The sequence below is a fragment of the Sphingomonas panni genome, from assembly GCF_022664435.1.
In the GTDB taxonomy this organism is placed as follows: Bacteria; Pseudomonadota; Alphaproteobacteria; order Sphingomonadales; family Sphingomonadaceae; genus Sphingomonas; species Sphingomonas panni.
The window spans coordinates 1-57,002 of sequence record NZ_JAKREU010000005.1; the positions used below are offsets into that span (position 1 = coordinate 1).

Below are 57,002 nucleotides of genomic sequence, written 5' to 3' on the forward strand. Positions count from 1 at the left end.
GTCATACGAGTGCTCGTATGACTGGTCGTAGAACCGATAACTTCCTGCACCGCCCGCGCCCTCGTCAAAGGCGACAAGCATCCTGCCTACCGGCGCTACCGCAAGGCGGCCTGCTGACCACGCTTACGCAGAAAAAGCCGATGATGAACGAGCGGCAGGTATCCAGAGGTCGCTTGGCCGCGCTGAACGGCTGGGATTGGGTCGGCATGGCTGTCGGGCTGGCGAGTTGTCACGCTCAGCCGCCATCGCATTGGCGACCGAGCGTGAGCCTCATTTTAGGAAATGGGAACGCCGCCCGTTACAGCTATGACGTTGCCAGACATGTAACTACCTTCTGATGAGGCGAGAAGCACGTATGCGGGAGCGAGCTCTCCCGGCTGCCCAGCACGCCCGGTCGGCGTATCCTGGCCCAGCGTTTCCAGTTCCTCCGGCGATTTGGCGATCGGCTGAATGGGAGTCCAGATTGGGCCGGGCGCCACCGCACTCACGCGAATTCCGTCACTGGAAAGAAGATTGGATAGCCCCACCGTCAGGCTCGATATTGCGCCCTTCGTGGCAGCGTAAACGATCATCGTTTTGCTCGCGACCTCGGCCTGCTCGCTAGTCGTGTTGATGATCGCAGAGCCCGGCTTCATGTGCGGCGCGGCTGCCTTGGCGAGGCGGATCATGGCAAACACGTTGGCGGCGAAGGCGCCTTGCATCTCGTCGTCGTCGATGCTGTCCAACCCCTCGTTCATGGTCTGAGCCGCGGCATTGTTGACGAGGACATCGATGCCTCCGAGCTCGGAAACCACACGTCCGACAATGCTCGTGCAATGATCTCGGTCACGAATGTCTCCTGGAAGCAACAGGCAACGCCTTCCGGCTTTCTCAACCCAGGTCCGTGTCTCCTCAGCATCCACCTGCTCGTCTGGGAGGTAGGATATTGCGACATCTGCACCCTCGCGGGCATAGGCGATCGCCACAGCTCGCCCAATGCCTGAGTCACCGCCGGTGATCAGCGCAATCCTATCCTTCAGCAATCCCTTGCCGACATAGCTCTCCTCACCGTGATCCGGCTTAGTTCTCATCTCCGTCGTCAGGCCCGGACGCAGCTGTTGCGGCTCGTCAGGAAAGCTTGTCGGGTAGCTGATGCGTGGATCGTGGGTCATATCAATTCCTGCTGGTGGAGAAACCAGCGAACGGTCGATGAGCAGTTACGTGCCGGAGCAGGGGGGACTTTTTTGATTTGCATTGAGCCAAAGCGGCAAAGATTAACCAATGTCCGATTTCGGGTAATTGTAAGGACCACTTGAGTGGCTCGTTGTGGGTCGACTTACTGAATTCAACGGCCGCCGGAAACGGCCAGCCACTCGTTCTTGGGCAGATACCGCGTCGGGGCGGAAGTCATTGAGCATGATCATGCTCGATGCTGTCTAAAACTCGTCAGTCGATCCACAATTTCCTCTATCTCGTCAGGGTTTAGAGGGGCGGTACCGATCGAATTGTGAATGCCGATTCCCTCGACCAGCGCGTCCAATGCGCGGGCGGTCAGGGGATCGAAAAAGCGTTCGAGTGCATCGCGGCTGTTCTGCATCCATCGTTGCATGACGACCGCGACCGGGGGATTGCGGGCTGCGTACGCATACAACTCGTAGCTGAGCAGCAGGGTGGCAGGCGTCGCCCATATGGATTCCGCAATGATCGATACGACAGCTGCCTTGGCGGTTTCGCGATCCGTCGCCTGTGCCAAACGTTCTCCAAAGGCAGCCGACGATTGTTCCGCCAGTTGCAGGAACGCCGTCCGTATCAATGTGTCGAGCGTATCGAAATAATAGGTGACGGATCCCAGGGGCACCGCTGCGGCAGCGGCGATGCGTCGGTGGGTGGTACCGGCTACCCCCTGCTGGGCGATCACGACCAGTGTCGCGTCGACGATCCGCTGTCGTCGATCCGTTTCGTTTCGCCCCTTTCCAATACCAGTCACATCGAACCCTTTGCAAATCATGTGTACATTTGTACACACCCTCGTATCTTAGCGTAGGAGAGGGGAGAAGGTCATGCGGGATGCAAGGGTTTCACGCCGAGCCGTCATCGGCGGCGCGGTGGCCATCACCCTGGCCCCGAACACCGTTGCGAATGCGGAGAACAGGATGGAGACGTTCGGACAGGATGACGGTCGCTGGCTGAACCCGCCGAAAGTGTGGAAGCGGGAAGGTAATGGCGATCTGACGATGATCACCGATCGCGCTACCGATTTCTGGCGAGAGACTCATTATGGCTTCACGCGTGATTCGGGGCATTTCCTAGGCTTCGCGACACCGGATGCCTTTACGGCACAATTGCGGGTCCGTGGTGCGTACGAGAAGCTGTACGATCAGGCGGGCATCATGGTGCGGATCGACGAGCGTCGCTGGATCAAGGCGGGCATCGAATTGTCCGATGGACGCGCGATGCTCAGCAGCGTGCTTACCGATGGGCGTTCGGACTGGGCGACGAGCCCTTATGGCGGCGACCCGAAAGACTTCTGGATGCGGGTGACCGTCGCGAAGGGGGTATTGCGATTACAGGTTTCGGCCGACGGAAAGTCGTGGCCGCTGGTACGTCTTGCGCCGTTCCCGGTGGCTTCATCCTATCTGGTGGGACCGATGGCGTGCACGCCGGAGCGCGAAGGTTTGCGTGTCCGTTTCTCCGACCTGCGGATCACGGCCCCGCTGGGCAAAGACCTGCACGATCTGACGTGAGGATGCCTCCGCAGAGCGGGCCGCGCATGGCGTCGGACGGGACAAAGGCCCATTTCGAGGTTCTCGACGGGCTGCGGGGTACCGCCGCCCTCCTCGTCGTCGCGTTCCATATCCAGGGCATCACCGTGCTGTTCGATGCCCAGCGTCTGCTGTTGCCGCACGCCTATCTGGCGGTCGACTTCTTCTTCGCGCTGTCGGGGTTCGTGGTCGGCTATGCCTATGACGATCGCTGGTCCACGATGACTACCCGGCAGTTTTTGACGCGTCGGCTGATCCGGCTGCATCCGCTGGTGTTGCTCGGCGCGGTGCTTGGGCTGTTGAGCTATATCGGTGATCCGTTTGCCGGCAATCGGCAGGACGCGCCGGTAATGCTGATCGTCGCGGCGTTTGCCGCAGCGCTACTGGCACTACCCTCCGCGCCGTTGCCTAACCGGCTGGGGGACAGTCATCCGCTCAACGCGCCCGCCTGGACGCTTCTGCAGGAGTATATCGGTAACCTGGCCTACGCACTGGTGTTGCGACGGCTCAAAACCCCGTGGTTGGCGGGTGCGACAATGGTGGCTGGGCTCGCCTCGGTGGCTACTGCCATGTCTCTCGGATCATATGATACCGGGTGGGGGCTACATAATTTTGGGGGAGCGCCGGTACGGCTTGCGTATCCGTTCATGGCCGGTCTGCTATTGTTTCGTCTCCACCACCGTCTGCCGCGCTGGCGTGTCGGGTTCCTGCCCTTGAGCGTCATCTTGCTGCTGGCCTTTGCAGCCCCCGCAATGCCAACCGACGGGGTAATCAAGCTGAACGGGCTGTATCAGGCGTTCTGCGTCGTCATCCTGTTTCCGGCGATCATCGTGGCGGGTCGACATTCGCAGGGTGGACCGACCATGGCGCACCTGTGCCGGACCGCCGGACAGATTTCCTATCCGCTCTACATCACCCATTATCCGTTCGTGTATCTGTACATGAACTGGATCGCGACCGGCAATGGGCAGGGTGCCGTCACCGGCCCCTTTGCGATCGGGTTGTATGTCTTCACGATCGTATTCGCGGTGGCTGCCTATCGCATCTGGGACCGCCCGTTGCGGTTGGCGCTACGGCGGTGGAGCAACCCGGTAGAAGGATCCGACCTCAGCTGAACGAATGGCAAGTTGAAGGAACCGCTGAACAAACACCTGATGACTGCTTATGGGTCGGCTCAGACCTCAGTGCGTTCGGCCAGTTCTAAAGCGTCCTCCACGTCGACGCCTAAGTAGCGGACCGTGCTATCAATCTTGGCATGGCCCAGAAGAATCTGAACGGCACGGAGATTGCCCGTAGCCTTGTAGATAATCGATGCTTTCGTGCGCCGTAGCGAGTGCGTCCCGTAATCCTGAGACGGAAGGCCGATGCCGACCACCCACTCGTGAACGAGGCGGGCATACTGCCGCGTGCTCATGTGGGCCATGTAGTCGTTACGGCTCGGGAAGACGAAGTCGTTCAGCGTCCCGCGGCGTCGCTCCAACCATGCTCGCATCGTCTTTCGTGCCGTATCCATCAGCTCGAACTGGACCGGACGTTTGGTCTTCTGCTGAACCACAACGGCACGGTCACGGACGCGTCCGCCGGAAACTACATCGCCGATCCTCACCTTGACCACATCACAGCCGCGCAGCTTGCTATCGATGGCGAAGTCGAACAACGCTCGGTCACGCAGTCGTCTATGCTGGTCGAGCCAGAAGCGAATGGCCCAGACCTGTTGCTGCTTTAGCGCCCGCTTCGCACCGATAAGCCGGCCCTCGTTCCAGGGTCGAAGTTCGTGAAAGGCGGGGTCCAACGACGAGTGCCCCATCGATCATCTCCATTGGGACGGATAGGCCAATCGATCTTACGCAGGCCCGGTAAACCAACGGTTCGGAGATGTGGTTGATCGGCGGTCAGTGATGCTGAAAGAGCGGCCGGTTGGGGCGTTGCCTCGTAGTCGCAGCCCGGCCGCAACTGGGTCTAAGTAGTGAGATGCCCGGGAGTCGCTCGCCCCAAGAGGCGAGCATGTGATCTTGGTCGTCAATCCACCTCGGGAACGCCCCAGCGCCTGATCCTTGGCCCCCCTTTTCCGGTCGCAGCCTGCTGGTGTGCTCGAACGATGACGCTGTCGATCATCAGATACTGGTTGTCCCGGTCGGCCGTCAGCGCCTCGAACACCTGCTCCCAGACGCCGGCGTGGCACCAGCGGCTGAAACGCCGATGCACCGTCTTCCACTTGCCGTAGCGTTCCGGCAGGTCGCACCAGTGCGCGCCCGAGCGCAGCACCCACAAACATCCGTTTACGAACAATCGGTTATCTGAACCCGTTCGGCCGGGATCAGCCGTCTTGCCCGGAACCAGCGAGGCAATCCGCGACCACTGCGCCTCGCTCAACTCGTAACGCTTGATCCCCATCACTCCCTCCGCGCTTCGGCACGGAGGCCTATGAATCAGCCTGCAACCGCTCTGGGAAGCCTGAATGTCGATCCGGCCTAGGTTGTTAGGTACGCTGCCATATCGAGGTTTTCGGCGGCAGCATGATATAGCTCTTCGGCTTCGTCAGGCGGGATGTTGCCGATGGGTTCGAGAGGCGGCGAAGTGCATGGTTGCACGGCCGAATGTCGGTCTTTCTTACCGTCCGTTCGGCATGACATTTCCCCGTTTTTATCATGGGACCGTGGGCGTGCGAAGGCGATCTAAGGCGAAGAACGGCGAGCGGCACCGATGGGTACCACTCGCCGTTAGTTGATTACTGGATCTGCGCGGGCAGAACGAAGCAATAGACCCGCACCTTCTTCTCGGTACCGATGGTCCGCTGGGTCACCAGACGCGCACCTTCCCGTTTCATCAAGGCCTGCGAACTCGGCTTGACCAGCAGGGTTTTGTGGTCGGGAAGGACCGAAGCAATTGCGTCCTGTCGGATCAGCAACTCCGTCCCGCGAATGGTGTGTTTGACGTACATTCGGGCAGCTGCTGCCGCCTCGGGGAAGGCAGCGTCTTCGTTTGCGGTCAGGTCGACCACTTCGTCGCTGGCTGCCAGAGCGTGCAGACGGTCAACAAGGGGGGGCGACGGGACCTGATGCCAACGATGGTTCCGATAGCACCGGATGAGAGTGGCCCCAATGCGCCAACTGTCGGGCAGCACCCCATATTGTTGGGCAAGCCGCCCCGCTGCAAACAAAAGGCCGAACGCGTCGGCGACCCGCACCTCCGCCTGATCGTTCAGGTCGACGTTAGCGGCCGTCCGAAACCTGAGAACATGATCAGCGATCAGCTTGCGCAGCGCGCCTTCGCCCGTGAAACGGGCGGCCACAAGCTGCTCCAGATACGACCGAATAGCCGTTCCATGATACCGCCGCGCCGCCGTTTCCAGTGCAGCGGCAGCATCCTGTGCGCTTTCAAACCCCTTCGGCAAGCGGTCGAAGATGCCATATTGCCTGTCTGGACCGACTGTCAGCACCACTTGGTGAATTTGGGCCATATCGGCCAGCGGTCCATCCCCGAAAGCGACGACGAGCGGCTCTTTGGTTGTCAGCAGGGCAAACGAACTTGCCCCCGCGGACGCGGTACCACTGGCGCGGCAGATCACGCTGACATAGCCTTCCGCCAGCCTCTTTGCCGGGACGCTGGCCGCAAACATGTCTGCCGCCGTGAACACCAAGGGCATGTCGGTGTGGTAGGAAAAGACATCCGCCGGGTCGTCGACGCCAGCTCGGAAGTCTGTGCCATAGCCTCCGTTACGCGCGGGGCTGCCGCAGACGGACGATACGACCATGGTTGCGAGTTCGAGATTCGACGAAGCCGCACCGAACAGTTCGAACGTGAGGGGCAACGACCGGTCGTAGATGGCCAGCAACGGCGAGGCGAACGCCGCAAGCATCGCTGCCTGCAGCAGCGGCTGGCCCGCAAGCGGCGCGGCAACGTGGTGCTTCCACTGCCGTAGGCTGCCCGACATAGCACACTTCCCCGGTGTCAGCGGCACCGCCACTTCGGGCGCTTGCCCTGCGTGCGCGATGACCTCGCCGCTGGCCAACACAAAGCAGTCCGAATGCCAGCCATAGCCGTCGACCAGGTTGCGCGGGGAGAACTCTTGCTCCCGTAACACCATGTCCTGCAGTTCCCGAAATTGCCGACCAGGAGCGACCAGGATTCCCCGACTGGCGAGGATACGGCAAAACTGACGCAGGTCGGCATTAGCGATGTGTGCCGGCATAAAAGCCTGGGAACCGTCCTTGGTCACAAAGTAATAGCGCATGCCCAAGCGCGACCGACAGCTTTCGATACGCAGATCATCTTTCTCTAGATCCACCCAATCCATAAATATTTCCTCGATAAAAGATGGTTTGATCACCTAAATCCCCATTCCCACCACCACTTTTCGACGCACGAATTCATGTTCGAAAACAGCGCTAGGAGCACCATTTCCAAATGAAGGCAGTGTTGTACTAGGTAGTGGGGGGAATGGTGGTACGGCTGGGTATTCTGGTAGGCCTACAGGCCTTCTAGCCGCACATTTCGTACTTCATTCAATAACACGTGTTTGACACTTATGCGCGGTACAGACCTCCCTCACCGAGCTCCAGGTTGATGTTGATGAGCATGTGGTGAAACGCCCACTTGTCCATCCAGAGCAACCATTGGCTGTGGTACGGTTCGGGGATACGGGTGAGGCGGCCCACCAGGCGGTCGGCTTGATCCCCATTTCCACCTACTTCACCACGACTTCGGGCATACCAGCTGCCCTTGAACGCATAGGTGATGACCTGGGGATTGAGGGGATCGTCCACCTCCCGGATATGCACCCGGGTAGCGACGCCATCCGGACTGTCGGCAACCCGCTTGACCGACTTATAGGCATTGCACCCCTTCAGCCCCTCAAATGCCTTGATGAGGTTGCCTGTAACGATGAAGTGCCAGTGCAGCTGGAACAGCCCGGTCACCGGGTTGTATTCGCCATCCAGATAGCCGCTGGCCCAACCGGCAACACCGCGTTTGGCACCGTACCGGCCGAGGGTCACCCGCAAATTCTGCTTCGGGACCGCCGGATTAGTCTGCATCAGCTCATCAATCGTGAGTGCGTGCCCAACCGGGATCAGCGTCACCAGATAGACCCGCTCATTCGGGACCATGCCCAACAGCTTCAGCAGTTCTGCGGTGATGTACGCCCGCTTGACCCGCATGTAGCGTTTCGACGCAAGCGTTTCCGGAACCATGCGACGTTGGCAGATGCGGTTGGCCAGTTCTTCGCAAGCTTCCCACAGCTGCGGCGGCTTGGCGCCACGTTGCCGGAGCCCAGCGACCCGTTGGCCATCCTCCTTCAACGCAACTTCCGGCGTTTCGAGCCCTTCAAACTGCGGGCACCGGGCGCCGTTCATGAGCCAGGCGTTACCCTGGTTCACCCATGCTCGGGCGGCCATCACTGCAGCAGCTCCTGGAGGCTGGCGACGATGACCAGCCGGCGGCGACCGACTCGCACACTAGCGATGCGGCCCTCCTTCAGCAGCTTGTAGACGGTCGTTTTTCCCATGCCGGACGCATGGACGGTCTCTGCGACCGAGATTGCAAGTCGCTTCATTCTTCCTCCTCCGCCCGTCGTGATTGACGGGACGAAGGCGAACTTGACCAAACCGCGCTTCTAAAGCTGCACGGAAACCTAATGAAAACTCCGCTGCGCGTTTATGGAAACCTTATGGAAACTAGCTCGGATCACGCGGCTTTAGCGTTGGTAAGACCATTTTCGCTATCTCATCGATCTGATTTATACCCAGCCGCGATTTATCCTTTCCCTGCTGCAGTCTAAATGACAATTCCTCCTTAAGAATTGATATAGTCTTAAATTTTCCTGAGTGCAGCATTCCATCCTGAGATATGCGGACCACTTCCAACCAGCCTGCATCACGAGCCATCACTTCGAGCGGACGACCACCTCTATTTTTTTTAACTGGTTTAAACAACGATGGCCGGAGGCGTTCGAGGTCATTCAATGACAACTCAACCCCCATTATCATCCGCCGTTTTAGTGGCTTAATGTTAATGGTGTACATGAACTTGCTGTACGGCCAGCGCCAACGGGATCTATCATGCGCAGCGCGCTTATCATATCGCCAGTAGTTGACTGGTACGATCAGATCACGGGTAATGTCCGCAGCTTCCTTATGTGTTCGCCACGCTTTATGCATGTTGGCTTCAGTCGTCGTCCAAATAGCCTCAGCTCGGGCTGTCAACAAACCGTCCCGCAGGAATTCGGCAACTGCCCCCTTGAAAGCTACCGGGTCCTCACCCTTTTCAACGGCGAGTTCGAGCGCTTCAGACGCCTTTATCCATCGTGTCTCAACCTGTCGTTCATCACCCGACATATGACTCCCCCTGAGATAGTGTCGTTTTGCAGGGGTAAGCTCTAGGATAGAATTACGGTCTACTTTCTAAGTAGACGACGTCAGAAACTTTGCCCATTCCGACATCAACTCGCGACGCCGATCTACGGCGGTCCCGCGTCGATAGGCACGTTCTGCTTTGTTTTGAATGGTATGGGCCAACGCCTGCTCAACGATCTCGCGCGGGTAGCTGGTGGCATCACCTGCCCAGTCGCGGAACGTGCTGCGGAAGCCGTGGGTCGTCACATGGCCATAGTTCATCCGGCGCAGCAGCATGGCCATTGCCATATTCGACCGTGCCGCACCGCCGATGCCAAACACCGGGGTTGTCGCATTGAACGACGATGGCTTCACCCGGGCCAGCACTGCCATAGCCGCGTCAGACAGCGGAACGACATGTTCGGCACCCGCCTTCATGCGCGCAGCCGGGATGGTCCATAGCTTTGCGTCCAGATCGATCTCGCCCCAGGTAGCGCCTAGCGCCTCACCGCTTCGGGCGGCGGTCAATATGACAAACTCCAGGCACCGAGCTGCCAACGCCGGACGCTGCTTGAGCTGCTGGAAGAATGCTGGCGCTTCACGCCAAGGCAGCGCTGCATGATGACCGCGTTCGACCTTGGGCTGGTTTGGCAGCAGCAGTGCCAGATGACCACGATAGGTGGCCGGGTTCATGCTGTCGCGTTGACGAAGGCCGCGCACCTTCGCTGCGTCGAGGATCTTCTCGATGCGCCCGCGTACCCGCTTTGCGGTTTCGGCCTTTGTCAGCCAGATCGGCTGTAGCACCGCCAACACATCTTCGGTGCCGATGTCGGTGACGGGCACATTCTGCAGTGCCGCCGCATGGTCGCGGAGACTGTTGCGCCATTGCTGCCGATGCACAGGGTTGCGCCAGCCGTCTTCGACGCTGGAGATGTATTGATCGGCAAAGGCCCCGAAGGTCAGCACCGTAGGCTCTTCCACCGGCGCTTCGGTCCCCAAAATCCCACGCGGATCCTGTCCGACTGCGACCGCTTCACGCATCTCACCAGCGATGCGGCGTGCTGTGGCTAGGCTAACCGATACCGCAGGACCAATGCCAATCTCGGTCCGCTTGCCGTTCGACGCGGTCATGAACACCCATGACCGGGCACCCCCCGTCGTGATCCGCAGATACAGGCCACCGCCGTCGGCGTGCCGCCCGGGCACCTTCAACGCCGCGACTCCACGGACCGTCAGCTTGTTCAACGCGCGCGCCATGGGCCTCCCGGGGGTTCGAATTCCACCGGTTTCATGCCCACTTTCATGCCCACTTTCAACTTGGCTTCAGGCGCATCTCGACGAACCGTCGCGAACACTCGGCAATGCCCACCCCCAAATTAATCGCCGGCAATCAATGCTTTGCGAGGCTTTTGTGAACGATCGCGAACGTCGGCGAAATCAGCTCTGGCGGAAGAGGTGGGATTCGAACCCACGGAACGGTTGCCCGCTCGCCGGTTTTCAAGACCGGTTCCTTAAACCACTCGGACACTCTTCCTGCGTGCAGCAGCGCCTAGAGCGGATCGGCCGCATTGTGCAAGCCTTTGTCGCGTTGGGGGTTCATCCGCGTGACGGGCTGTGCCAATAGGACGGGCTAGCGGGAGGCCGGTGTATGCGTTTGGCGAAAGCGGGGTTGGCGGTCGTGCTGAGCCTGATGGCGGGGGCATCGGCCTCGGCCCAGGATGCGGAGGGCTTTCAGTCCTACTTACGGGAAGTCGCGGTCCGGGCACGGGCGCAGGGGGTTCAGCAATCGACCATCGATGCGGTCTTGCCGACGCTGACCTATAACCCGCGCGTGGTCGAACTGGACCGGCAGCAGCCGGGGTCGTCGAACACGACGACCGTCTCGCGCTTTGCTCCCTATCGGTTGCGCCATGTCGACGCCGCACGGATCAGCCGTGGTCGAACCGCCTATACCGCGCAACGCGGCAAGCTGGCGTCGATCGAGCAGCGGACGGGCGTGCCCGAGGAGATCATGGTCGCGATCTGGGGCCATGAGACCAATTATGGGAGCTATACCGGCGATTTCGACCTGCCACGCAGCCTCGCTACGCTGGCTTATGAAGGGCGGCGTCGGTCGCTGTTCGAACCGGAGTTCATCGCAACGCTGAAGATGATCGACCGGGGCGTGCCGCGCGATCGGCTGAAGGGAAGCTGGGCCGGTGCGTTCGGCTATCCCCAGTTCCTGCCATCCATCTATCTGCGGCTGGCGCGCGACGGTGATGGCGACGGGGTAGCGAATATCTGGTCGAACGAAGCGGATACGCTGGCGTCGATCGCGAACTATTTCGTCGATGCCGGCTGGCGCCCCGGGCAGCCCTGGGGCTTTGCCGTGCGAGTGCCGGCGGGGTTCGACCGATCGATCCTGACGCCGCGTTCACTGTCCCCGCGCTGCCCACGAGTGTTCGAGCGACACAGCCAGTGGCGAACGCTGGCGGAATGGCAGTCGCTGGGCGTCGTGCCGAGCGACGGGCGGCGGCTCGATCCATCGATCCAGGCGACGCTGATCGAACCGGACGGCCCGGGAGAGACGGCGTATCTGCTGACCGGTAATTACCGCGTGATCCTCGACTACAACTGTTCCAACTATTATGCGCTGTCGGTCGGCCTGCTGGCCGATGCCATCGCGCGATGAGTGTCTGCGCGGCGGCGCTCCTGCTAATGGGCATCGGTCAGAGCGGTGTCGATGCACCGCCCTTAGTGCATGAGCAGCGGCTGGACGACGTCACGCCGGTCACGATCGATGGCAATTCAGCGAAACTGACCGTATCGCATCGCGGATTGGCGGCGGACAGCTTCGCCGAGGTCACGAACCTTGGCAGCGGGCGAACGGTGATCCTGCTGGTCAAAGCGGAGGATCGAGGCGACGGCATATTGTCGGCCGGTGCCGCGCGGGCATTGGGTCTGGGCGCGCAAGCTGTCGCGAATATTCGCGTTCGGCCGGCCGTGCCGTCACCAGCGGAACAGGCCGCAGTTCGCAGCGGCTCGGTGGTCAGCCGGCTCGATGCACCGCCTGCGCTATTGGCCGCCCTCCGCCGCCGGATGCCACAGCCCGTGCCCGCGGCAGCAAATGCGCGCGCGACAACCGACGCGCCGCCCGTCGCACCGTTACAAGCACAGCCGGCCCCCGCCGGGCCAGCGGCATCCCAGCCACGTCCTGCCAAGCCGACACCGGTCGCAACCGGACGCTGGTTCGTGCAGGTTGCCACCCTGTCGGACGCCGGCCGCGCGCGGACGCTCGCAAAATCCGTCGACGGCGTTGTACGTTCGGCGGGCAGGCTGTACCGGGTGCAGGCTGGCCCATTCGCCACCCGAGCCGCTGCCGAAACCGCCCGTGCGTCGATCGCCCGTCGCGGGTTCGGTGACGCCCGGATCATTGCCCAGGACTGAACGGAACCACGTGCCCCATGCGTAAGATCGCCCTTTCGAGCATCGCCGCCATCGCCATTGCCACCCCCGGCATCGCCGCCGCGCCGCCGTTCGATACGCCGGCACCGGTCGCGTTCATGACCGACCTGTCGTCAGGCGCGACGCTGTATGCTAAGGACGCCGACCGCAGGATGCCGCCAGCGTCGATGGCGAAGATGATGACCGCCTATGTCGCGTTCGACCTGATCAAGAAGGGCGAACTGAAGCTGAGCGACACGGCGACCGTTTCGCCGGAAACGTGGAAGAAGTGGCACGGTCCGCAGGCCGGCTCGACCATGTTCCTGTCGGTGAACGAGAATGTCAGCGTCGAAAACCTGCTGTACGGGATCATCGTCCTGTCGGGGAACGACGCTTGTGTCGTGCTGGCCGAAAAGATCGCAGGTTCGGAGGAAGCTTTCACCAACCTGATGAACCAGCGGGCCAAGGAGCTGGGCCTGACCAACAGCCATTTCGGCACGTCGAATGGCTGGCCCGATGAAGGCCGTACCTATGTGACCGCGCGCGACCTGGCAAAGCTGGCGACGGCGACGATCCAGAACCATCCGCAACTCTACAAGAAATTCTATTCGAAGACCGATTTCACCTGGGGGAAGACGCTGGGTGAGGGGGCCGCGATCACACAGGCGAACCGTGACCCGCTGCTGGGCCGCGTGCGCGGTGCCGATGGCCTGAAGACCGGGCATACCGAAGAGGCCGGCTATGGCTTCACCGGATCGGCCGAGCAGGACGGCCGCCGTCTGGTGATGGTGCTAGCCGGGCTGACCAGCTCGAACCAGCGGATCGCGGAATCGGTCAAGTTCATGAACTGGGGCTTCGGCGCCTGGCGCGCGCGGCCGATCGTGGCTGCGGGCAAGCGGGTGGAGACGGCCGAGGTCCAGCTAGGCGATTCGGCAACCGTCGGTCTCGTCGCGCCGCGCGCGCTGACCGTCACCATGCCGGCGGGCACCAACAGCCCGATCACGGCGAAGGTCGTCTATACCGGCCCTATCAAGGCACCGATCGCCAAGGGTCAGCATATCGCCGACCTCGTGATCGCATCGCCCGATACCGGGGAACAGCGCATGCCGCTGGTCGCCGAAAAGGATGTGGCCGAAGCCGGATTCTTCGGTCGCGTCTGGGCGAGCCTGACCTCGCTGTTCGCTTGAGCGCCGGCCGGTTCCTGACGCTGGAGGGCGGGGAAGGGGTCGGCAAATCGACCCAGGCCCGAGCCCTCGTTACCGCACTGGAGGCGCGTGGCATCCATGCGGTGCTGACGCGCGAGCCCGGCGGCAGTGAGGGTGCAGAGGCGATCCGTGCCCTGTTGATGCAGGGGGATGTGCGGCGGTGGAGCGCCCATGCGGAGGCGTTGCTCTTCGCTGCCGCACGGGCCGATCATGTCGAAAAGCTGATCCGGCCGATGGTGGATGCGGGAAGCTGGGTCATCTGCGATCGCTTCCTCGACAGCACCCGCGCCTATCAGGGCGCGCAAGGGATCGACGACGCCGCGATCCTCGCGCTGCACGGTTTCGGGTCGCGCGGATTGTTGCCCGATCGGACGCTGTGGCTGACGCTTCCCGACGGAGAAGGAGACGCACGGGCGCGGGCGCGTGACGGTGCGGCAGCGGATCGCTTTGCCGCGCGCGACGACGCGTTCCATCGCTCGGTCGCGACGACCTTCGACAGGATCGCCGAAGCGGAGCCCGACCGCGTGCGCCGGATCGACGCCTCCGGTGCGGTCGAGCAGGTCACCGCGCGGCTGATCGACGCGATCGCCGACCTGCTGCCGTGACACTGATCGGGAACGACGCCACACGTGACGCCTTTGTCGCAGCGGCCGAAGGCACTGCGCTGCATCATGCCTGGCTGCTGAGCGGGCCGGAGGGCATCGGCAAGGGCGGCTTTGCGCGCGAAATGGCGCAACGCCTGCTGGCCACGGCGCTCGACGGGCGCAGTCGGATGCGGGGCGACATCGCGGACGACCACCGTGTCGCGCAGCTGATGGCGGCCGGTGCCCATCCCGATTATCGCGAACTGGTTCGCCTGCCTAAGGATCCGGACAAGCCCGATCAGGACATCGCCCGCAGCATCAAGATCGATCAGGTCCGCACCCTGCAGCCGATGTTTGCAACCAAGCCTGCCCTGTCATCGCGGCGGGTCGTGGTGATCGACGCGATCGACGATCTGGAACGGCCCGGCGCGAACGCGTTGCTCAAGAATCTGGAAGAGCCGCCGGTCGGTACGATCTTCCTGCTGGTCAGCCATTCGCCCGGCCGACTGTTGCCGACGATCCGGTCACGGTGCCGGCAGTTGCGGTTCGATCCGCTTCGGGACGCAGACGTTGCACAGGTCCTTCGCAACGCGCAGCCCGAACTGGAAGGCTCGGAAGTGGAGGCGTTGGTCGCGGCGGCGGATGGATCGCCCGGACGGGCGCTGGCCTATGCCGGTCTGTCGGTTGCCGCGCTCGACCGAGATTTGTTGGCAATTGCCGACACCGGCGACGCCGACAACCGCATCCGGTCGCGCCTTGCCAAGGCACTGGCGAGCAAGGCGGCACAGCCGCGCTATGCGGTGTTCCTCGACCGGGCACCGGCGCTGATAGCGGCTGCCGCACGCACCCGCACCGGTCTGCCGCTGCGCGATGCCCTCGACGCCTATGACAAGGCACGGGCGTTGGCCGCGATGGCACCTGCATTGTCGCTCGTTGCGGAAACGACCGTGTTCGAAATGGCGGGGCTCGTCGCACGACTGGCGCCCGCGCGCGGGATCGCCTAGAGGCTCGGGCCATGTCCGATCCATTCTACATCACCACCGCGATCCATTACCCGAACGGCCGGCCGCATATCGGCCATGCCTATGAAATGATCGCCGCCGACGCCATCGCCCGGTTCCAGCGGCAGGCCGGCCGGGACGTGTTTTTCCAGACCGGCACCGACGAACACGGCCTGAAAATGGTCAAGACCGCGCGCGACCGGGGCGTCGAGGTGCGCGAACTGGCCGATGAAATGTCGGGCTACTTCCGTGAGATGTCGGATGTTCTGAACATTTCGCGCGATCGGTTCATTCGCACGGTCGAACCGCAGCATTATGCCGCGTCGCAGGCGATCTGGTCCGCGATGCGTGATGCCGGCGACCTGTATCTCGACCGCTATGAGGGATGGTATTCGGTCCGCGACGAAGCGTTTTACGAGGAAAAGGAACTGATCGAAGGCGAGGGCGGGGTCCGCCTGTCGCCGCAGGGCACGCCGGTCGAATGGACCGCCGAAGAAACCTGGTTCTTCCGCCTGTCGAAGTATCAGCAGCCGCTGCTCGATTTCTATGCCGCCCATCCCGACTTCATCCAGCCCGAAAGTCGCCGCAACGAAGTGCTGCGCTTCGTCGAGGGCGGGCTGACCGACCTGTCGGTGTCGCGCACCAGCTTCGATTGGGGTGTGCCGGTGCCCGACAGTCCCGGCCATGTGATGTATGTCTGGGTCGATGCGCTGACCAACTACCTGACCGGCGCGGGCTACCCCGACGCGCCGAACCGCTATTGGCCGGCGGCGTTGCATCTGATCGGCAAGGATATCGTACGGTTTCACGCGGTGTACTGGCCGGCATTTCTGATGTCCGCCAATCTTCCGCTGCCGCACAAGGTGTTCGGCCACGGTTTTCTGCTGAACCGGGGCGAGAAGATGTCGAAATCGACCGGCAACGTGGTCGATCCGATGAAGCTCGCTGAACTCTATGGCGTCGATGCGCTTCGCTATTTCCTGCTGCGCGATATCAGCTTCGGGCAGGACGGGACGTTCTCGGACGAGGCGATCGTCGCGCGCGCCAACAGCGATCTTGCCAACAGCTTCGGCAATCTAGCGCAGCGGACGCTGTCGTTCATCGCCAAGAACCTCGACGGAGCCTTGCCGAACGATGGCCGCAGCGATCCGGCGGACGCCGCGCTGCTGACGGCGGTGGGCGAGGCGATCGACGGCTATCGTACCGCCTTCGCCGACCTGGCATTGGGGCAGGCGCTGGAAGCATGGATGCGCGGCGTCTTCGCCTGCAACCAGTATATCGACGTGCAGGCGCCATGGGCGCTGCGCAAGACCGATCCCGACCGGATGCACGCGGTGCTGGGTACGCTGGTCCGCGCCATCCGCGACCTCGCCATCGCGATCGAGCCGGTCGTGCCGGCATCTGCCGGCACGCTGCTGGCACAACTCGGACAATCGGGGCAGGGGCATGACGCGCTGGGCGACCATGCGTGGTACACCGCGCAGCGCGATGCTGGCTTCCGCTTGGCTGCCCCGACGCCGATTTTTCCGCGACTGGCGCTAGCGGAGGTCGAAGCCGCATGAAGCTGGCCGACAGTCACTGCCATCTGAACTACAAGGGCGTGGCCGACGCATCAGGCGAGGTTCTGGCCCGTGCGCGCGCGACGGGTGTCGTCGCCATGCTCAACATTTCGACCCGGGAAAGCGAGTGGCGTGCGGTCATCGGCACCGCCGAGCGCGAGAGCGATGTCTGGGCGACGGTCGGCATTCATCCACACGAAGCGGACGAACATCCGCATGTCGACACCGACCGTCTCATCGCTGCTGCCGCGCATCCGCGCGTGGTCGGCATCGGTGAGAGCGGGCTTGATTACTACTACGACCATAGCGATCGTGCCGCACAGCAACGCAGCTTTCGTGCGCATCTTGCCGCCTGTCGGCAAACCGGGTTGCCAATCGTGGTCCATACCCGTGACGCCGAGAAAGATACTGCGACGATCCTGCGCGACGAACTGGGGAAGGGGAGCTTTCCGGGCGTTCTCCACTGCTTCACCGGATCGGCCGAACTGGCGCGGATCGCACTGGACCTTGGGTTCTATATCTCGATTTCCGGGATCGTGACTTTCAAGAGCGCCCAGAATCTACAGGTGGTCGCGCGCGACCTGCCGCTCGATCGGCTGCTGATCGAGACGGATGCCCCGTTTCTTGCGCCCGTGCCGCATCGGGGGAAGCCGGGTGAACCGGCATTCGTCGCCGATACCTGTCGGTTCCTGGCACAGTTGCGCGGCGAAGGGCCGGAGGCACTGGCGGAGGCGACTCACGCCAATTTCCACCGTCTGTTCGCGAAAACGCTGGCATGAAGATTCGCATCCTCGGCTCCGGTACGTCATCCGGCGTGCCGCGGATCGGGAATGACTGGGGTGCGTGCGACCCGATGGAACCGCGCAACCGGCGCACGCGGGTCTCGGCGCTGGTCGAACATAGCGGAACCCGCATCCTGATCGATACCGGACCGGACATGCGCGAACAGTTGCTGGCCGCGGACGTCGGTACGGTCGATGCGGTGCTATGGACTCACGACCATGCCGATCATTGTCACGGTATCGACGATCTGCGGCAGTTGTTTCATAACGCGCGCAAACCAGTCCACGGTTTTGCCCGCGCGGCTACGCTTGCAAGTCTGCAATCCCGGTTCGATTATGTCTTTGCGGGCCGGGCAGGGTATCGCGCGACCGTCACAGGCGAACTTCTGCCGGATGCGATGACGGTCGGCCCCATCACGATCCGGTCCACCGATCAGCCGCACGGGTCGATCGAGTCCGCCGGGCTGCGATTTGACACCGATCGCGGTTCCATCGGTTACGCCACCGATTTCAGTGCGGTAACACCCGATATGCTGGCACTGTACCGCGACGTCGATGTTCTAGTCGTCGACGCGTTGCGCGTCGCGCCGCACCCGACGCATCCATCACTCGACGAGGCCATCACGTTCGCGCGGAACTGTCGGGCAGGTCGGACCGTCCTGATCCATATGGATAATTCGATGGACTATGCGTCGCTATGCGACAGCCTGCCCGCCGGGATCGAACCGGGGTATGACGGGATGGAACTCGTCCTGTGACCAACGACCGGGCGATCTACGTCGTTCTGGGGTTGATGCTGCTGATCCTGCCGCTGTCGTCGCTGCTGGCCCGGCGGCCGTCGGCAGGCGCGATAGTGCGATCGTTGCTCGCATGGGCAGTCATTGCCGGCGTTCTGTATGTCGCCTTGAACAACCGGCAGCGCGTTGCCGAGCTAGCCGGAACATTGGGCGAACGCCTGGGCGTGGCCGAACAGAGTGTCGAAGGCGATACGGTTCGTATTCGGCAGTCGACCGACGGGCATTTCTGGGCGGTGGCGAAGCTGAACGGGGTCGAGCGCAGGATGCTGATCGACAGCGGCGCGACGTCGACTGCGATTTCCGAAGCGACCGCCGAAGCCATCGGCGTGACGCCGCGCCGGGTACCGCCGGTATTGCTGACGACAGCAAACGGCACGATCCAAGCTGCGCGTGGCCGGATCGAGACGGTTCGGATCGGATCGTTGGAAACCCGGGATCTGCCGGTCGTCATTTCGCCGGCTTTTGGCGAGATGGACGTAGTGGGAATGAACTTCCTGTCGCGCTTGGGAAGTTGGCGAGTGGCACGCGGAACGTTGATCCTCGAAGCTGATAAAGCCCGCTGATTTTACATAATGTTTATTATCGGAACCTGATAGATGGCTTTTGAGCGAGAGACCGGTAACGTCAGTTCGGGTACCAACGACGGTCCCGACGATCGGGTCGCGTTGCATTCGACGTCCTCGTTCGCGTCCGATTTTGCTCCTGCATCTCCGGCGCCGAACGTCGTCGGTCGCATCGTCGCGATCATGGCCCGGCTTCGCGACCCGGACCATGGCTGCGAATGGGACAGCGTCCAGACCTTCGCGACGATCGCACCCTATACGATCGAGGAAGCGTACGAGGTTGCCGATGCGATCGCGCGTGACGATATGGCCGACCTGAAGGACGAACTGGGCGACCTGCTGCTCCAGGTCGTGTTTCACAGTCGGATCGCCGAGGAAACCGGACTGTTCGACCTGCACGATGTGGTCGACGCGATCAGCGACAAGATGGAGCGGCGCCATCCGCATATCTTCGGCGACGCCGAAGTTGGCGGCCACAATCTCTGGGAGCAGGTGAAGGCCGCCGAACGCCGTGCCAAACCGGGGCAGAACGGTGCTTTGGCAGGGGTCGCACTGGGCTTGCCGGCGCTGGCCCGCGCGGAGAAATTGCAGAGGCGGGCGGCGCGGGTCGGTTTCGATTGGCCGGACGCAGCGGGGCCGAGGGCGAAGATCGACGAGGAGTTGGCAGAGGTCGAAGCGGCCAGCGATTCGGAACGGCAGGAGGAGATCGGCGACCTGCTGTTCTCGGTCGTCAACTGGGCGCGGCATCTGGGCGTCGATGCCGAGGCGGCGTTGCGGGACGCCAACGCCAAGTTCGAACGCCGCTTCGCCATGATGGAATCAGACGACGCGAACTTCGCCGAGCGGTCGCTGGAAGAGATGGAAGCCGCATGGGCTCGCGCAAAAATGAGCCCCCTTCCCTGACCTTTACCCGAAAATACGAAAAAACCCCCGTGGAGTCGCGATGCCGATTCCCGATAGCTAGCATCGAGAAACGCCCGAACGAGTCCAGCGGGCCGTTTCTGGACTCTGAGCGACTCCTGCCCTTTCGACAAAGGCGAACGGACGGCGTCGAGCGCCGCCCCCTGCCCGGCTCGACGACCGATTACCGGGTCAGGAAACGGTCGTAATCGGCCGGCGCCATTCGAACCTCGTATAGCGCCCGATCCTCTTCCATCCAGTGGTCGGTCACTTCACCATGGGCATGAAGCCACGCGGCGCTGGCACCATCCTCCGGGCCCAGCGCGATGCGATAACACCGATGTCCCTCCGTAAGGCGGTCGCCGACCGTGCGGATAAGGCGATCGACCCCCTCCCCGGTCAGCGCGGACAAGGCGACGATATCCTCGCGATGCTCCGCCTCCCCCAGCATCTCGATCCGGTCGTCGTCACCGAGCAGATCGAGCTTGTTCCAGGCTTCGATCCGGGGCGTCGTGTCGTCGACACCGATTTCCCGCAGCACCGCCTCCACGTCCGACGCCTGTGCCGCCGTATCGGGATGCGCGACGTCCCGGACATGGATCAGCAGGTCCGCCGACACGACCTCTTCCAAGGTCGCCTTGAACGCCGCAACGAGCTGCGTCGGCAGGTCGGAGACGAAGCCCACCGTATCGGACAGGATCGCCTTGTCGATGCCGGGCAGCGACACCTGTCGCAACGTCGGGTCGAGCGTTGCGAACAGCAGGTTTTCGGCCATCACCTCCGCACCCGTCAGGCGATTGAACAGCGTCGACTTGCCGGCATTGGTATAGCCGACCAGGGCGACCACGGGCCATGGCGCACGCTGGCGCCGGTCGCGGTGCAAAGTACGCGTCCGTGACACGCCGTCGAGTTCCCGGCGCAATCGCGCCATGCGGTCGCGGATCAAACGGCGATCCGCTTCGATCTGGGTTTCACCTGGGCCGCCAAGGAAGCCAAAGCCGCCACGCTGACGTTCGAGGTGGGTCCAGCTACGCACCAGGCGGCCGGCCTGGTAATCGAGATGGGCGAGTTCGACCTGCAACCGCCCTTCGGCAGTGCGGGCGCGCTCACCGAAGATTTCGAGGATCAGCCCGGTCCGGTCGATCACCTTGCACCCGAGCGCGGTTTCGAGATTGCGCTGCTGCACCGGCGTCAGCGCGGCATCGAACACCGCCAGCTGCAAGTCCTCGTCCCGCACCATCTGCGTCAGCTGGTCCACCTGCCCGCTGCCGATCAGCGTGGCGGGCTTTGGCGCGCGCACGCGGAACGGCACCCGGTGCCGGACGTCGACCCCGATCGCCAGAGCCAGGCCGGCGGTTTCCTCAAGACGTGCATCCGCATCGCGCGCCGATCCGCCCATATCGGGGAGGACGACGATCGCCGAAGCGCCGCGGGTGAATTCCTGTGCGTCGCGGTCGAAACCGGTACTCAAGCTTCGTCCGCTCCCGACGCCTGTTCCTCGGCAAGGTTCAGCGGGTTCGCCGGCTGAATCGTGGATACCGCATGCTTATAGACCAGTTGCGACATGCCTTCGCGTTGCAACAACATGCAAAACAGGTCGAACGCCGCAATCTGCCCTTGCAGCATAACCCCGTTGACGAGGAACATCGTGACGTTTTCCTGCGCCTTGCGTACGGCGTTCAGGAAAATCTCCTGCAGCGGCGCGTGCTTGGACGAATTTTCAGACGCCGCCTGTATGACCGACGACAGGTCGGTCGGACCCGCGGGCATGATCGTCGAGATGGCATGTTTGTAGATCAGCTGCGACTGTCCGTCGCGGCGCAACAACACCGAGAAATTGTCGAACCACGTTACGATGCCCTGGAGCTTGACGCCCTTTACGAGGAACATGGTAACCGGCGTTTTCGACCGGCGTAGCGAGTTGAGAAACAGGTCCTGAAGCGACCCCTGCCGTTCGGCCATGACTTGCCCTTGTTCTTGGCGGGAATTTCCCGCTGAGTGTCTTTAACCGTCACCCGGTTGCCGCACCCCTATGGCGCGGAGCCGCTAATCTAGGCCTGACCCCGCGCCGCCGCAATGGTCGGTTGCGGCCTATTCGTCGCCGCGCGTTTCGGTGATCCCCAGCAATTTCAGTTTCCGGTGCAATGCCGAGCGTTCCATGCCGATGAAGGTCGCGGTGCGGGAAATATTCCCCGAAAAACGCCGGATTTGCACCCGCAAATATTCACGTTCGAAGGACTCGCGCGCTTCGCGCAACGGAGATCCCATGATCGCGCTGGCGGTAGCTCCCCCCGACCCGTCCCCGGCCGATCCCAGCACCTCGGGCGGCAACAGGTCGATGTCGATCCGCGCGATCCGGTTGCCCGGGGCGAGGATCACCGTCCGTTCGACGACATTGCGCAGCTGACGGACATTGCCCGGCCATTCATAGCTTTGCAGCGCGATCATCGCGTCCGGTGCGACCTCCGGCGTCTGTACCCGACGCTCATTGGCGTAATGCGCGACGAAATGCTCGACCAGTGGCGGAATATCCTCACGCCGTTCGGCCAGCGACGGGATTTGTACCGGCACGACGTTCAGCCGGTAATAGAGATCTTCGCGGAAATTGCCGTCGACGATCTCCTGCTGAAGGTCACGCGCCGTCGCCGATACGACGCGGACATCGACCTTCACGACGCGCGTGCCACCGACACGCGTGAAGCTCTGATCGGTCAGCACCCGCAGGATACGCGCCTGGGTCGCGATCGGCATGTCGGCGATCTCGTCTAGGAACAGCGTGCCGCCATGCGCCTGTTCGAGCAACCCGGGCCGGACGAGGTTGCCGCCCTCCTCCACGCCGAACAATTCTTCATCGACCCGTTCCGGCGTCATGCGCGCGGCGCTGACGATGACGAACGGTGCCTGCGCCCGCTGGCTCCAGCCGTGGAGCAGCCGCGCGGCGACTTCCTTGCCGACCCCTGCCCCGCCGGTGATGAGAACGCGGCTGCCGGTGCCAGCCACGCGCTTCAGCGTGGCGCGCACGCTGTTGATCGCGGTCGAACTGCCGGTCAGGTCGTCCTCGCGGCCGGCCGATGCACGCAACGATGCAACCTCCTGCCGCAGACGCTCGGTTTCAGTCGCGCGCTGCACCAGGAACAACAGGCGTTCCGCCTCGAACGGCTTTTCGATGAAGTCGACCGCGCCACGCCGGATTGCGGCAACGGCGGTATCGATATTGCCGTGACCGGAAATGACCAGCACCGGCAGCGACGGATCGCGCGCCTTCAGTTCGTCGAGCAGTTCCAGCCCATCGAGGCGCGATCCCTGCAGCCAAACGTCGAGCAGCACCAGCGATGGGCGGCGCGTCGCCACCGCCTCCAGCGCAGCATCGCTGTCGGCGGCACCACGCGTTTCATACCCCTCGTCCTCCAGCACGCCGGCGACGAGTTCACGGATATCGGTTTCGTCATCGACGACGAGAATGTCGAGCTTCATGCGGGCGTTCCGGTCCGGGTAAGCATGGGATGGCGCGTTGTAACCTCCTGTGAATCGTCATCTTCCGCCGTTCCGGTTCCCGCCAGTGCGGCAAGGATCGCGGGATCGAGAATGATCGATACGATTGTCCCTCCACCGGGACGGTCGGCGAACGATATGGTTCCGAAATGTTCTTCGACGATCTTCCGCACGATGGCGAGGCCGAGGCCGGTGCCGCCCTTGCGCGTCGTCATATAGGGTTCGGCGATTCGGTCCCGCTCGACCGGCAAGCCGATGCCATTGTCGCTGGTATCGATATGCATCCGCCCCTGCGCATCGTAACGGACGTCCATTTCGATCCGGCCGCGCGGGCTGCCTTCTGGGCGGGCGGCAACGGCTTCGGTGGCGTTCTTGACAATGTTGGTCAGCGCCTGCCCCAGCTGCCGCCGGTCGCAGACCAGCGGTGCCGCCCCGGCGGAGTCAAGCGTGAAGTCGATATCCGGGTGCGCAACCTCGTGCAGGAACAGGCTCTGCCGTGCCAGTTCCGCTAGCGATTCGTGCCGAAATACGGGCTTTGGCATCCGGGCGAACGACGAGAATTCGTCGACCATCCGCCGCAGATCGCCGACCTGACGAACGATGGTTTCGGTCAGGCGGGCGAAGGTGCCGTCGTCCTCGGTCAGCTTCGCGCCATAGCGGCGTTGAAGCCGTTCGGCGGCAAGCTGGATCGGGGTCAACGGGTTCTTAATCTCATGCGCGATGCGGCGGGCAACGTCGGACCAAGCAGCCCGACGCTGATCGAGCAGCTGCTGGGTAATGTCGTCGAAGGTCAGGATATGCTGGCCGTCGTCGCGGGTGATGCGGACGGCCAAGGTCTTTGCTTCGCCACCCGACGCCAGCTGAATGATCGCGTCCTGGGTTTCTCCGTTCAACAGGGCATCGAGTTCGGGCGCGACATCGGCCAGTGGACGGCCGACGAGCGGGGTGCTGCCGGTTTTCAGCAGGGCGGTTGCCGAGCTGTTCACAAGCTTGATCGTGCGGTCCGGACCGACCGACACCACCCCGGCGCTGACGCCCGACATCACCGCCTCGATCAGCGCGCGGCGGCTATCGATCTGGGCGTTGGCGGCGACCAGTTCACTGGTCTGCTCCTGCAACCGCTCGGTCATACTGTTGAACGCGCTCGCGAGCGTGCCGATCTCGTCCTTCTGTCGGGTGCCGTTGGGTTCGGGCACGCGGGCCGACAGGTCACCGCCGGCCACGCGGCGCGCGGCGCCGACCAGCGCGCCGACCGGGCGGACGAGCCGGTCGGCCACCGCCAGCGCCACGAACACCGCCAGACCGACGATGATCAGCGACACGACGAACAATGCGATATTCAGTTGTAGTTGGACGCTGCGCGAGCGGGCCAGCAATGCGTCATAGTCCAGCAAGATGGCGCGGGTACGGCTCAGGCGCTCGGTATAGGTCGCAAGGTCGATATCGCGCGCCGAATAGACATAGTAGGGAGTGTCCACGACCCGCGTCACCGACTGGACCTGACGGTTCCGGACGCTGACGTAGCTGGGCTTGCCCGCCCGCAGCGCCGCAATCGACTTCGGGTCGATACTCCACCGCAGCGGCCCTTCGTAGATCGAGGCGGAGGCGAGCGATCGGGGACGTCCGTCGGACGGAATTTCGAACACCACCGAATCGCTGAGCGAACGAAACACGATGCTGTTCTGATACAGCAGGCGGAACTCGTCGCTGTCGATCGAATAGCGGTTGTTCAGCAGCATCCGGCGAATGTCGGATGCGACCGCCACATTCTGCCCGTCCACCGCGTCGAGAAATTCGTTGTACGACGATTGCGCCAGGACCTGCGCATTTTCGAAGATGCCGCGTGCCCGCTGCGACGACCAGAATTCGACGCCATATTGGAACAGGAACGATGCGACGATCGTGACCAGCAGCATCGGCACACTAGCAAGGATCGAGAACAGCGCCACCAACCGGACGTGCAACGTGCCGGTCCCGCCGATCTGCGACCGCGCGGCCCGGCGCATCGCGATCCGACGACCGATCAGGACCAGCAGCGCCATCGCCGGGATCAGATTGACGATCAGGACCAGCGCCATCAGCGACGGGGTAGGCAACTGGCCCCGCGCACTTTGCGACCCGTCGAACAGCAGATAGCTGCCCACGCCGACGGCGATCACCGCCAGTAGAACGGCGACTTCGATCGCCGGGAACCACCGCGCCGGGATCGACGTGGCGCGCTTCGGTTCCGTTAACGCTGCAACCATAGTTGCCGTTTTACAACATTCGCCGCCTAAAGCACGACAATTCGCACACTATCTAAACGGCAGTGCGATTAGCGTTCCTTCTCCGCGTGATAGGCGCGCACCGCCGGATCGATCCCCAGCTCGTCGAGCCGTTTGCGCAGGGTGTTGCGGTTCAACCCCATCGCTTTCGCGGCACGCAATTGGTTGTTGGCGTGGCGATCCAGCATCGCTTCGATCAGCGGACGTTCGACATCGGAGATGAGCCGGTCGTAGAGCGTGCCGTTATCCAACGTGGCCGGTTCCTCGCGTGCAATCCGACGTATCCACGCGCGCACCGCCTCGTCGAGATTGGCGTCGGGCTGTGCCGCCGGACGCGCCGCCGCATCGCCCAGCGCGCCGCGCAACTCGCCTGCCTCGATCGCGGTGTCGCGGCCCAGCACGGCGACGCGCCGCATCAGGTTTTCCAGTTCGCGGACGTTGCCGGGCCACTCATGCGCCTCCAGCAGTTCCTGTGCATCCGCCGTCAGCGTCTTGCGCGGCAGCCCGTCGCGCGCTGCCTGATCGAGGAAATGGCGGGCGAGCAGCGCGACGTCCTGTCGGCGCTCCCGCAACGGCGGCAACGCGATCGGGACGACGTTCAGGCGGTAGAACAGGTCCTCGCGAAACTGGCCCGACTGGACCTGCGCCGCCAGCGTCTTGTTGGTGGCGGCAACGATGCGGACGTCGGCGCGAATGACGCGCGCGCCGCCGACGCTGGTAAACTCGCCCGATTGAAGGACGCGTAGCAGCCGGGTCTGGGCCTCCATCGGCATGTCGCCGATCTCGTCCAGGAACAAGGTGCCGCCGGCCGCCTGTTCGAACTTTCCAGCCGAGCGCTGCGCTGCGCCGGTGAAGGCGCCGCGTTCGTGACCGAACAGCTCCGCTTCGATCAGTTCGCGGGGGATCGCCGCCATGTTCAGCGCGATGAACGGCGCACGGCTGCGGCGACCGAGATCGTGGATCGCGCGGGCGACCAGTTCCTTGCCCGTGCCGGACTCACCAGTAACCAGCACGGTCAGGTCGGTGGCGACGACTCGCGCGATGACGCGGTAGACGTCCTGCATCGCGGGCGAACGGCCGATCAGTGGTAGCGATGAATCGATTGCGTCGACCGGCTGTTCCTCGGGGCTGCGGGTCCGTCGGGCGAGCGCCCCGCGCACGGCCAGCGCCAGCGTGTCGAGGTCGAACGGTTTCGGCAGATAGTCGAATGCCCCCGCCTCCGTCGCGCGGACGGCGGTCGTCAGCGTGTTGCGCGCGGACAGGACGATGATGGGCAGGTCGGGAAATTCCGCGTTGAGCTTCGCCGCCATTTCCAGCCCGTCGCCATCCGGCAGCACGACATCGGTGACCAGCACCCCCGGCAGTCCGGCGCGCAACTCCGCGCGCAACTGTCCGAGCGTTCCGACGCTTTGGACCTCATGTCCGTCCCGGCGCAGCGCCTGGGCCACGACGGTACGGATCGCAGCGTCGTCATCGACCAGAAGGATACGCGAAGAAGCGATCATGCGCGCGGCAGGTGGATGCGAAACACGGTCATCGGCGGATATCCTTCACGGGCATAGCGGACGAAGCCGTTCATCTCTCCCACCAGTTTCTCGACCATCGGCAGCCCGAAACCGCGCCCCTCGCGCTTGCCCGACACGAACGGTTCGAACAGATGGCCGGCGATATCGGCGGGCGCACCGGGCCCGTTGTCGGTCACGGTCAGCTCGATGGGCACAGCCCGCCGTTCGCCATTGCCGACGCCGTGCGACATGCCATGCCGATAGGCGGTGCCGAGGATGATGCGTGGCCGATCGACCTGCTCCAGCGCCTCGGCGGCGTTCTTCAGCAAGTTCACCAGCAGCTGGACGAAGGCATCACGATCGATCCGTACCGGCGGCAGCGACGGGTCGAAGCGCTCCTCGATCACGATCCCGCGCGCGAAGCCGGCCGAAGCCAGTTGGACCGCGTGCGCCAGGACCGGATAGATGTTCTGAACCTGCAGCTTGCGCGGACGATCGTCGGTAAAATCCTGCATCCGGTCGATCAGTGCGGCGATACGATCGACCTCGGCGATGATGAGGTCGGTCAGGACGCTGCGCTCGTCGACGTCGCCCGACAGCAGCTGGGCCGCGCCTCGGATACCCGATAGCGGGTTCTTGATCTCATGCCCCAGCATCGCGGCCGCGCCGATGGCGGCACGGGCACCGGCGGCGTGCGATCCGCTATGCCCGTCACGAACGCCGTACAGCATGACCACCCGCCATGCCGAGCCATGCGTCGCGGGACTGTCATGGAAATCCACCCGCAGTCGCCCGCCGCGGCGAAGCTGCAATTCGCAGTCATAGCTCGCAAAAGCCCGGTCGTCGCGCCGATCGCCATAGCCCGGCGGGACCGAAACGACCTGTTCGAGCGACAGGCCGCGCATCGCCCGGTCGGACTGGTTCAACAACAGCTCGGCCGCGCCATTGGCATGGGCGATGCACCCGGCTTCGTCCAGGACCAGCGCCGCGACGGGCAGCCCGGCGAACAGTTCGGCGAACGAGGGCGTACCCTCGATCACGCTCATGCCGCCGCGCGCGTACACCATGGCGCATAGAAGTCGGCCAGCATTCCCAGCACGGTACAGGAATCGGGCTGCTGGTTCACCTTGTTGCGGAACTCGGCCGAGCCATGCAGCCCCTTCGTGTACCAACCGATATGCTTGCGCATCATGTTCACGCCGGTTTCCTCGCCATAATGGTCCAGCATCATGTGATAATGCTCGACGATCAGGCGATATTGCTCCTCGACCGACGGATCGGCCGGAGCGGTTCCGCCCGACAGCGCGGCCATCACCTGCGCCAGCAACCACGGCCGGCCATAGGCGCCCCGCCCGATCATCACGCCATCGGCACCCGACTGGTCCAGCGCGGTGCGGGCGTCGTCGACCGAACAGATGTCGCCATTGACGATCACGGGTACTTTTACCGCATCCTTCACCTGCCGGACAAACGCCCAGTCGGCATGGTCGCGATACATTTGGTTGCGGGTGCGGCCATGGACCGTCACCATCTGCGCGCCGAGATCTTCCGCGATATGCGCCAGCTCGGGCGCGTTCAGGCTCGAATGATCCCAGCCCATTCGCATCTTTACGGTGACCGGCACCTTCACCGCCTTCACGACCGCAGCGATCAGGTCGGCGGCAAGCGGCAGGTCGCGCATCAGCGCCGATCCGGCATCGCCGTTCGTCACCTTGCGCACCGGGCAGCCCATATTGATGTCGATGATCGCCGCGCCCTTGTCCTCGGCGAGCTTGGCGGCCTCTCCCATCTCGATCGGCGTGCAGCCGACGAGCTGCATCGACACCGGCTCCTCTGCCGGGTCCCACATCGCCTTCTGGATCGATTGACGCGTCTCGCGGATCGCCGCCTGGCTGGCGATCATCTCGGTGACGTTCAGCCCGGATCCGTGCCGCCGCACCATCTTGCGGAACGGCAGGTCGGTGACACCGGTCATCGGCGCGAGGATAACCGGCGTGTCGATGACGACGTCGCCGATGCGGATGGGAGCTAGGGTCATGGATTGTGCCTGAAAATTGGGCAGCCATTACCCCATTGGTCGCCGGAGGGCAAGGCTGGCGGGCGGGCACGGCTTGCGCTAGGCGGACGCCATGCAGACCGGTTCAACAGTCGCCCTGATCGTCGCCGCCGGAACCGGCGTCCGGTCAGGCAGCAGCCTGCCCAAACAATATGCCCCGATCGCTGGACGGGCGATGATCGCCCATGCCCATGCGGCGCTGTCGAGCCATCCCGGCATCGACCGGGTGCTGGTCGTTATCGGCGAAGGGCAGGAGCAACTGCTCCGCGCAGCGGTCGGTGAGCCGGAATTCGTTATCGGTGGCGCCACGCGTCGGGAAAGCGTCGCAGCCGGTCTCGCCGCCATTGGCGATGCCGATCGGGTGCTGATCCATGACGCGGCGCGGCCGTTCCTGCCGCCGGCCGTGATCGATCGCCTTCTCGCCGCACTGGACCACGCGCCCGGGGCGGTACCGGTGCTGCCGGTCGCCGATACGCTGGCGTTGGGCGGCGAAGCGCTGGGCGACGTGGTGCCGCGCGACCGTCTGGTTCGGGTGCAGACACCGCAGGCATTTGCGGTACAGGCCATTCGCGACGCCCATGCCGCTTGGGACGTTACCGCCGAAGCGACCGACGATGCACAGATGCTGCGCGCACACGGGCTGGAAGTGGCGATGGTCGAAGGGGACATCATGCTCGAAAAGATCACCTATCCGGCCGACTTCGCGGCAGCAGAGGCGCGCGCCCTCCCCGCGCTCGTTTCGCGCAGCGCCACCGGATATGACGTTCACCGACTGGAGGCGGGCGAAGAATTGTGGTTGGGCGGGGTGCTGATCCCGCACGATCGCGGCCTGTCGGGCCATAGCGACGCCGACGTCGCGCTCCACGCAATCACCGACGCCTTGCTCGGCACGATCGGGGCGGGCGATATCGGTACCCATTTCCCGCCGAGCGATCCGCAATGGCGCGGCGCGGAGTCGGGCCAGTTCCTGCAGCATGCCGCCGCTTTGGTCCGCGCCGAGGGCGGGATCATCGATTTCGTCGACCTCACGCTGATCTGCGAAGCACCGAAGATCGGCCCGCACCGATCGGCGATGCGTACGCGGATCGCAGCACTGCTCGACCTGACCGAGCGGCAGGTAAGCATCAAGGCAACGACCAGCGAACGTCTGGGCTTCACCGGTCGACAGGAAGGGATCGCCGCGCAGGCGATCGCCACCGTCCGGGTGCCGGCATGAAGCGGCTCGCCGCCCTCCTGGCGCTGGCCGCCTGCGCCAATGCCCCTGCCCAGACCACGCAGAGCTGCGTCACGCCGGCCGAGGCGGAGGCGCTGGTCCTGTTCGTTGCACCGGAACTGATCCGGCAGGCCGGCGCGCGTTGCGCCAAAGCCCTGCCGCCGACCGCGCTGCTGCGGCGGAGCGGCGGGCCGTTCCTGTCGCGCTACGAAGCGGAGACCGACGCGGCATGGCCGCAGGCGAAGGCGGCGCTGTCCCGGCTGACCGCCCCACAGGCGATCCAGCTGCTCGATTCTGCCTTCGCCGCGCCGATCGTCGCGTCGTTGATCGCGCCGATGGTCGTCGGGAATATCGACGCGGCCGACTGCCCGCGGATCGAACGCGCCGCCAATCTGGTGCAGGCATTGCCGCCGCGAAACGTCGCGGGACTCATCGTTTTGTTTGCGCAGGTCGACGCCGACCGCCCCAACCCCCAGATGCGACTGCCCCTGTGTCGGCAGGCCGCCCGGAATTGATGTGATGGACCATATTCTCCCCCCCGAACTGGTCGAGGCCGCGCGCCGCGTCGTCGACGAGAACCGCGCCGCGAAACGTCGTATCGCATTGGCCGAAAGCTGCACCGGCGGACTGGTCACGGCGGCGATCACCGAAATTCCGGGCTGTTCGGACGTGTTCGAGGCGGGGTTCGTGACCTATTCGAACGAAGCGAAGATCGAGCTGGTCAAGGTCAGCTCCGACGTGATCGAGACGTTCGGTGCGGTATCCATCGCGACGGCGTGGAGCATGGCGCAAGGCGCGCTGGAGGTGACGCAGGCCGATGTCGCGGTGGCGATCACCGGCGTCGCGGGTCCGGGCGGCGGCAGCGAGAAGAAGCCGGTCGGCACCGTCGTCTTCGCTCGGGCAGAAAAGGGCGGCGATCCGGCGAAGGTCGTCGCCGACCTGCGACAGTTCGGCGATCTGGGACGCGGTACGATCCGGCTTCAGGCGGCGTTGTGTGCGCTCGAACTGCTGCTGCCACCCGAAGCCGCGCCCGACGAACCGGTCGCCGAATCGCCGTAAAGCTGCGCGGCGCGGTCTTCGAACGCGCCGATCATCTTGCGCAGCGCCCGGTCGAACACCTGACCCGCCAACATTTCGAACACCCGGTTCTTGAACTGAAAGTCGACGCAGAATTCGACCTGCGTACCGCCCTGCCCGTCCGGCTTGAAGCGCCAGTCGTTGTTCAGATATTTGAGCGGCCCGTCGAGATAGTCGACCCGCAAATGGCCGGGCCGATCCTTCTGCACCTTCGACGTGAAGCTCTCGCGCAGCCCCTTGAAGCCGACGATCATGTCGGCGACCATCTCGGTCTCGCTGTTCGACCGCACCCGGATCGCGCTGACCCACGGCAGGAATTCGCTGTAGCGACCGACATCGGCCACCAGGTCGAACATCTGCTCCGGCGTATAGGGCAGATGGCGGGTTTCGGCATGCTTGGGCATCAGGCGCGAACGACGCCCAGCTTGGCATCGCGGTTGGCGCGCATCCGTTCGAAATCGTCGCCGGCATGGTAGCTCGACCGGGTGAGCGGCGACGACGCGACCAGCAGGAAACCCTTCGCGCGGGCGATCGCTGCGAAGCCATCGAATGCCTTGGGCGTCACGAAATCGACGACTTTGGCGTGCTTGGGCGTCGGCTGCAGATACTGGCCCATAGTCAGGAAATCGATATCGGCCGAGCGCATGTCGTCCATCACCTGATGGACCTCCAGACGCTCCTCTCCCAGCCCCAGCATGATGCCGGACTTGGTGAAGATCGATGGATCCAGCTTCTTCACGCTCTCAAGCAGGCGCAGTGACGCATAATAGCGCGCGCCCGGCCGGATCGTCGGGTAGAGCCGCGGCACGGTTTCGAGATTGTGGTTGTAGACGTCGGGGCGTGCCGCGACGATCATCTCCACCGCCGCCTCATGCTTGTTGCGGAAATCGGGGGTCAGGATTTCAATCGTCGTCGTCGGGTTCGCGGCGCGGATCGCCTCGATCACCTTCACGAATTGCTTGGCGCCGCCGTCCGGCAGGTCGTCGCGATCGACCGAGGTAATGACGATATGATTCAGGCCCATCGCGGCGGCCGCTTCGGCGACGTGCTGCGGTTCCATCGGGTCGACGGCACGCGGCATGCCGGTCTTCACGTTACAGAAGGCGCAGGCGCGGGTGCAGGTATCACCCAGGATCATGACGGTCGCATGCTTTTTCGACCAGCACTCCCCGATATTCGGGCAGGCCGCCTCCTCGCACACCGTCGTCAGGCTCTTCGACCGCATCAGTGCGCGGGTTTCGGCCACGACTTTTCCGGTCGGAGCCTTTACGCGAATCCAGTCGGGCTTGCGTTCGCGCTGCGGGCGGGGGAGCGGCGTCATCTCGTTCATGGCCGTCAGATAGCGACGCACAAGCAAACGAACAACCGCTTGCAACGTTCGCGGAACCCGTGCGTCTAGCGATCGAGGGAAGATTTATACAGAATGATGGAGACCCACTGATGCACTTCAGCGACCTCAAAGAGGGCTATTATCGCTTCCGCGGTACCGAATGGCAGCAGGAGCGCGAACGCTGGAGCGAACTGGCCACCGGACAAAGCCCGAAGGTGATGGTGATCGCCTGTTCGGACAGCCGCGTCGATCCGGCGACGATCTTCGGCGCGCGTCCGGGCGAGATTTTCGTCGTGCGCAACGTCGCCAACCTGGTGCCGCCGTTCGAGGACGATGGCGGCCGCCACGGCGTTTCAGCGGCGCTGGAATTCGCGGTGACGAAGCTTGAGGTCGAGGAAGTCCTCGTCCTCGGACATGGCGCATGTGGCGGTGTCAACGCCTGCCTGACGCAGGCGCTCGCCAACACCAAGCCGGGTGAAGGCGGCTTCGTCGCCCACTGGATCGACCTCCTCGACGAAGCGCGCGAGAAGGTCGTGGCGGAATATGGTACCGGCCCCGAGGGGCAGAAGGCGCTGGAGCAGGAAGGCGTCAAGGTCTCGCTAAAGAACCTGATGACCTTCCCGTTCGTCAAGGAACGGGTCGAGGCCGGTAAGCTGAAGCTGCACGGCGCGGTCTTCGCGATTGAGGACGGGCGACTGCGCGTGCTGGAAGGCGATACGTTCGAGAACGCTTGACGTCGTGGCGGGGCGGGGTCCGTCCCCCGCCCCGCGAAACGCTTACCCCTCCTTCGGACCGTCGGCGGTAACGCGGATATTCAGTTCGCGCAGTTGCTTTGGCGTCGCATAATTCGGTGCGCCCATCATGAGGTCTTCGGCCTTCTGGGTCATTGGGAAGGTAATGACTTCCCGGATGTTGGGTTCGTCGGCCAGCAGCATGACGATGCGGTCTACACCCGGTGCCGAACCACCGTGCGGCGGCGCTCCGAACTTGAAGGCGTTGATCATGCCGGCGAAGTTCGTGTCGACGTCTTCCTGCGTATAGCCGGCGATCTCGAACGCCTTGTACATGATTTCCGGGCGATGGTTCCGGATCGCACCCGACGACAGCTCCACGCCGTTGCAGACGATGTCATACTGATAGGCGAGGATGTCGAGCGGGTTCATCGTCTCCAGCGCTTCCATCTCGCCCTGCGGCATCGAGAAGGGGTTGTGGCTGAAATCGACCTTCTTCGCATCCTCGTCATATTCGAACATCGGGAAATCGACGATCCAGCAGAATTCGAAGCGCTTGTCGTCGATCAGGCCGAGCGTTTCGGCGACGCGGGTGCGGGCGAGGCCGGCGAGCTTGGCCGCCTGCGCCTCCTTGCCGGCGGCGAAGAACACGCCGTCATCGGGACCGAGGCCAAGCGCCTCCGCGATCTTCGCCATGCCCTCTTCGCCATGGTTCTTGGCGATCGGGCCACCCCATTCGCCGCCCTTGCGGGTGGCGTAGCCGAGACCGGCAAACCCTTCGGACTGGGCCCAGGCGTTCATGTCGTCGAAGAACTTGCGGCTCTTGTCGGCGGTCTTGGGTGCCGGGACGGCGCGGACCACATCGCCCGCCTCGACGATCGAGGCGAAGCGGCCGAAGCCCGATCCGACGAAATGCTCGGACACGTCGGTGATGATCAGCGGGTTGCGCAAGTCGGGCTTGTCGTTGCCGTATTTCAGCATCGATTCGCGGTAGGGAATGCGCTTGAACGGCAGCGGCGACACGGTGCGACCCTTGCCCTGCCAGTTGGCATATTCCTCGAACACGCCGTGCAGCACCGGTTCGATCGCAGCGAACACGTCTTCCTGCGTGACGAAGCTCATTTCGAAATCGAGCTGGTAGAATTCGCCCGGGCTGCGGTCGGCACGCGCGTCTTCGTCGCGGAAGCAGGGCGCGATCTGGAAATAGCGGTCGAAGCCGGCGACCATCAGCAGCTGCTTGAACATCTGCGGCGCCTGCGGCAGCGCATAGAATTTGCCGGGATGGACGCGGCTGGGGACCAGATAGTCGCGCGCGCCTTCGGGGCTGCTCGCGGTGAGGATCGGCGTCTGGAATTCGGTGAACCCTTGGTCGATCATCCGGCGGCGCAGCGAGGCGATGACGTTCGAGCGCAACAGGATGTTCGCGTGCAGGCGTTCGCGACGCAGGTCGAGGAAGCGATAGCGCAGGCGGATGTCTTCGGGATACTCGGCCTCCCCCGCGACCGGCATCGGAAGTTCCTGCGCCGCCGACTGGAGCGTGGCCGAACGTGCGTAGATTTCGATCGCGCCGGTGGCGAGGTTCGGGTTCTTCGTGGCTTCGCTGCGCAGCTTCACATTGCCGTCGATCGTCAGCACCGATTCGGTGCGTGCCGATTCAAGCAGCGCCAGCGCGGGCGAATCGCTGTCGGCGACGATCTGGGTGATGCCGTAATGGTCACGCAGGTCGATGAACAACACGCCGCCATGGTCGCGCTTGCGATGCACCCAGCCCGACAGGCGGACGGTATCGCCGTCGTTCGCATCGGTCAGTTGGCCGCAGTTGTGAGTGCGATAGGCGTGCATTGAAGAACCTTACATGTCTAGTTCGGATGCCACAGGTGCGGACGGTCGATCCCCGCGGGTGCGGGGGAGACTGCCGTCCCGCAGGCGCGGGGAAAACGTCGATTGGCCGCTTCCCTCCCCCACCCCCTTTTGTCAAGGCGCGGAACCCTTGCTATGCGGAGCCGATGCACATCCATCCGTTGATCGAGGACAGCGCGACCCTCGCCGCCCTCTGTACCCGCCTCGCCCAGTCCGACTTCGTTGCCGTCGACACCGAGTTCATGCGCGAGAACAGCTATTGGCCGGAACTCTGCCTGATCCAGATCGCCAATACCGAGGAAGCCGCCGCGATCGATCCGATGGCGCCGGGCATCGACCTGACCCCGCTGCTGAACCTGCTGACCGACAACGAGGACGTGCTGAAGGTCTTCCACGCCGGTGGGCAGGATATCGAGATCGTCTATAACCTGACCGGCAAGACCCCCTTTCCCCTGTTCGATACGCAGGTGGCGGCGATGGCGCTGGGTCAGGGGGAACAGGTCGGTTATTCGAACCTGGTCGATGCCTATCTGGGGATCACGGTCGACAAGGGCGCGCGCTTCACCGACTGGTCTAGGCGACCGCTCGACGACCGGCAGATCGACTATGCGATCGCCGACGTGACGCACCTGTCCGTCATTTTCCCCAAGATGCTGGGCAAGCTGCGCAAGACCGGGCGCGGGCTGTGGCTGGACGAGGAGATGGAACGGATCGCCGACCCGTCCAATTATTTCAACGATCCCGAGCAGGTGTGGCAGCGCATCCGCGTCAACAGCCGCAAGCCCGAGGTGCTGGGCCGGCTGAAGGCGCTGGGCAAATGGCGCGAGCTGGAGGCGCAAGGCAAGAACCTGCCGCGCGGGCGGATCGTCAAGGACGAGACGATCGCCGACCTGGCGGGCAATCCCCCGCGCAGGCAGAGCGATCTGGCCAAGGTGCGCGGGCTGTCGGCGGCATGGGCGCATAACGATATCGGCGGGCGGATGATGGACGCGCTGGCCAGTGCCGCACCGTTGCCGGCCGACCAGATGCCGGGCCGCGACGAGCGCAAGCCGGCGCTGGGCAAGGAAGGGGCGCTGGTCGCCGACCTGTTGAAGCTGCTGCTGAAGATCCGGGCGAACGAGATCAAGGTCGCGTCGCGGCTGCTGGCGCGTTCGGATGATCTGGAGGCGTTGGCCGCCGGGCAGCGTGACGGGCTGTCGATCCTGAACGGGTGGCGGTTCGAACAGTTCGGCCGCGACGCGCTGGCGCTGGTCGAGGGTCAGCTTGGGTTCACCGTGCTGGGTGGAAAGCTGAAGATGACCCGAGCGGAGGTAGTGGAATGAAGCCGACCATCCTGATCGCAGCACTGGCGCTGGGCGCCTGCACGACGACGCAGCAGAGCGAGGGCGAGCGCGTGCCGGCGCTGACCGATTCGTGCGATACGAGCGCGCTGGCCGGGCTGGTCGGCAAGCCGTTTACGGTAGCGGTCGAGGCCGAGGCGAAGAAGCAGTCGGGGCTGACCAACGTCCGGGTGATCCGGCCGGGCATGGCGGTGACGATGGACTTCCGCCCCGACCGGCTGAACATCGACATCGATGAGAAGAATGTCGTGACGGGATTTCGTTGCGGCTGAGGTGCGAAAGTTGGCGATGTTGACAGGGCGTTGTTGGTTTGCGGCGGGTAATGCTGCGCTATTACAATTGCTTGTTTGAGTTTTCGGCTTCGGAAGTTTGCGTTTCTTTTCCTGGAGCGCATGGAACCGGGCGTCATCCCCGCGAAGGCTGGGATCTCCCGGTGGTAGCACGCAGCAGGAGCCGAGGGAGACCCCAGCCTTCGCTGGGGTGACGTGTGGGGCCGGCAGGACGTGCGGGCAGCGGGATGATCTGCGGTGTCAAAGAACGTCGCGAGCTTTGCAGATCTACGCCTTGTAGGAAAGCCGCCCTCAGCGCGTGACGAGCGCCGCGTCCATGCCCATCGCGCTCGCCAGCGCGCGGTGGCGCTTCTGCACCGCTTCGCCATAAAGCGCGGCATCGGCGGATGGCACGATCAGTTCCACCTGCCCCCGCTTGCGACGGACATCGGTGCGCTGGAGCGGGGTCGCGACACCGCCGCTCAACCGCTGGCCGAGCCGCATCGCGAGACCCCAGCGATGCGCGGTCTCAAGTGCGGCGATCGGTGCCAGACGGCCGAGCGGTGCGGGTGGCCCGTCGGTCCCACCGCCGCCGAGACAGCTGTGCAGCGCCTGCGCCACGATCGCGCGACCGGCCGCGTCGATCGCGACCCAGTTGCCGTGAAGCGCGATCTCCACGCCGCGTTCGGCGCGAAACTCGGGATTGGCGTGCCAGCCCACATCGGCCAGCAGGCAGGCGGCATGGCGCAGGCGCACGGCGGCAGGGGCATCGTCAGAGAAAAGCGGCGCGATCCATTTGTGGAGCAGGTCGCCATGTTCGACGAACCGGCCCTGCCGCGCCCCTTCATCATGGGCGGCGACGATCAACGGGTCCTGTTTGCGAATCGCAGGCGGAAGCGCGGCATAGAGCAGCCCTTCGCGCAGGCCATAGGCCGAAATCATGGTCGTCGCGCTGCCCAGTTGTCGCGCCATCGCGGTCAGCACCGCGGTCGCATTGTCGAGCGTCGGCACACGGCCGGCGGAGAGGTTGGGCACGGCCTTCAGGTCGCCGCGCGGGGTTTCGGCGATGATGCGCTCCAGTTCGGCGACGCGGGCCAGCGTCATGGTATAGCCATGCGCGATCGGCAGCGGATAGTCGGTCAGGTGCATGTCGAAGCGCGCCAGCGCCCGCCACGATCCGCCGACCAGGTAGAAGGGCAACCCCTTCCCCCGCCCCGTCCAGCCGGCATCGGCCACCAGCCGCTGTACCACGCGGTCGAGTTCGCCCGCGCGCCGGTCGCGGATGGCCCCGATGCGCAACACGCCCAGCGGGAACGACACCCGGTCACCGATCTTGCCGTTCCTGATCCGCACCAGTTCGAGGCTGCCGCCGCCCAGATCGCCGACGATTCCGTCGGCATCGGGAATGGCGGACAGCACGCCGTTGCCGGCGGCCTGCGCCTCTTCCTCCCCCGACAGCGTCTCGACCGTCAGGCCCAGTGATTCGGCCAGTGCCACCAGTTCATGGCCATTGGCGGCATCGCGGACGGCGGCGGTGGCGACGGTACGGACCACCTCCACCTGCATTTCCCGGGTCAGCCATGCGAAGCGGCGCAGCGCGGTGCCGGCCAGTGCCATCGCGTCCGGTTCGATCCGGCCGGTTTCGGCGAGCGAACGGCCAAGCCCGGCCAAGACCTTTTCATTGAACAGCGTGGCCGGAATACGGTCCGGCCCGCCATAGACGACCAGCCGGATCGAGTTCGACCCGATGTCGATGATCGCGCTATGTGCCGCGCTGACCGGGCGGCTGATCCATGGCAGGCGGATCAAGCCGCGCCGTCCCGGGCCGCGCGCCAGGCGCGCAGCGACAGTTTCTGCGGTACGGTCGCCGACCCGCTCTCGATCGCCGCGCCACGTCCCGACAGCGACGGATTGGTCATGAAATAGCGGTGCAGGTTGAACGGCTTGTCGCCCTTCGCGACCCGGCGATAGCTACCGTCCGGCCCCAGTTCCCACGTCTGTTCGGTGTCGAGCAGGTTCGCGACCATCACCTGATCCAGCACCTGGTCGTGGACGGTCGGGTTGTTGATCGGCAGCAGATATTCGACACGGCGGTCGAAGTTGCGCGGCATCCAGTCGGCCGAGGAGACATAGACCAGCGCATCGTCGTTCGGTAGCGCCTGCCCGTTGCCGAAGCAATAAATACGACTGTGTTCAAGGAAGCGGCCGACGACCGACTTCACCCGGATATTTTCGGACATACCCGGCACGCCGGGGCGCAGGCAGCAGATGCCGCGCACGATCAGGTCGATCTGCACGCCCGCCGCCGATGCTTCGTACAGCTTGTCGATCAGCGCGGGGTCGACCAGCGAGTTCATCTTCAGCCAGATCGAGCCTTCGCCGCCGGTGCGCGCGGTCTGGATCTCACCCTCGATCAGTGCTTCCAGCCGGTTGCGCAGGTCGCGCGGCGAAATGGCCAGCTGTTGCAGCGACTGGGGTTCGACATAGCCGGTGATGTAGTTGAACACCTGCGCGGCATCGCGGCCGATCACCGGGTCGGCGGTGAAGAAGCTGAGGTCGGTATAGATGCGTGCGGTGATCGGGTGATAATTGCCGGTGCCGAAGTGGCAATAGGTGCGATAGCCCTGCTCCTCCCGCCGGACGACCATCGAGATCTTCGCGTGGGTCTTCCACTCGATAAAGCCATAGACGACCTGCACGCCGGCCCGTTCGAGCACCGAGGCGAGGTTGAGATTCTGCTCTTCGTCGAAGCGGGCCTTCAGCTCGACGACGGCGGTCACCGACTTGCCGGCCTCAGCGGCGGCGACCAGCGCGGCGACGACGGCGGATTGCTTGCCGGCGCGGTACAACGTCTGCTTGATGGCGACGACATCGGGGTCGGCGGCGGCCTGTTTGAGGAAGGCCAGCACCACGTCGAAGGTTTCATAGGGGTGATGGACGACGATGTCCTTCGCCCGGATCGCCGCGAAACAGTCGCCGCCATATTCGCGGATGCGTTCGGGGAAACGGGGCGAGAAAGGCGGGAACTTCAGGTCGGGGCGATCTTCCGCCACCAGCATCGACAGATCGCCGATGCCGAGGAAGCCGCCGGTTTCGGTAATGAGCGCGTCGCTGCCGCCCATTTCGTCGCGCAGCAGCTGGACCAGTTCGTCGGAAATGCCCGATTCGATCTCGAGGCGGATGATCCGGCCGCGACGGCGGCGTTTGATCGCGGTGCGGAAATAGAGGACGAGGTCCTCGGCCTCCTCCTCCAGTTCGATATCGCTGTCGCGGATCACGCGGAACGCGGCGGAGGCGCGCACGGTATAGCCGGGAAAGAACAGGTCGGAGAAATGGCGCAGGATCGTTTCGATCGCGACATAGCGCGCGGCCTTGCCCGGCAGGCGGACGAAGCGCGGCATGGCCGGCGGCAGCAGGACGACCTCGCGCACCTCGACATCGTCCGAGCGGCGGATCAGGTCGAACAGCATCGCCGAGCCGAGGTTCGGGATGAAGGGAAACGGGTGCGCCGGATCGAGCGCCTGCGGGGTCAGGACCGGAAAAACCTGTTCGCGGAAATGCCGCTCCAGCCAGACTTCGGTTTCGCCGTGGATGGCGTCCGCGCCCAGCACGAAGATATCCGCCTCCGCCAGCGCGGCGGCGATGTCGCGCCAGATACGCTGCTGGCTGTCGACCAGCCCGGCGGCATCGACGGTGATCGCGGCGAGCTGTTGCGAGGGGGTGAGGCCGTCGACCGATTCATGGCCGACCCCCTGGTTCTGCTGCCCCTTCAGCCCCGCGACGCGGACCATGAAGAATTCGTCGATGTTCGTCGCCGAAATCGACAGGAAGCGCAGGCGTTCGAGCAGCGGATGATCCGGGTTGCAGGCTTCGTCGAGCACGCGGCGATTGAACGCCAGCCATGACAGTTCGCGGTTGAAATAGCGGGCTTCCGGCGCGGCGGCGACGGTCGTGCGGGCGGAGGGGACCGGATCGTTCACAGCAGGCGGTCCAGCAACAACGGGCTGGACGCCAGCGCGGCACGCGCGGTCGGGATCGTCAAACGGCGCGTCGAGCGCAACATCGCATCTTCCTCCAAAGCCTCGACGATCCGAAGCACCGCAAGGTGGCTCCGTTCGACGCGGCGGGCAAGCCAGCGCACGACATCCGGCGCGGCGACCAGCTCCTTCCTGTCGAACAGATATTGCAGCAATGTTTCGATCAGCAGCTCATCGGGCGCTTCCAGCCGCAGGACCGGCGTTGCTCCCATGCGCGATCGGAGGTCGGGCAGGCCGATCCGCCAGATCGGCGGCGGGGCATCGGCGACGATCAGCAGCGGCTGTCCCTCGCTTTGCGCACGGTTCCAGGCGTGGAACAGTTCGGTTTCGTTCCACCGTTCCGCATCGTCGGCGATGGTCCCGCCACTGCGGGCGACGAACGAACGGGCCAGCAGCGTCCGCCCCGATTTGCGCGGGCCGACCAGCAGCGCGGCCTTGACCGGCCACGTCTCCCAATGGTCGAGGTGATGGACGGCGGCTTCGTTCGACGGCCCCACGAGGAACAGGTCCTGCCGGGCGCCGGCGGGCAGTTCGAGGGAGAAGGAAAGCTGGGCCGAACCGGGACGCGACTGGGTCATCCCTGCGGCGTACTCGGCGCAGGGGGCGCGACCGGCGCGGCACGGCGACGGATGCGCAGGACTCCGTCGCCCGGCTGGACCTGCCATCCGCGCGCTTCCAGCGCGGCCGTCAGGATCGCGGCATCGCCGTCGAAGGTGACGCGGAGCACCGATACGCCGCCGAGCGCCAGGCTGGAGGTCGCGGCGGAGCGGACGCCGGGTACCGCACGCAACGCCGCTTCGGTCGATTCGACGGCAGCGACGTTGGGGGTATCGGCCTGGATCGACAGCGTGATCGCTTCGGCCGCAGGACCGGGCGTCGGCGTGGCGTTGGGATCGGGGATGGTCGGGTCGGAGAGGTCTTCCTCGACCGGGGTGACCGGCGTGCCGGGCGGAGGTGCTGCGAGGACGACGTCGGGCCGCAGCGTGCCGGCCTGCAGTGCCTGCTGATACATGGCGTCGATCCGGCGGACGCCTTCGTCGAGGAGCGCGGGCACGGCGTCGCCCTGCTCGACCCGCAGCGAGAAGCTGCCGAGCAGGCGGTTGTCGGGACCATAGCCGGCGGTGAAGGTACCGATCACCGGCCCGCCCGGCCATTGGCGGTAGAGGCGGACCTGCGGGATCAATACGTCGGACGCGCCATATTGGTTGAGGACGGTGCGCCACCAGCCTCGTCCGCGCCGCGTGACCTGTCCGGCGTTCAGCAACAGGCCGTCCGCCCCGGTTCCGCTGGGCCGGACATAGTCCATCACGCTGCCGCCGGTGCGGAACCGCGCCCACGCCGCCTGCCACGGGGTCGCGCGTTCGAATACCGTGCCGGTGCCGCCGTCCCAGATGAGGGGGAGGACCAGCATGGCGGGGCTGCGTTCGGAAACCCCGGCAACGCCCAGGATCGACGCGGCGCGCCCACGATTGAACAGCACGCCCAGCCGCGCGATGTAGCGCTTCGGCCCGATCTGTTCGCTCTCGACGACGATCCCGCTGACCAGCGAATCGAGCGTACCGTCGGGCAGCGAGCGCGCTTGCCCGGTCAGGCGCTGCGACAGCATCTGCCAGCCCTTGCGCTGCGCGATGCGCCAGCCGGCGGTGCGCGCCGCTTCGGCCGATGGACCGGCGACGTCGACGCGGACCCCGTTCACCTCGAAACTGCCCGAGCTGTCGATCGCGGCGACACCGCCCTGTTGCGCCACGACCGCGCCGGTGGCGACGACGCCCAGGGCGACGGCGGCAAGGAAGCGGCGGGGCTGATACGAAGTCATGCCCGCCTTTTGACGAAGCAGGCGTGGAAATCCAAGCGCGATGTGGCTAACCGGCAATCATGAGCAACGAAGCGGACCGCGGCGGCGGCTATACCTACGCACAGGCAGGCGTATCGATCGCGGCGGGCAATGCCCTCGTCCGCGCCATCGGGCCGTTGGCGAAATCGACGCGGCGTCCCGGGGCGGACGCGGAACTGGGCGGGTTCGGCGGGGTGTTCGATCCCAAGGCCGCCGGGTTCAAGGACCCGTTGCTGGTTGCCGCGAACGACGGCGTCGGCACCAAGCTGAAGTTGGCGATCGAGCATAACGCGCATGACGGCGTTGGCATCGACCTGGTGGCGATGTGCGCCAACGACCTGATCGTGCAGGGTGCCGAGCCGCTGTTCTTCCTCGATTACTATGCGACCGGCAAATTGGTCGCGGAAACGGCCGAGCGGGTCGTGGGGTCGATTGCCGAGGGCTGCCGTCAGGCGGGCTGCGCGCTGATCGGTGGCGAGACGGCGGAAATGCCGGGCATGTATGAGGGCGAGGATTACGACCTTGCCGGTTTCTGCGTTGGGGCGGTCGAGCGTGAGCAGCTGCTGACCGGGGACAAGGTTGCGGTCGGCGACGTGATCCTGGGCCTTGCTTCGTCGGGGGTGCATTCGAACGGCTTTTCGCTGGTACGGCGACTTGCCAGCGACAAGGGGTGGAAGCTCGACCGCCCTGCCCTGTTCGATCAGGACGTGCTGCTGATCGACGCGCTGATGGCACCGACGAAGATTTACGTGAAGCCTCTGCTGCCGCTGCTGCGCGAGGGCCGCATTCATGGCCTCGCGCATATCACCGGCGGGGGGTTGCTGGAGAATTTACCGCGCGTCCTGCCCGACGGCGCCCATGCGCAGGTCGATGCCGATGCGTGGGAACAGCCGCGGTTGATGGCGTTCCTGCAGGCGCAGGGCAATATCGAGCCGGAGGAGATGGCGCGGACGTTCAACTGCGGCATCGGCATGGCGGTACTGGTCGCGGCGAACGATGCCGACGCGGTCGCGGCGGCGCTGGCGGAAGCGGGCGAGACGGTGGTGCGGATCGGTACCGTCGAAGCGGGCGACAAGGGCTGCACCGTGAAGGGCAGCGCCGGCACCTGGAGCGCGCGTGCCGACTGGAGCGCGACGCACCTTGGCTAAGCACCGTGTCGGGGTCCTGATTTCGGGGCGCGGGTCGAACATGGCGGCGCTGGTCGCGGCGGCCGAGGCGGCGGACTGCCCGTATGAGGTGGTGCTGGTGGCGTCGGACAAACCTGATGCCGCCGGTCTAAACCACGCCGCCGGACAAGGCATCGCGACCTTCGCGCATTCGCCCAAGGGCATCCCCAAGGCGGAATATGAGGCGGCCATCGATGGCGCCCTGCGCGAAGCGGGCGTCGAGACGATCGCGCTGGCGGGCTATATGCGGTTGCTGTCGGGCAACTTCGTGGCGAAGTGGCGTGACCGGATCGTCAATATCCACCCTTCGCTGCTGCCGGCGTACAAGGGGCTGGACACCCACGCACGGGCGATCGCGGCGGGCGACCGGGAAGCCGGTTGTTCGGTGCATGTCGTCACCGAAGAACTGGATGCCGGGAGCGTATTGGCGCAGGCGCGCGTTCCGATCCTGCCCGACGATACCGCCGATACCCTGGCGGCCCGGGTGCTGGTGGAGGAACATCGCCTCTACCCGCGAACGCTGGCGGAGTTTGTGACCCGATGACCGAGATGCTCGACCTGATCCGTGAAGCCGCGAAAGTGTTGCCGGCAACCGAGGAGCGCGATGCAGGCGAGGCGACCGTCTTTGCCGTCGAGGGCAATGATTTCGCGCGAATCATCGGCGACAGCGTGACCGTGCGCGGTGACGACGGCTGGACGGCGATCGACGCCGACAGCGATCCTGCCGCCGTCGAAGATGCGGTCGCCCATGCATGGGAACTGGCCGCCCCCCGCGCGCTGCTGGAGGCCGGCGGACGGTGAGCGACGCCGAAGAGGCGCGGGCCGAACGGCGGCGCTGGATCACGCTGGCCGAGGGCGTGGCGGTTGCCGGCGTCGTGATCGGCGGACTGACCTTATGGAACAACGTGTCGGAGCGGCGGACGGCGGATGCCGAGCGTGCAGCGGAGCGGGCGTCGTCGGCCAAGGCCAGGGCGGCGCTGGCGATCGTCGCGACGCCGGACGGCGATGGCGAGCGGCTGGTACTCAACGCGGCCGACCGACGGATCGAGCGGATCGACGTGACGTTTCCCCCGGCCCTGAAGGTGCCGGGCAAGTCGGCGGTCGGGGACGTGGCGATCGCGGCGGACTGGGTCCGCGCGCCGTTGCTGGCGATCACCGATGGCGGGGCGGATGCGATCGAAGGGCGGTTGCCGGTCGCGGTTACCGCGACATGGTGGGACGTGGATAGCCAGCGTCAGTCGAGCGCGATCTACGACCTGGTGTTCGCGACGCATGGGCGGATCGTCGGCGGGCGGTCGTTGAAGCTGGTGGCGCTGGCGCGGCGCGAGAGAGCGACCGGTGGGGTCGGGCGGCGGCTGGATACGCTGTGGGCGCAGGAATTGGGGCGGTTGGCGGGGTAAGGCTGCTATCCCCCGATCCTACGCCTTCCCGTTTGCTTCGAGCGCAGGTTCGAGCCTGTCGAGAACCGTAGTCGAGAAGGGGTTGCCCCAAACGCCGAGTTCTCGACAGACGCTTCTCGACAAGCTCGAAGCTGCTCGAACCGAACGGTGTGGGTTGGGTTAGGGTAAACAAGAAAAAAGCCCGCCTCCACGTCGGAAGCGGGCCTTTCGCATTTCAGCCTGGCTGAAATCAGCCGACGATTTCCTCCGGCTTGAAGAAGAAGTCGATTTCGATCTTCGCATTCTCTTCCGAATCCGAACCATGGACCGAGTTCGCTTCGATCGATTCGGCCAGTTCCTTGCGGATCGTGCCGGCATCGGCGTTCGCCGGGTTGGTCGCGCCCATGATGTCGCGGTTCTTCTGGACGGCGTTTTCGCCTTCCAGCACCTGCACGACCACGGGACCCGAGATCATGAACGACACGAGGTCGTTGAAGAACGGACGCTCGCGGTGGACGCCGTAGAAACCTTCGGCCTGTTCGCGGGTCATCTGGATGCGCTTCGAGGCGACGACGCGCAGGCCGGCTTCCTCCAGCATCTTGGTGACGGCGCCGGTCAGGTTGCGGCGGGTCGCGTCGGGCTTGATGATCGAAAAGGTACGGGTAGCGGCCATGGCGGTCGCGGCTCCTGCGTTATGGTGTTGGAAAGCTTGTCGCCGGTCCCCCTAGTCGGGCGGCGCGCGACAGGCAAGCGTTACGCCGCCTGTTCCCAGCCGCCATCGCCCTGCCGCCAATAGCGGCGCTCGATCCCTTCGCGGTCGGCCAGCCCCTTCCACGCGGCGCGGGCGGCGGCGATGTGATCCTCGCCGAAGAAATGAAAGGCGCGGTCGAAGGTCAGTGCCGCGTCCCGCCAGCGGCCGTCGACGATCGCGACGTTGCGCGCGGCATTTGCGTCGGTCGGTTCGGGGGCGATCAGCACGACCTGCAGCGCATCGTCGCCCGCCCCCGCCTCCGCATGTGGCACGAAGCTGTCGGGTGCGTAGGTCCAAAGCAGCATGTCGAGGTGGTGGCGCTGTTCGGCGTCGTCGGACAGGAGCAGCAGGCGTTCGCCATCGTCGTGCAGCCGCTGGGCGATACGCGGCAGCACCCGGTCGAGCGGGCTGCGGGTCAGGTGGTAGAAGTCGACTTTCATGTAACCGCCCACTCGTCGTTCCCGCGCAGGCGGGAACCCATATCCGCCGACGATCGCGATGGAGCCGCAACGTCAGCGTGAATGGATTCCCGCCTTCGCGGGAATGACGTCATTGCTCGAAATTATCCGCAACGAACCGGTCGAGCAGGCGCACGCCGAAGCCGGTCGCGCCCTTGTCGTGATGGTTGCCGGGCTTGTCGGCCCACACCATGCCGGCAATGTCGAGATGTGCCCAGCGGACACCGTCCTCGATATAGCGTTTCAGGAACTGCGCGGCGGTGATCGACCCTGCCCCGCGCGGGCCGATATTCTTCATGTCGGCGATCGGGCTGTCGAGCAACTTGTCATAGGCCGGCGACAGCGGGAAGCGCCACAGCAGGTCCCCCGATTCGCGCGACGCGGCCAGCAGTTCGTCGGCCAGCGAATCGTCATTGGCGAACAGGCCGCCATGTTCGTTGCCGAGCGAGATAATCATCGCGCCGGTGAGCGTCGCGAGGTCGACGATCGTCTTCGGCTTGTGCGTCCGCTGGACCCAGGTCAGCACGTCGCACAGGACCAGCCGGCCTTCGGCGTCGGTGTTCAGCACTTCGATCGTCTGGCCCGACATCGACGTCACCACGTCACCGGGGCGCTGTGCCTTGCCGTCGGGCATATTCTCGACCAGCCCGACCACGCCGATGACGTTCGCCTTCGCCTTGCGGCTGGCCAGCGCCTTCATCGCGCCGGCGACGGCACCCGCGCCGCCCATGTCCCACTTCATGTCCTCCATGCCGGGTCCGGGCTTCAGCGAGATGCCGCCGGTGTCGAAGGTCACGCCCTTCCCGACCAGCGCGAGATCTACATCGCCCTCGCCCTTGCCGTTCCAGCGCATGGCGAGCAGGCGCGACTCCTTTTCGGAGCCGAGTCCGACGCCGAGCAGCGCGCCCATGCCCAGTTCAGCCATCTGGCGTTCGTCGAGGATGGTCAGTTCGACGCCCAGCGCTTCCAGATCGCGGCACTTCTCGACGAAGCTGACCGGATAGAGGATGTTGGGCGGATCGGTGACGAGGGTGCGGGTCAGGTCCAGCCCCTTGGTCAGGGCGTCGGCCGCGACGAAGGCGTCGTCGATGCCGTCCGGCGCGCCGACGATGGTCAGGCCGGTCAGCGTCGGCTTCGACTTTTCAGGCAGCTTGGTGCGATAGCCGTCCTGCCGCCAGCCGCGTTGCGCCGCCGTCGCCGCGAAGCGCGCGACCGCGACGGCCGTCACGTCGGCGCCGGTGAAGTCGACGGTCAGGTCGGTCAGGCCCGACACGAGGAACCGGCCGGTCAGCGCCCCGCCGGCCTTTTCCAGCGCCGGACCCTGTCCGTCGCCGATGCCGAGCAGGATGACGCGGCCGGCGCTATCGCCTTCGCCGGGAACGAAGATTTCAGCGATCGACCCGGCCTCTCCTTCGAACCGCCCCGCGCGGGCGGCACCCGCCGCCAGGGTGGCGACCGACGCGTCCAGCCCGGCCGCATCGATCCGGTCGAGCCCACCGGTGCCGATGGGCAGGACGAGGGCGGTGGCGGTTCCCCGCTGGGGCGCGAACTGGATCGAAATCGACATGGGCTTCCTCTGGATATCGGCGCACGAAGCGCGGGCACCTTCTAGGCGCGTCGCGATGGACAGGTAAAGCGGGCCAAGGGCGATTGCGGTTCCGGCCGCACGATGCAATAGCGCGAGACGGATGCCCGCACCGGGTGACGATGGTTTGGGGAAGCGAGACTAGTGAAGCGTTCGTTGGGGTCGCTTGCCCTTGGCCTGACGCTGGCGATCGCCGGCCCTGCGGTCGCGCAGGACCTGCAGGATCGCAGCCTCCCGCCTCCGCCGCCCGAAAGCGCGCTGCCGACGCCCGCGACCGAGGACCAGATCGATTTTTCGTCGGACCTGCTGACCTATGACAGCAACGCCGATGTGGTCACCGCGACCGGGGAAGTCCGGCTGCTGCGCGACGGCAACCGCCTGCGCGCCGACCGGGTAACGTGGAACCGCAAGACCGGCCAAGTGGTGGCGGACGGCAATATCGCGGTCACCAACCCGGAAGGCGACGTCGCCTATGGCGACCGGATCGAGCTGACCGACAGCCTGAAAGACGGCGTGGTCGACAATATGCTGGTCGTCCTAGACGAAGGCGGCCGGATCGCGGCGAAGCGCGGCACCCGGTCCGAGAACGGCGTCGTGACGGTGGACAGCGCCGCCTACACCCCCTGTTCGGTCACGACCTCCGCCGGATGTCCCAAGGAACCGTCGTGGAAGATCACGGCGCTGAAGGTCCGGTACGACCCGACGCGCAAGCGCATCCGCTATACCGGGGCCGGCCTCACCATTTTCGGTCTGCCGACCATCCCGCTGCCGTCCTTCTCCCATTCGATCGGCGATGGCAGCGATTCGGGGCTGCTGGCGCCGTCGATCCGGCTCGACCGGGTCAACGGGCTGGAAGTCGCGGTCCCCTATTATTTCAACCTCGCGCCCAATCGCGACCTGACGATCACGCCGCACGTCTTCACCGCCGTACTGCCCATGCTGCAGGCCGATTACCGGTCGCTGTCGAGCAAGGGCGCGTACCGGGTGCAAGGCTATGGCACGGTCAGCCGGCGCAGCGACGACCTGGTACTGGGCGCGTCGCCCACCGGCACGCAGCGGTCGTTCCGTGGCTATGTCGATGCGGTCGGCCGGTTCCAGCTCAACCCGAACTGGAGCGTGTCGGGGTCGCTGCGCTACACTACCGACCAGACGTTCCTGCGCCGCTACGACATTTCGCGCGACGACCGGCTGCGCAACAATATCAGCGTCGAGCGGATCGATCGTGATTCGATGCTGTCGATCAGTGGCTGGGCGGTGCAGACACTGCGGGTCGGTGACGATCAGGGGATGCAGCCGATCGCGCTGCCCGAGATCGATTATCGCCGCCGCTTCAACGGCCTGCTGGGCGGCGTCGCGCAGGTGCAGCTCAACACGCTGGCGCTGACGCGGACCGAGGGACAGGACACGCAGCGCGCGTTTTTGGCGGCACGCTGGGACCTGACGCGCTACACTCCGCTGGGGCAGGAGGTGACCTTCACCGCCTATGGCCGGGCCGATGCGTATAATGCGCTCGATACCATCGATACGGCGGTTGCCAGCTATCGCGGCGACGAAGGCTTTACCGGGCGTGGCATCGCGGCGCTGGCAGTCGATGTCCGCTGGCCGTTCGTCGGGCCGATCGGGCGCGGTACGCAGCGGATTTCGCCGCGCGTCCAGCTGGTCGCATCGCCGCGGATCGCCAACCTCGCCGTCCCGAACGAGGATGCGCGCGCGGTGGACCTGGAGGATTCGAACCTCTTCGCGCTCAACCGTTTCGCCGGCTATGACCGGTTCGAGGATTCGTCGCGTGTCACCTACGGCCTCGACTATGCGCTCGACCTGCCGGGCGTCGCGGTGTCGGCGACGATCGGACAAAGCTATCGGACCAGCGAACGCGCGAGCATCCTGCCGAGCGGGACCGGGCTGGACGATCGCTTCTCGGACTTTGTCGGGCGCACCGACATCCGGTTCCGCGAACTGGTGACCTTCACCCACCGCTATCGACTGGACAAGGACGGGCTGAAGATCCGCCGCAACGAACTGGACGCGACGGTCGGCAGCCGGCGGACCTATGTCCAGGTCGGCTATCTGCGCCTGAACCGCGATATCGACGAGTTGGAGGACCTGCAGGACCGGGAGGAAGTGCGCGTCGCCGGGCGCGTCGCGTTCGGGCCGTTCTGGTCCGCCTTTGCCTCCGGCACCATCGACCTGACCGACAAGTCGGAGGATTCGCTGTCGATTTCAGACGGATTCGATCCGATCCGCCACCGCGTCGGTGTCCAGTATGAGGACGACTGCCTCCGCCTCGGCCTGACGTGGAAGCGGGATTACCAGCGCATCGGTGACGCGCGCAACGGTAGCAGCTATCTCGTAACGCTGGCATTGAAGAACCTGGGACGATAAGGCTCTGTTCAGGCGCGGCGGGCCATGAATTTGCCCGAATGATGCGGCACCGCCCTGACCATCCGCGCATGGGATATGACGACCAAGTGACCAAGAACATCGTGAATGCCGGCCGTATCGGCCGTTCGATCGCCGGTTTCGTCGCGATCGCCGCCGCCGCAACGCTGGCCGCCCAGACGGTCGGCGACGGTCAGGACGTGCCCGGCGCGAACCTGAACCTGCCGGGCAACCCGACGATCTTCGGCAAGCTGGACCCCAATATCCGCAAGCCGACCGCGATCGTGAACGACACCGTGCTGACCGGCACCGATGTCGACCAGCGCATGGCGTTGATCGTCGCGCTGAACGATTACAAGCTGAGCGCCGAGGATCGCGAAGTGCTGCGCGCGCAGGTCGTACGCCAGCTGATCGACGAGACGCTGCAGATCCAGCAGGCCAAGGCCAAGGACATCACCGTCACGCCGGCGGAGCTGGACCAGAGCTTCAACCGGCTGGCGCAGCAGCGGTTCAAGCAGACGCCGGACCAGTTGCGCGCCTATCTGCGCACCGTCGGATCGTCGGATCGCTCGCTGCGTCGTCAGATCGAGGGCGAACTAGCGTGGAGCCGGCTGTTGCGCCGGCAGGTCGAACCGTTCGTGAACGTTGGCGAAGAAGAAGTCGCCGCCGTCATCAAGCGGATGGAGGAATCGAAGGGAACCGAGGAGTTCAGCCTTCGCGAAATCTATATGGCGGCAACGCCCGACCGCGCGCCCGAGGTGCAGGGCGCGATGCAGAAGATGATCGAGCAGATTCGTCAGGGTGCGCCGTTCGAATATTTCGCGCGCAATTTCTCCGAAGCGTCGACCCGCGCGGTCGGCGGCGATCTCGGCTTCGTGCGGCTCAACATGCTGCCGGATGCGCTGCAGCGCGCCGCGACGCAGATGCAGGTCGGCCAGATCGCCGGCCCGATCGAGGTGCCCGGCGGCTATTCGATCCTGTATCTTGCCGACAAGCGGCAGGTGCTGATGGCCGATCCGCGCGATGCGAAGCTGGCGCTGCGCCAGCTGTTCCTGCCCTTCCCCGCCGGCACGACCGAAGCGCAGGCGACCGCAAAGGTTGCCGCCTTCACCGAAGCGACGCAGGCGATCCGCGGCTGCGGCGACGCGACCAAGATCGCGCAGGCGCAAAAGGCCGAAGTCGTCGACAACGACGCGGTCGTGCTGCGCAGCCTGCCGCCGGCATTGCAGGACATCATCCTGAAGCTGAACGTCGGACAGGCGACACCGCCGTTCGGATCGCCCAAGGATGGCGTCCGGGTGCTGATCCTGTGCGGGCGTGAAGACCCGCGCACCGCCGGCATCCCGACCGCGGCGCAGATCCAGGCCGGGCTGGAGCAGGAGCGCGTCAACCTGCGCGCGCAGCGCATGATGCGCGACCTGCGCCGCGACGCGGTGATCGAGTATCGCTGAGGGAGCGGGTCGGATGCCAGGCGTCGCGCCGCTCGCGATATCGATGGGCGACCCGGCGGGCATCGGTCCCGAGGTAATCGCCAAGGCATGGGCGTGCCGCGATGCGGAGGCGCTTCCCTGCTTCTTCGCGGTCGGTGACGTCCGCGCGGTGTCGCAGGTCTGGACCGGGCCGGTCGAGCGGATCGACGATCCGCGCGACGCGGCTCGGGTCTTTACCCGCGCACTGCCGGTCGTATCGGTCGTCGATGGCGACGCGATCGTGCCGGGCAGGCCCGACATCGGTGGTGCGCTCTGTGCGCTCCAGTCGCTGGAGATGGCGGCGGGGCTGGCACGCTCCGATGCCGCATCGGGGTTGGTCACCGCGCCGATTTCGAAGGCGGAGCTGTACCGGATCGGCTTCAACTATCCCGGACAGACCGAGTTCGTCGCGGAGCGTTGCGGCGTGGCGCGCGAGAATGCGGTCATGATGCTGGCCGGCCCGACGCTGCGCGTGGTGCCGATCACGATCCACGAACCGCTGGCCGAGGTGCCCACGACGCTGACCATTGAGTTGATCGTAGCGCGCGCGCGGGCGACGGCACGCGGTCTGATCCGCGATTTCGGCATCGACGCGCCCCGGCTGGCACTGGCCGGGCTGAACCCCCATGCCGGTGAAAGCGGTGCGATCGGTCGTGAGGAGATCGAGGTCATGCAGCCGGCCGTCGCGCAGTTGCAGGCCGAGGGTATCGATATCGTCGGGCCGCTCGCCGCCGACACGATGTTCCATCCGCGCGCGCGGGCGAAATATGATGCGGCGCTGTGTGCCTATCACGATCAGGCGCTGATCCCGATCAAGACGCTGCATTTCGACGATGGCGTCAACATCACGCTCGGCCTGCCGATCGTGCGCACCTCGCCCGATCATGGCACGGCGTTCGACATTGCCGGCGAGGACCTGGCGGAGCCGGGCGCGATGATCGCCGCGATCCGCATGGCAGGCGAAGCCGCCGCGCGCCGCGCCGCCGCCGCATGACCGTCGCCCCGCTCACCCCCTTGCCGCCGCTACGCGACGTCATCCAGCGTCATGGACTGTCGGCAAACAAGGCGCTGGGACAGAATTTCCTGTTCGACCAGCAACTGCTCGACCGGATCGCGCGGGTGCCGGGCGACCTGCACGATCAGGACGTGCTGGAGGTCGGTCCCGGTCCGGGCGGGCTGACGCGTGCGCTGCTGCTCGCCGGCGCGAAGGTTACGGCGATCGAGCGCGACCATCGCTGTATTCCGGCGCTGGAGGAACTGGGCGCGGCGTTTCCGGGGCGGTTGCGCCTGATCGAAGGCGACGCGCTGGAGATCGATGCGCCGTCGCTGTTCGAGGGGCGACCGCATATCGCATCGAACCTGCCCTATAATGTCGGTACCGCTCTGTTCGTCGGATGGCTGTCCAGCGACTGGCGGCCTTGGTGGCAGAGCCTGACGCTGATGTTCCAGCGGGAAGTAGCCGACCGCATCGTGGCGAGCGCAAACGACGATGCCTATGGCCGCCTCGCGGTACTGGCGCAGTGGCGCAGCGCGGCGCGGATCGCGATGCCGGTCCACCGCAGCGCCTTCACGCCGCCGCCCAAGGTCATGTCGGCGGTGGTACATGTCGTGCCGACCGACGCACCGGACGGTGTTTCGCTGAAGGTGCTGGAACGGCTGACGGCGGCGGCGTTCGGGCAGCGGCGCAAGATGCTGCGGCAGAGCCTGAAGGCGGTGCCGGGCGCGATCGACGCGGCGGAAACGCTCGGGATCGACGTGACGCGGCGGGCAGAGACGGTGTCGGTGGCGGAGTTCGTGACGCTGGCGCGGGTGTTGTCGGTTTAGGAAGAAGACAAGCGGTTCCACGCGAAGGCGCGGCGACGCGAAGGGGTTGGGTTCCGGGCTGGTACTTCACGAACGGGATGCGTGTTGTCGCGCAGAAGCGCATGATGAAGCCGCTGGCGCGGATCATCGTTAAAACTAGCGCGACTCCCTTGCGCCTCCGCGCCTTCGCGTGAATCCAATTTCCGCGCCGTGCCGCCTATTGCGGCGTCGCGGGCTTCGGCGTGCCCGGGACGACCGGAGGCGTTTGTTGCGCGGTCGCGGTGACCGGCGGTCCCTTGGCGATGACGGCCGCGAGTTCGTTCGCCGCCGGGCAGGTCGCGCCGCAGACGGTCTTGAGCTTTGCCAACGTATCGCGCGCCCGGGTTACGGCCCCCTTCTGCACCAGCGCCTCGCCCTCGCCCTTCAGCGCGGCGACATCGTTCGGCTCCAGGCTCAGCGCCTCGCGGTACAGTCGGATCGACTTGCCCGGTAGCCCCTGCCCGCGAGCGATATCGGCGAGCGTGATATAGGCGGCGCGGTTGCGCGGATCGATCACCAGCGCGCTTTCGATCAGGCCGGTCGCACCGTTGGTGTCGCCGGCGGCCTGGGCGGCGCGTCCCTGTTGCAGCAGCGCCATCGATCGCGGGTCGACCTGGTTATCGGGGCGCTGACCGCTGAGCGAGGCCGACGCGCATACCAGCACGAGTGCCCCCGCGACCGAAACCGAGGTGAACCGCATCAACATCTCCGACCGAGGAACTGGCACCGTTACGACCGGCCGAGCCGTGCGACGAAGAAACCGTCGGTAGAGTCGGATGCCGGGGTCAGGCGCATTCCCCGACCGTGGACTCGCCCGCGCGGCAATGCAAGCGGCAGCGCGTGCCAATCGGGATGCCGCGCCAGAAAGCCATCGACCTGCCCTGCCCCTTCCGCATCGAGCAGCGAACAGACGACGTAGGTGATCGTCCCAGTTGCCGACGTGAGGCCAGCGGCGACGTCGAGCAGCCGGGCCTGGGTCGCGACCACCCGGTCGAGCCGCTCGGGGGTCAGCCGCCAGCGTGCCTCCGGGTTGCGACGCCAGGTTCCGGTGCCGGAACAGGGGGCGTCGACCATCACCCAGTCGGCCTGTCCGGCAACGTCGGACAACATCGCCGCCTCCTTGCCCGGATCGAGCAGGCGGGGTTCGGCAATGGTCACGCCGGCCCGTTCGGCCCGTGGGGCGAGCCTCGACAGGCGTGCGCGGTCGGTGTCGGTGGCGAGGATACGCCCCTGTCCTGCCATTTGCGCCGCGATAGCGAGCGTCTTGCCGCCGCCGCCCGCGCACAGGTCGATCGCGAAGCCGTCGGGCGTCGCGCCGACCGCGAGCGATACGATCTGGCTGCCGAAATCCTGCACTTCGGCGCGACCGTCCTGCAACGCGCCATCGTCGAGCAGCGCAGCGTCGGCCGGCAGGCGGATGGCGTCGGACAAATCGTCCGCTGCTTCTCCACCCAGTTCGGCAAGCACGTCGTCGCGGTCGGCGCGAAGACGGTTGACCCGGATGTCCAGCGGAGCGCGTTCCAGCAGCGCGGCCAGATCACCGTCGTCGAGGCCGGACGCACGGAATGCATCGACCAGCCATGCCGGTGCGAAACCCGGTTCGGCGCGAGGTTCGTCGGCTGCGATCGGGGGCGGTCCATAGGAGGATCCGTCGAACGTCGCGGCCAGCTCGGCATCGTCATCGGCCATCGCCACGATCGCGGCGCGAGCGGAAACCGGCACCGGACCGAACCGGCGAACCGCATCATAGGCCAGCGTACGAATGGCGCGGCGGTCCTTCGACCCGGCATAGCGGCGCGCGGCGAAGAAACGTTTGACGACCTGATCCGCCGCCGCCCCGCCGCCGCGAGCCGCTTCGATGATCGCGTCGACCAGATCGATCGTCGCCTGGGTCCGCGCCGCCGGGTTCATGCCACAACTTCCTGAAATGTCATGCGCAACGCTAACAAACTAACCTGGATCAATCCAGCCGGATACGATTGTCACGCCTGCAACCGGATACGATTGTCACGCCTGCAATACGCAAACGCCCGGCACCCGATAAAGGGGCCGGGCGCGCTACCGACGTCAGTTCCTTCAGCGGGTCGGGTAGTTCGGCGCTTCCCGCGTGATGGTCACGTCATGGACATGGCTTTCGCGCAGCCCCGCATTGGTGATGCGGACGAAGCGGGCACGTTCCTGCAGGTCGCTGATGGTGTTCGAGCCGGTATAGCCCATCGCCGCCTTCACGCCGCCGACGAGCTGATGGATGACGTCCTTGGCCGGCCCCTTGAACGCGACCTGTCCCTCGATCCCTTCGGGAACGAGCTTCAGCTGGTCCTTGATATCCTGCTGGAAATAGCGATCCGCCGACCCCTTGGCCATCGCGCCGACCGAGCCCATGCCGCGATAGCTCTTATAGGCGCGGCCCTGGTACAGGAAGGTTTCGCCCGGTGCCTCTTCGGTTCCCGCGAGCAGCGAGCCGATCATCACCGCCGATGCGCCGGCGGCCAGCGCCTTCGCCACGTCGCCCGAGGTGCGGATGCCGCCATCGGCGATCACCGGAACCCCGGTCCCGGCGGCTGCCTTCGCCGCATCCATCACCGCGGTCAGCTGCGGCACGCCGACGCCGGCGACGACGCGGGTGGTGCAGATCGATCCCGGCCCGATGCCGACCTTGATCCCGTCGGCACCGGCGTCGATCAGCGCGCGGGTCGCTTCGCCGGTCGCGACGTTGCCGGCGATCACCTGCACGTGCGGTGCGATCGCCTTCACCCGCTTCACCGCTTCGGCGACCTGCCGGTTATGGCCATGCGCGGTGTCGATGACGATCAGGTCGCATTCCGCCTCGATCAGCGCCTCAGTCCGCTCATAGCCCTTGTCGCCGACCGTGGTGGCGGCGGCGACGCACAGGCGGCCGGCGCCATCCTTGGTCGCATTGGGATAGGTGACCGCCTTTTCGATGTCCTTGACGGTGATGAGGCCGACGCAGTGATAGGAATCGTCCACCACCAGCAGCTTTTCGATGCGGCGCTGGTGCAGCTGGCGGCGCGCTTCCTCCTGGCTCACGCCGATGCTGACCGTCGCCAGATTGTCGCG

Annotated in this window: 53 protein-coding genes, 1 tRNA gene and 2 pseudogenes (1 of these 56 running past the window's edge); 26 read left to right on the forward strand and 30 right to left on the reverse strand. The window is 65.1% G+C overall.

Annotated features, from left to right (window positions below; all coding sequences use genetic code 11):
* Positions 1–275: 275 nt before the first annotated feature.
* Positions 276–1,151, reverse strand: a complete 876-nt coding sequence (locus MF609_RS10785; RefSeq protein ID WP_242416329.1) for an SDR family oxidoreductase — start codon at positions 1,149–1,151, stop codon at positions 276–278.
* Positions 1,152–1,399: 248 nt separating this feature from the next.
* The gene (locus MF609_RS10790; protein ID WP_242416330.1) at positions 1,400–1,966 is read right to left on the reverse strand and encodes a TetR/AcrR family transcriptional regulator; all 567 of its coding nucleotides are present in this window, start codon (positions 1,964–1,966) and stop codon (positions 1,400–1,402) included.
* A 118-nt stretch (positions 1,967–2,084) separates the two neighbouring features.
* Here MF609_RS10790 and MF609_RS10795 point away from each other — a divergent pair, with 118 nt between their 5' ends.
* Positions 2,085–2,723 carry a DUF1349 domain-containing protein gene (locus tag MF609_RS10795; protein WP_242416331.1) on the forward strand — a complete coding sequence of 213 codons (639 nt, stop codon included), beginning with the start codon at positions 2,085–2,087 and terminating at the stop codon, positions 2,721–2,723.
* Positions 2,724–2,725: 2 nt separating this feature from the next.
* Positions 2,726–3,856, forward strand: coding sequence for an acyltransferase family protein (locus MF609_RS10800; protein WP_242416591.1), 1,131 nt, complete (start codon positions 2,726–2,728; stop codon positions 3,854–3,856).
* Between the two features lie 59 nt (positions 3,857–3,915).
* On the opposite strand, the gene MF609_RS10805 is transcribed toward MF609_RS10800, so the two are convergent.
* The 8 genes and pseudogenes from MF609_RS10805 to MF609_RS10840 form a co-directional block, all read right to left on the reverse strand.
* Positions 3,916–4,548: a tyrosine-type recombinase/integrase gene (locus tag MF609_RS10805; RefSeq protein ID WP_242416332.1), complete on the reverse strand. Its 633-nt coding sequence runs from the start codon at positions 4,546–4,548 to the stop codon at positions 3,916–3,918.
* Between the two features lie 201 nt (positions 4,549–4,749).
* A pseudogene (locus tag MF609_RS10810) lies at positions 4,750–5,129 on the reverse strand (IS5 family transposase); the annotation flags it as partial.
* 340 nt (positions 5,130–5,469) lie between these two features.
* The gene (locus MF609_RS10815) at positions 5,470–7,071 is read right to left on the reverse strand and encodes a DUF927 domain-containing protein (RefSeq protein ID WP_242416333.1); all 1,602 of its coding nucleotides are present in this window, start codon (positions 7,069–7,071) and stop codon (positions 5,470–5,472) included.
* Positions 7,072–7,267: 196 nt separating this feature from the next.
* Entirely contained in the window at positions 7,268–8,140 is an 873-nt protein-coding gene (locus tag MF609_RS10820) for a hypothetical protein (RefSeq protein ID WP_242416334.1), read from the reverse strand.
* On the reverse strand, positions 8,137–8,295 hold the full coding sequence (locus MF609_RS10825) for a helix-turn-helix domain-containing protein (RefSeq protein WP_242416335.1): 159 nt from the start codon (positions 8,293–8,295) through the stop codon (positions 8,137–8,139). The genes MF609_RS10820 and MF609_RS10825 overlap by 4 nt, the downstream gene beginning before the upstream one ends.
* A gap of 121 nt (positions 8,296–8,416) precedes the next feature.
* On the reverse strand, positions 8,417–9,076 hold the full coding sequence (locus MF609_RS10830; RefSeq protein ID WP_242416336.1) for a hypothetical protein: 660 nt from the start codon (positions 9,074–9,076) through the stop codon (positions 8,417–8,419).
* A gap of 66 nt (positions 9,077–9,142) precedes the next feature.
* Positions 9,143–10,330, reverse strand: coding sequence for a tyrosine-type recombinase/integrase (locus MF609_RS10835; RefSeq protein ID WP_242416337.1), 1,188 nt, complete (start codon positions 10,328–10,330; stop codon positions 9,143–9,145).
* A 187-nt stretch (positions 10,331–10,517) separates the two neighbouring features.
* Positions 10,518–10,607 (reverse strand) — tRNA-Ser (locus tag MF609_RS10840).
* Positions 10,608–10,721: 114 nt separating this feature from the next.
* Here MF609_RS10840 and MF609_RS10845 point away from each other — a divergent pair.
* The 10 genes from MF609_RS10845 (at position 10,722) to mazG (ending at position 19,890) form a co-directional block, all read left to right on the forward strand.
* Positions 10,722–11,744, forward strand: coding sequence for a lytic murein transglycosylase (locus MF609_RS10845; RefSeq protein WP_242416338.1), 1,023 nt, complete (start codon positions 10,722–10,724; stop codon positions 11,742–11,744).
* Positions 11,741–12,499: an SPOR domain-containing protein gene (locus tag MF609_RS10850; protein ID WP_242416339.1), complete on the forward strand. Its 759-nt coding sequence runs from the start codon at positions 11,741–11,743 to the stop codon at positions 12,497–12,499. Before MF609_RS10845 ends, MF609_RS10850 begins: the two co-directional genes overlap by 4 nt.
* A 17-nt stretch (positions 12,500–12,516) precedes the next feature.
* Complete coding sequence (locus MF609_RS10855; RefSeq protein WP_242416340.1) at positions 12,517–13,683, forward strand: D-alanyl-D-alanine carboxypeptidase family protein; 1,167 nt, start codon at positions 12,517–12,519, stop codon at positions 13,681–13,683.
* Positions 13,680–14,306: a dTMP kinase gene (gene tmk / locus MF609_RS10860; protein WP_242416341.1), complete on the forward strand. Its 627-nt coding sequence runs from the start codon at positions 13,680–13,682 to the stop codon at positions 14,304–14,306. The genes MF609_RS10855 and tmk overlap by 4 nt, the downstream gene beginning before the upstream one ends.
* Positions 14,303–15,289 carry a DNA polymerase III subunit gene (locus MF609_RS10865; RefSeq protein ID WP_242416342.1) on the forward strand — a complete coding sequence of 329 codons (987 nt, stop codon included), beginning with the start codon at positions 14,303–14,305 and terminating at the stop codon, positions 15,287–15,289. The genes tmk and MF609_RS10865 overlap by 4 nt, the downstream gene beginning before the upstream one ends.
* An 11-nt stretch (positions 15,290–15,300) precedes the next feature.
* The gene (gene metG / locus MF609_RS10870) at positions 15,301–16,848 is read left to right on the forward strand and encodes a methionine--tRNA ligase (RefSeq protein ID WP_242416343.1); all 1,548 of its coding nucleotides are present in this window, start codon (positions 15,301–15,303) and stop codon (positions 16,846–16,848) included.
* Complete coding sequence (locus MF609_RS10875; RefSeq protein ID WP_242416344.1) at positions 16,845–17,624, forward strand: TatD family hydrolase; 780 nt, start codon at positions 16,845–16,847, stop codon at positions 17,622–17,624. The genes metG and MF609_RS10875 overlap by 4 nt, the downstream gene beginning before the upstream one ends.
* Entirely contained in the window at positions 17,621–18,385 is a 765-nt protein-coding gene (locus MF609_RS10880; RefSeq protein ID WP_242416345.1) for an MBL fold metallo-hydrolase, read from the forward strand. The genes MF609_RS10875 and MF609_RS10880 overlap by 4 nt, the downstream gene beginning before the upstream one ends.
* Complete coding sequence (locus tag MF609_RS10885) at positions 18,382–18,987, forward strand: retropepsin-like aspartic protease family protein (RefSeq protein WP_242416346.1); 606 nt, start codon at positions 18,382–18,384, stop codon at positions 18,985–18,987. The genes MF609_RS10880 and MF609_RS10885 overlap by 4 nt, the downstream gene beginning before the upstream one ends.
* A 183-nt stretch (positions 18,988–19,170) precedes the next feature.
* Positions 19,171–19,890, forward strand: a complete 720-nt coding sequence (gene mazG, locus MF609_RS10890; RefSeq protein ID WP_242416347.1) for a nucleoside triphosphate pyrophosphohydrolase — start codon at positions 19,171–19,173, stop codon at positions 19,888–19,890.
* Between the two features lie 181 nt (positions 19,891–20,071).
* On the opposite strand, the gene hflX is transcribed toward mazG, so the two are convergent.
* The 7 genes and pseudogenes from hflX to dusB form a co-directional block, all read right to left on the reverse strand.
* On the reverse strand, positions 20,072–21,358 hold the full coding sequence (gene hflX / locus MF609_RS10895; RefSeq protein WP_242416348.1) for a GTPase HflX: 1,287 nt from the start codon (positions 21,356–21,358) through the stop codon (positions 20,072–20,074).
* Positions 21,355–21,861, reverse strand: a pseudogene (hfq, locus tag MF609_RS10900) (RNA chaperone Hfq); the annotation flags it as partial. The pseudogene hfq and the gene hflX, both read right to left, overlap by 4 nt.
* Before the next feature lie 117 nt (positions 21,862–21,978).
* On the reverse strand, positions 21,979–23,361 hold the full coding sequence (gene ntrX / locus MF609_RS10905; RefSeq protein WP_242416350.1) for a nitrogen assimilation response regulator NtrX: 1,383 nt from the start codon (positions 23,359–23,361) through the stop codon (positions 21,979–21,981).
* The gene (locus MF609_RS10910) at positions 23,358–25,625 is read right to left on the reverse strand and encodes a sensor histidine kinase NtrY-like (protein ID WP_242416351.1); all 2,268 of its coding nucleotides are present in this window, start codon (positions 25,623–25,625) and stop codon (positions 23,358–23,360) included. Before MF609_RS10910 ends, ntrX begins: the two co-directional genes overlap by 4 nt.
* Before the next feature lie 68 nt (positions 25,626–25,693).
* Positions 25,694–27,148 carry a nitrogen regulation protein NR(I) gene (ntrC, locus tag MF609_RS10915; protein WP_242416352.1) on the reverse strand — a complete coding sequence of 485 codons (1,455 nt, stop codon included), beginning with the start codon at positions 27,146–27,148 and terminating at the stop codon, positions 25,694–25,696.
* Positions 27,145–28,215 (reverse strand): two-component system sensor histidine kinase NtrB, encoded by a 1,071-nt coding sequence (locus MF609_RS10920; protein WP_242416353.1) that lies wholly within the window; start codon positions 28,213–28,215, stop codon positions 27,145–27,147. Before MF609_RS10920 ends, ntrC begins: the two co-directional genes overlap by 4 nt.
* Entirely contained in the window at positions 28,191–29,186 is a 996-nt protein-coding gene (gene dusB, locus MF609_RS10925; RefSeq protein WP_242416354.1) for a tRNA dihydrouridine synthase DusB, read from the reverse strand. Before dusB ends, MF609_RS10920 begins: the two co-directional genes overlap by 25 nt.
* A gap of 91 nt (positions 29,187–29,277) precedes the next feature.
* Between dusB and MF609_RS10930 the strand changes: the two genes are divergently transcribed.
* The 3 genes from MF609_RS10930 to MF609_RS10940 are packed head-to-tail and all read left to right on the forward strand — an operon-like array spanning position 29,278 to position 31,476.
* Positions 29,278–30,420, forward strand: a complete 1,143-nt coding sequence (locus MF609_RS10930; RefSeq protein WP_242416355.1) for a bifunctional 2-C-methyl-D-erythritol 4-phosphate cytidylyltransferase/2-C-methyl-D-erythritol 2,4-cyclodiphosphate synthase — start codon at positions 29,278–29,280, stop codon at positions 30,418–30,420.
* A complete protein-coding gene (locus MF609_RS10935; RefSeq protein WP_242416356.1) occupies positions 30,417–30,932 on the forward strand; it encodes a hypothetical protein in 516 nt (171 codons plus the stop codon). Before MF609_RS10930 ends, MF609_RS10935 begins: the two co-directional genes overlap by 4 nt.
* A 4-nt stretch (positions 30,933–30,936) precedes the next feature.
* On the forward strand, positions 30,937–31,476 hold the full coding sequence (locus MF609_RS10940; protein ID WP_242416357.1) for a CinA family protein: 540 nt from the start codon (positions 30,937–30,939) through the stop codon (positions 31,474–31,476).
* Here the strand turns inward: MF609_RS10940 and MF609_RS10945 are convergent.
* Both MF609_RS10945 and lipA read right to left on the reverse strand, forming a co-directional pair.
* Positions 31,398–31,898, reverse strand: a complete 501-nt coding sequence (locus MF609_RS10945; RefSeq protein WP_242416358.1) for a type II toxin-antitoxin system RatA family toxin — start codon at positions 31,896–31,898, stop codon at positions 31,398–31,400. The two genes, MF609_RS10940 and MF609_RS10945, sit on opposite strands and share 79 nt — an antisense overlap.
* A complete protein-coding gene (lipA, locus tag MF609_RS10950) occupies positions 31,898–32,824 on the reverse strand; it encodes a lipoyl synthase (RefSeq protein WP_242416359.1) in 927 nt (308 codons plus the stop codon). The genes MF609_RS10945 and lipA overlap by 1 nt, the downstream gene beginning before the upstream one ends.
* Positions 32,825–32,931: 107 nt before the next feature.
* Here lipA and MF609_RS10955 point away from each other — a divergent pair, with 107 nt between their 5' ends.
* Complete coding sequence (locus tag MF609_RS10955; protein ID WP_242416592.1) at positions 32,932–33,558, forward strand: carbonic anhydrase; 627 nt, start codon at positions 32,932–32,934, stop codon at positions 33,556–33,558.
* Positions 33,559–33,600: 42 nt separating this feature from the next.
* Here the strand turns inward: MF609_RS10955 and aspS are convergent, their stop codons facing one another.
* Complete coding sequence (aspS, locus tag MF609_RS10960) at positions 33,601–35,397, reverse strand: aspartate--tRNA ligase (protein ID WP_242416360.1); 1,797 nt, start codon at positions 35,395–35,397, stop codon at positions 33,601–33,603.
* Positions 35,398–35,561: 164 nt separating this feature from the next.
* Between aspS and rnd the strand changes: the two genes are divergently transcribed.
* Positions 35,562–36,737: a ribonuclease D gene (gene rnd / locus MF609_RS10965; RefSeq protein ID WP_242416361.1), complete on the forward strand. Its 1,176-nt coding sequence runs from the start codon at positions 35,562–35,564 to the stop codon at positions 36,735–36,737.
* The gene (locus tag MF609_RS10970; protein WP_242416362.1) at positions 36,734–37,027 is read left to right on the forward strand and encodes an I78 family peptidase inhibitor; all 294 of its coding nucleotides are present in this window, start codon (positions 36,734–36,736) and stop codon (positions 37,025–37,027) included. Before rnd ends, MF609_RS10970 begins: the two co-directional genes overlap by 4 nt.
* A 309-nt stretch (positions 37,028–37,336) precedes the next feature.
* Here MF609_RS10970 and MF609_RS10975 read toward each other — a convergent pair whose 3' ends face one another.
* Genes MF609_RS10975 through MF609_RS10990 form a run of 4 tightly spaced genes read right to left on the reverse strand, consistent with a single transcriptional unit; the run spans position 37,337 to position 42,877 of the window.
* Positions 37,337–38,833 (reverse strand): Ppx/GppA family phosphatase, encoded by a 1,497-nt coding sequence (locus MF609_RS10975; RefSeq protein ID WP_242416363.1) that lies wholly within the window; start codon positions 38,831–38,833, stop codon positions 37,337–37,339.
* A complete protein-coding gene (locus MF609_RS10980; protein ID WP_242416364.1) occupies positions 38,830–41,004 on the reverse strand; it encodes an RNA degradosome polyphosphate kinase in 2,175 nt (724 codons plus the stop codon). The genes MF609_RS10975 and MF609_RS10980 overlap by 4 nt, the downstream gene beginning before the upstream one ends.
* The gene (locus MF609_RS10985; protein ID WP_242416365.1) at positions 41,001–41,639 is read right to left on the reverse strand and encodes a P-loop NTPase family protein; all 639 of its coding nucleotides are present in this window, start codon (positions 41,637–41,639) and stop codon (positions 41,001–41,003) included. The genes MF609_RS10980 and MF609_RS10985 overlap by 4 nt, the downstream gene beginning before the upstream one ends.
* Complete coding sequence (locus MF609_RS10990; protein ID WP_242416366.1) at positions 41,636–42,877, reverse strand: heavy-metal-associated domain-containing protein; 1,242 nt, start codon at positions 42,875–42,877, stop codon at positions 41,636–41,638. The genes MF609_RS10985 and MF609_RS10990 overlap by 4 nt, the downstream gene beginning before the upstream one ends.
* A 59-nt stretch (positions 42,878–42,936) precedes the next feature.
* Here MF609_RS10990 and purM point away from each other — a divergent pair, with 59 nt between their 5' ends.
* From purM to MF609_RS11010, 4 genes are read left to right on the forward strand one after another with little or no spacing between them, the layout of a single operon-like run.
* Positions 42,937–44,043, forward strand: a complete 1,107-nt coding sequence (gene purM / locus MF609_RS10995; protein WP_242416367.1) for a phosphoribosylformylglycinamidine cyclo-ligase — start codon at positions 42,937–42,939, stop codon at positions 44,041–44,043.
* On the forward strand, positions 44,036–44,605 hold the full coding sequence (gene purN / locus MF609_RS11000) for a phosphoribosylglycinamide formyltransferase (protein WP_419723096.1): 570 nt from the start codon (positions 44,036–44,038) through the stop codon (positions 44,603–44,605). The genes purM and purN overlap by 8 nt, the downstream gene beginning before the upstream one ends.
* The gene (locus tag MF609_RS11005) at positions 44,602–44,862 is read left to right on the forward strand and encodes a hypothetical protein (RefSeq protein ID WP_242416368.1); all 261 of its coding nucleotides are present in this window, start codon (positions 44,602–44,604) and stop codon (positions 44,860–44,862) included. The genes purN and MF609_RS11005 overlap by 4 nt, the downstream gene beginning before the upstream one ends.
* Entirely contained in the window at positions 44,859–45,461 is a 603-nt protein-coding gene (locus MF609_RS11010; protein ID WP_242416369.1) for a hypothetical protein, read from the forward strand. The genes MF609_RS11005 and MF609_RS11010 overlap by 4 nt, the downstream gene beginning before the upstream one ends.
* 229 nt (positions 45,462–45,690) lie before the next feature.
* Here MF609_RS11010 and ndk read toward each other — a convergent pair whose 3' ends face one another.
* From ndk to MF609_RS11025, 3 genes are all read right to left on the reverse strand, one after another.
* On the reverse strand, positions 45,691–46,113 hold the full coding sequence (gene ndk / locus MF609_RS11015; protein ID WP_056501810.1) for a nucleoside-diphosphate kinase: 423 nt from the start codon (positions 46,111–46,113) through the stop codon (positions 45,691–45,693).
* A gap of 80 nt (positions 46,114–46,193) precedes the next feature.
* Complete coding sequence (locus tag MF609_RS11020) at positions 46,194–46,631, reverse strand: DNA polymerase III subunit chi (RefSeq protein ID WP_242416370.1); 438 nt, start codon at positions 46,629–46,631, stop codon at positions 46,194–46,196.
* A 109-nt stretch (positions 46,632–46,740) separates the two neighbouring features.
* Positions 46,741–48,210, reverse strand: coding sequence for a leucyl aminopeptidase (locus MF609_RS11025; RefSeq protein WP_419723098.1), 1,470 nt, complete (start codon positions 48,208–48,210; stop codon positions 46,741–46,743).
* 168 nt (positions 48,211–48,378) lie between these two features.
* Between MF609_RS11025 and MF609_RS11030 the strand changes: the two genes are divergently transcribed.
* From MF609_RS11030 to rsmA, 4 genes are read left to right on the forward strand one after another with little or no spacing between them, the layout of a single operon-like run.
* Positions 48,379–50,616: an LPS-assembly protein LptD gene (locus MF609_RS11030; RefSeq protein WP_242416372.1), complete on the forward strand. Its 2,238-nt coding sequence runs from the start codon at positions 48,379–48,381 to the stop codon at positions 50,614–50,616.
* Positions 50,617–50,657: 41 nt separating this feature from the next.
* Complete coding sequence (locus tag MF609_RS11035; RefSeq protein ID WP_242416373.1) at positions 50,658–52,064, forward strand: peptidylprolyl isomerase; 1,407 nt, start codon at positions 50,658–50,660, stop codon at positions 52,062–52,064.
* 13 nt (positions 52,065–52,077) lie between these two features.
* Complete coding sequence (pdxA, locus tag MF609_RS11040) at positions 52,078–53,076, forward strand: 4-hydroxythreonine-4-phosphate dehydrogenase PdxA (RefSeq protein ID WP_242416374.1); 999 nt, start codon at positions 52,078–52,080, stop codon at positions 53,074–53,076.
* A complete protein-coding gene (gene rsmA, locus MF609_RS11045; RefSeq protein WP_242416375.1) occupies positions 53,073–53,906 on the forward strand; it encodes a 16S rRNA (adenine(1518)-N(6)/adenine(1519)-N(6))-dimethyltransferase RsmA in 834 nt (277 codons plus the stop codon). The genes pdxA and rsmA overlap by 4 nt, the downstream gene beginning before the upstream one ends.
* Positions 53,907–54,102: 196 nt before the next feature.
* Here rsmA and MF609_RS11050 read toward each other — a convergent pair whose 3' ends face one another.
* From MF609_RS11050 to guaB, 3 genes are all read right to left on the reverse strand, one after another.
* On the reverse strand, positions 54,103–54,624 hold the full coding sequence (locus MF609_RS11050) for a tetratricopeptide repeat protein (protein ID WP_242416376.1): 522 nt from the start codon (positions 54,622–54,624) through the stop codon (positions 54,103–54,105).
* Positions 54,625–54,653: 29 nt separating this feature from the next.
* Complete coding sequence (locus MF609_RS11055) at positions 54,654–55,835, reverse strand: RsmB/NOP family class I SAM-dependent RNA methyltransferase (RefSeq protein ID WP_242416377.1); 1,182 nt, start codon at positions 55,833–55,835, stop codon at positions 54,654–54,656.
* A gap of 165 nt (positions 55,836–56,000) precedes the next feature.
* On the reverse strand, positions 56,001–57,002 hold the 3' portion of the coding sequence (gene guaB / locus MF609_RS11060) for an IMP dehydrogenase (protein WP_242416378.1). 456 nt of this gene lie beyond the right edge of the window; only the last 1,002 of its 1,458 coding nucleotides appear in the window; its start codon lies off the right edge, out of view; it ends in the stop codon at positions 56,001–56,003.

What these genes read in the sequence shown, in the direction of transcription:
- MF609_RS10785 (WP_242416329.1), bottom strand. Translation starts at nt 1,151, where the DNA reads ATGACCCACGATCCACGCATCAGCTACCCGACAAGCTTTCCTGACGAG.
- MF609_RS10800 (WP_242416591.1), top strand. Translation starts at nt 2,726, where the DNA reads ATGCCTCCGCAGAGCGGGCCGCGCATGGCGTCGGACGGGACAAAGGCC.
- MF609_RS10805 (WP_242416332.1), bottom strand. Translation starts at nt 4,548, where the DNA reads ATGGGGCACTCGTCGTTGGACCCCGCCTTTCACGAACTTCGACCCTGG.
- MF609_RS10825 (WP_242416335.1), bottom strand. Translation starts at nt 8,295, where the DNA reads ATGAAGCGACTTGCAATCTCGGTCGCAGAGACCGTCCATGCGTCCGGC.
- MF609_RS10830 (WP_242416336.1), bottom strand. Translation starts at nt 9,076, where the DNA reads ATGTCGGGTGATGAACGACAGGTTGAGACACGATGGATAAAGGCGTCT.
- MF609_RS10835 (WP_242416337.1), bottom strand. Translation starts at nt 10,330, where the DNA reads ATGGCGCGCGCGTTGAACAAGCTGACGGTCCGTGGAGTCGCGGCGTTG.
- MF609_RS10845 (WP_242416338.1), top strand. Translation starts at nt 10,722, where the DNA reads ATGCGTTTGGCGAAAGCGGGGTTGGCGGTCGTGCTGAGCCTGATGGCG.
- MF609_RS10850 (WP_242416339.1), top strand. Translation starts at nt 11,741, where the DNA reads ATGAGTGTCTGCGCGGCGGCGCTCCTGCTAATGGGCATCGGTCAGAGC.
- MF609_RS10855 (WP_242416340.1), top strand. Translation starts at nt 12,517, where the DNA reads ATGCGTAAGATCGCCCTTTCGAGCATCGCCGCCATCGCCATTGCCACC.
- metG (WP_242416343.1), top strand. Translation starts at nt 15,301, where the DNA reads ATGTCCGATCCATTCTACATCACCACCGCGATCCATTACCCGAACGGC.
- MF609_RS10875 (WP_242416344.1), top strand. Translation starts at nt 16,845, where the DNA reads ATGAAGCTGGCCGACAGTCACTGCCATCTGAACTACAAGGGCGTGGCC.
- MF609_RS10880 (WP_242416345.1), top strand. Translation starts at nt 17,621, where the DNA reads ATGAAGATTCGCATCCTCGGCTCCGGTACGTCATCCGGCGTGCCGCGG.
- mazG (WP_242416347.1), top strand. Translation starts at nt 19,171, where the DNA reads ATGGCCCGGCTTCGCGACCCGGACCATGGCTGCGAATGGGACAGCGTC.
- ntrX (WP_242416350.1), bottom strand. Translation starts at nt 23,361, where the DNA reads ATGAAGCTCGACATTCTCGTCGTCGATGACGAAACCGATATCCGTGAA.
- MF609_RS10910 (WP_242416351.1), bottom strand. Translation starts at nt 25,625, where the DNA reads ATGGTTGCAGCGTTAACGGAACCGAAGCGCGCCACGTCGATCCCGGCG.
- ntrC (WP_242416352.1), bottom strand. Translation starts at nt 27,148, where the DNA reads ATGATCGCTTCTTCGCGTATCCTTCTGGTCGATGACGACGCTGCGATC.
- MF609_RS10920 (WP_242416353.1), bottom strand. Translation starts at nt 28,215, where the DNA reads ATGGTGTACGCGCGCGGCGGCATGAGCGTGATCGAGGGTACGCCCTCG.
- dusB (WP_242416354.1), bottom strand. Translation starts at nt 29,186, where the DNA reads ATGACCCTAGCTCCCATCCGCATCGGCGACGTCGTCATCGACACGCCG.
- MF609_RS10930 (WP_242416355.1), top strand. Translation starts at nt 29,278, where the DNA reads ATGCAGACCGGTTCAACAGTCGCCCTGATCGTCGCCGCCGGAACCGGC.
- MF609_RS10935 (WP_242416356.1), top strand. Translation starts at nt 30,417, where the DNA reads ATGAAGCGGCTCGCCGCCCTCCTGGCGCTGGCCGCCTGCGCCAATGCC.
- MF609_RS10940 (WP_242416357.1), top strand. Translation starts at nt 30,937, where the DNA reads ATGGACCATATTCTCCCCCCCGAACTGGTCGAGGCCGCGCGCCGCGTC.
- MF609_RS10945 (WP_242416358.1), bottom strand. Translation starts at nt 31,898, where the DNA reads ATGCCCAAGCATGCCGAAACCCGCCATCTGCCCTATACGCCGGAGCAG.
- lipA (WP_242416359.1), bottom strand. Translation starts at nt 32,824, where the DNA reads ATGAACGAGATGACGCCGCTCCCCCGCCCGCAGCGCGAACGCAAGCCC.
- aspS (WP_242416360.1), bottom strand. Translation starts at nt 35,397, where the DNA reads ATGCACGCCTATCGCACTCACAACTGCGGCCAACTGACCGATGCGAAC.
- rnd (WP_242416361.1), top strand. Translation starts at nt 35,562, where the DNA reads ATGCACATCCATCCGTTGATCGAGGACAGCGCGACCCTCGCCGCCCTC.
- MF609_RS10970 (WP_242416362.1), top strand. Translation starts at nt 36,734, where the DNA reads ATGAAGCCGACCATCCTGATCGCAGCACTGGCGCTGGGCGCCTGCACG.
- MF609_RS10985 (WP_242416365.1), bottom strand. Translation starts at nt 41,639, where the DNA reads ATGACCCAGTCGCGTCCCGGTTCGGCCCAGCTTTCCTTCTCCCTCGAA.
- MF609_RS10990 (WP_242416366.1), bottom strand. Translation starts at nt 42,877, where the DNA reads ATGACTTCGTATCAGCCCCGCCGCTTCCTTGCCGCCGTCGCCCTGGGC.
- purM (WP_242416367.1), top strand. Translation starts at nt 42,937, where the DNA reads ATGAGCAACGAAGCGGACCGCGGCGGCGGCTATACCTACGCACAGGCA.
- MF609_RS11005 (WP_242416368.1), top strand. Translation starts at nt 44,602, where the DNA reads ATGACCGAGATGCTCGACCTGATCCGTGAAGCCGCGAAAGTGTTGCCG.
- ndk (WP_056501810.1), bottom strand. Translation starts at nt 46,113, where the DNA reads ATGGCCGCTACCCGTACCTTTTCGATCATCAAGCCCGACGCGACCCGC.
- MF609_RS11020 (WP_242416370.1), bottom strand. Translation starts at nt 46,631, where the DNA reads ATGAAAGTCGACTTCTACCACCTGACCCGCAGCCCGCTCGACCGGGTG.
- MF609_RS11035 (WP_242416373.1), top strand. Translation starts at nt 50,658, where the DNA reads ATGCGGCACCGCCCTGACCATCCGCGCATGGGATATGACGACCAAGTG.
- pdxA (WP_242416374.1), top strand. Translation starts at nt 52,078, where the DNA reads ATGCCAGGCGTCGCGCCGCTCGCGATATCGATGGGCGACCCGGCGGGC.
- rsmA (WP_242416375.1), top strand. Translation starts at nt 53,073, where the DNA reads ATGACCGTCGCCCCGCTCACCCCCTTGCCGCCGCTACGCGACGTCATC.
- MF609_RS11050 (WP_242416376.1), bottom strand. Translation starts at nt 54,624, where the DNA reads ATGCGGTTCACCTCGGTTTCGGTCGCGGGGGCACTCGTGCTGGTATGC.
- MF609_RS11055 (WP_242416377.1), bottom strand. Translation starts at nt 55,835, where the DNA reads ATGAACCCGGCGGCGCGGACCCAGGCGACGATCGATCTGGTCGACGCG.